Here is a 57,671-nt window from a genome sequence, read left to right on the forward strand (position 1 = left end):
GCATTAAAAAAGAGCCAGAATTGATTCATTCTGTCTCTTTTCCCGCAAGGTTCGCCTGCGTCGTCAAATGCGTTATTTAATTGGAAGGGGATTTTTCCGTTTCTGCGGTAAGTACCGCTTTGCGGGAAAGATTAATCCGTCCTTGGTTGTCGATCTCGGTCACTTTGACGGTCACCGTATCGCCGATCGCCACGACGTCTTCCACTTTGGCTACGCGTTCCGTCGACAGTTGGGAAATATGCACCAAACCGTCCTTACCCGGCAAAATCTCGACGAAAGCGCCGAATTTCTCGATCCGCTTAACGGTACCGACATAAATTTCGCCGACCACGACTTCCTTGACGATTCCTTCGATGATCGAACGCGCTTTGTTGTTCATCTCTTCGCTGGTGGAAGCAATGTACACGCGGCCATCTTGTTCGATATCGATCTTCACGCCGGTTTCCTCGATGATCTTGTTGATGATCTTGCCGCCGGCCCCGATGACATCGCGGATCTTGTCCGGATTGATTTGCATGATGACGATCTTCGGCGCGTAAGGGGACAAATGCTCCTTCGGCTTTTGGATACGCTCCATCATTTTAGACAGGATAAACATCCGTCCTTCTCTCGCTTGCTTCAATGCATCGGTCAGGATCTGCCGGTCGATGCCGTCGATCTTGATATCCATTTGAATGGCTGTCACGCCTTCCGAGGTACCCGCCACTTTGAAGTCCATGTCGCCGAGATGATCCTCCATCCCTTGGATGTCGGTCAGAATCGAGACATGCTCGCCGTCTTTGATCAAGCCCATCGCTACCCCGGCAACCGGTGCTTTGATCGGAACGCCGGCATCCATCATGGCCAGCGTGCTTGCGCAAATGCTCGCTTGAGAGGTGGAACCGTTCGACTCCAATACTTCCGATACGAGACGAATCGTATAAGGGAATTCGGATTCCGGCGGAATGACCTTAGACAACGCGCGTTCGCCCAAAGCGCCGTGACCGATCTCGCGGCGGCCCGGAGCGCGCAGCGGACGAGCTTCGCCCACGCTGAACGGCGGGAAGTTGTAATGGTGCATGAAGCGTTTCGACTCTTCCAGGTCGATCCCGTCAAGGATTTGAACATCGCCCAGCGCCCCCAGCGTACATACGCTAAGCGCCTGCGTTTGTCCGCGCGTAAACAGACCGGAGCCGTGCGTACGCGGCAGCAGGTTGATATCGCATTCGATCGGACGAATTTCATCCAGTTTGCGGCCGTCAGGGCGCACTTTGTCATGGGTGATCAACCGGCGCACTTCTTCCTTGACGATGTCATGCAAAACTTCCTTCACATCGGCAAGCAGCTCCGGCGATTCTATGTATTTCTCTTCGAAGTGAGCCACCGTTTCGTCGTTGATGGCATCAATCGCATCCTGACGTGCATGTTTCTCCGCGATTTTCACGGCTTCAACCAAGCGATCCTGGGCAAAAGCGCGAACTTCCCGGTTCACATCCTCATTTACCGCATGCAGCTTCACTTGCATTTTCTCTTTGCCGGCGACTTTAACGAGCTCTTCGATGACGGCTACGATGTTTTTGATCTCGTCATGACCGAACATGATCGCTTCGAGCATGACCTCTTCCGGCACTTCGTTCGCTTCCGCTTCCACCATCATGATGGCGTCTTTGGTACCGGCTACGACCACGTAAATGTCGCTGGCTTCTTGCTCAGCCACGTTCGGGTTAATCACGAATTGTCCGTTAACCCGCCCTACAGCGACGCCGCCGATCGGCCCGTTAAACGGAACGTCGGAAATGCTAAGCGCCGCGGAAGTCCCGATCATCGCCGCAATTTCCGGCTCGCAGTCCTGATCCACGCTCATGACCAAATTCACGATCTGCACGTCGTTACGGAAACCTTCCGGGAACAGCGGGCGAATCGGTCGGTCGGTCAACCGGCTGGCCAGAATCGCTTTTTCGCTCGGACGTCCTTCCCGTTTAATGAAGCCGCCGGGAATTTTGCCGACTGCATACAATTTCTCTTCATAATTGACGGTCAACGGAAAAAAGTCCAAATCCTTGGGTTCCGAAGAAGCCGTCACCGTACATAACACCGCCGTATCGCCATAGCGGACCATGACGGCCGCATTGGCTTGCTTGGCCAATCGGCCGGTTTCCAGGATGAGAGGTCTTCCCCCCAAATCCATTTTCACTTGATTCTGCATGAAATCCCTCCTTATCACCATTACAAGTTCGGTACTGAGTTCATTATTTCCTGCTTTTCGGCAATTCATAATGATGAACGGCTTTCCGGCAGCAGAACAATCTCCTCATAACAAAAGCTCCTGACGGAGCTTTTCGTGGAAGCTTATCGCAACAAGCCCTAATTTGTAAAAAGCAACCCGGCCGCACACCGCACGCTTTGCCAGCGTCCGCCATGCAACTAGGCTGCTTTTATCAAACATGTCCAATTAACGACGCAATCCAAGTTTCTCGATCAAAGCGGAGTAACGTTTTACGTCTTTGTTCTTCAGGTAAGCCAACAGCTTACGACGTTGACCAACCATCTTCAGAAGACCGCGACGGGAATGATGGTCCTTCTTGTGCGTGCGCAAGTGGTCCGTCAAATTCACGATGTTCTCCGTAAGGATAGCAATTTGCACCTCAGGGGATCCGGTATCGGACTCATGAGTTTTGTGCTCTTGGATCAATTGTTGTTTACGTTCTTGAGTCAATGCCATCCTGTTCACCTCCTTTATCTCAAATCGCCATTAGCCTCGTCGCCGGCGGTGAAACCGCGCAACCAAGCCAAGGTTCTTGCTGCCGTTTGGAAAAAACATGTTCTTCCGCGTGACAACGTTACATAGTATACCACAGCCGATGGGCAAAGTAAATGCCGAGTCCAGCTTGGTTAGCGGGTAGCGTTCAGTAAACGTTTGGCCGTGTCGGCATCCTGTCCGATTTGTGCGATCAGCTCATCAAGCGAGCCGAACTTGCGCTCTTCCCGGATATAATGAACCAACTCCACGGACAAGCTCTCGTCATAAATCTCGCCGGAAAACTCGAACAGATGGGCTTCCAGCCAAAAGACCTTGCCATCCTCATGAAAGGTCGGCTTAACTCCAACGTTCATCACGCCGGAGTAGGTCTTCCCTTCATGGGTAACCCGTACCGCGTATACCCCGCTGGCCGGCACGACATAATGCTCCGCAAGCTTGAGGTTAGCCGTTGGAAACCCGAGCTGGCGCCCGCGTTTTTCACCGTGCATGACCGTCCCCTTCAGCGCGTACGTCCGTCCGAGCCAGCGATTGGCCAGCTCGATTTGGCCTTCCTGGAGCGCTTTACGGATTCCCGAGCTGCTGACCTTCTCTCCGTCGATCAAGAACGGCGGCACCGTGTTCACGTCCAGAACGTTACCGCTCAATTCGCGCAGCATCCCCGCATCGCCTTCGCCCCGGTAGCCATAGCGGAAGTCAAATCCTACAACCGCGGTGTGCACCTTAAGCGGGACGAGGATACCCGATACGAAATTTTGCGGGCTCACTCGGGAGAAAGCATCGTTAAATTCGACGATATATACGTAATCCACGCCCATATCGCGCAGAATTCGCTCCTTCTCCTCCGGAGGCGTTAAATATCCGTCATAATCGCCCTTCTTCATGACTTCCTTTGGATGCGGGTGGAAGGTCATGACGGAGGCGGGAAGGCCCAGTTCCCCGGCCAACCGCACAGCGGAATCGATCACGCTGGCGTGTCCCAGGTGAAGCCCGTCAAATTGGCCGATCGCCAGCACTTGGGGGCGAGCATTTTGTTCAATAAATGATTCGGTTAGTGGATAAGCTAATCTTATCGTTTCCATGATCGTGTCACCTGCAATTTCCCTCGGAATACGCATTTCATGAGGCCTATTCGGGTAAAAACACTTTGACGGCCTTCACGGCCATCGTCTCCTCTTCCACCCGGAAGATGCCTAAAAATTGCTGTTCTGGACTGTAGAGCCGCAACGTTTCGCCGCGTTGAACGGCTGGAGATACCGCAGCAGGAGATAGCCGTTGCCCTTGCAAAGCGGCCTTAACTTTCTCGGCTGCGACGGTGTGGGCCGGCAAATGCTCCACGGCCCGATCAACCGGCAGCAGATACGCCTGCAGCGATCCGCCTGCGGCATGACGAGCAACTTCGTCCAGCGTCAAACAGTGCGACTCCGTAATGCCGGCCGACATCGTCCGCTTCAGCTCGGTCATCGCCGCAGGCACACCTAGAGCTCGTCCGATATCGACGCATAATGTACGAATATAAGTCCCTTTGGAGCATAACGCCCGAAAAGAGATACGAGGATGGGGTCCCTCCGGATGGAAGGCCAGCAGCTCCAGCTCATGAATCGTCACTTCCCGGGGTTTACGCTCCACGGTTTTCCCTTCTCGTGCCAGCTCATACAAGCGTTTGCCGTCTTGCTTTAACGCGGAATACATCGGCGGGATTTGCGAGATCGTCCCGACGAAGCGGGACAACACGCGCCCGGCTTCCTCTTCCGTGACTCGGACCTCTTCCACCTGTTCGATGATCTCGCCCGTCATGTCCTCCGTATCGGTCGCGATTCCAAGCACTAGCGTCGCCTCGTATTCCTTCGGCAACTCCTGCAGATATTCTACCATTCGCGTCGCGCGTCCCAAGCATAGGGGCAAGACGCCCGTGACCGCCGGGTCAAGCGTTCCCGTATGGCCGATCCGCTTCATTTTCAAGATTCCGCGGCATTTGGCAACCACATCATGCGAAGTGAAACCGGCCGGCTTGTGGATCGGCAAAATGCCTTCGTATGAACTCATAGCTGCTGCCTCACTTGCTCCAGCACCCTCGGGATGATCGAGTTTAAGGTGCCTTCAATTCGAGCGCCCGCGGCCCGGACATGTCCGCCGCCGCCAAAGCTCTGGGCGACTCGGGCAACATCCACTTTCCCGGCGGATCGCATACTCACCTTAACGGCTTGTTCGTTAATGACTTTAAACAACAGCCCCACTTCGACTCCTTGAATATTCCGCGGGTAGTTCACGATGCCTTCCATATCCTCGTGAACTGCACCTGTCGCTTTCAAATCTTCGTCCGTTACAGACACCCAGCCAATCTTCCCGTCTTCCGTAAGCTCGAGACCGTTTAAGGCCCGGGTCAGCAAGCGGAGCTGCGGCAACGTCATTTGCTCCAGCAGCAGCTCGGATAAGCCGGGACCGTCCACGCCGTACTCCAGCAATTTGGAGGCAGCCGCCATGACCTTCGGCGATGTGTTGGAGTACCGGAACCCGCCGGTATCCGTCAGTAGTCCCGTATAAAGTGCCGTAGCTACGGATTCGTCCAATTCGAGCCCCATATGGTTGATCAGATCGAATAAGATCTCGGCGGTGGCCGCCGCATGAGGCACAACGAGATTCACCGTCCCGTAGTGGTCGTTGGTCGGATGATGATCGATGTTCAGTAGCCGTGCTCCTTCGGCAAAACGTTCATGCGTGGTGCCTACCCGTTTAAAATCCGCACAATCCACGCAAATCACGTGATCAAACTGGCGGTCCAGCGGGGTGACCGACAAATCGAGAATTTCCTCTGCATGCCAAAGGTAACGCATCCGCTTCGGGATCGGACCTTCGTTGACCATCACGAATTTTTTACCCAGACATGACAGAAGCCAGCCCACCGCAAGGGTGGAACTGACTGCGTCACCGTCCGGCTGAACATGCGACACGATAAGGAAATGATCGTTCTGAGTCAAAAACTCCTTGCTCTGACTCAGCTCCCGTTCATAGGTCGTCTGCATAGCCGTCTCCTTCTAGATTCCATTTGATTATCATTCTTCGTGCTCGTGCGTGATTTCGCCGAGAAGCTTTTCGATCCGGCTGCCGTAAGCGATGGATTCGTCGATTTTGAAAATCAACTCCGGCGTGTGGCGCAGCCGGATTCGTTTCCCGATTTCGGTGCGCAGGAAGCCGGTTGCTTTCTCTAGCCCTTTTAAGGATTCGCTTTTTTTCTCCTCGTCGCCAAACACGCTGAGGTAAACTTTGGCCTGCGACAAATCGCTTGTCACATCGACCCCGGTCACCGTGACAAAACCGATGCGCGGATCTTTCAGTTCGCTCTGGATGAGCACGCTAAGTTCTTTTTTAATCTGTTCGCCTACGCGGCCGGTACGATTTTTGGCCATTCTAGACACCCACCTTACTTCGGTTCAACCGTTTCCATGATGAACGCCTCGATGACGTCGCCTTCTTTAAGGTCATTATAATTGTCCAGGGTAATCCCGCACTCGTAACCTTGAGCGACTTCTTTGGCGTCGTCCTTGAAACGTTTCAGAGAATCGATTTTGCCTTCGTATACGACGATCCCGTCGCGAATCAAGCGCATTTCCGCCGAACGGGTAATTTTGCCGGAAGTCACCATACAGCCTGCGATCGTTCCGACCTTGCTGATCTTGAACGTATTGCGGACCTCGGCGTGACCGATGACGGTTTCCTTATAAACCGGATCAAGCATCCCTTTCATGGCCTGCTCAATCTCTTCGATCGCGTTGTAAATGACGCGGTGCAAGCGGATATCGACTTTCTCCTGCTCCGCCGTGGCTTTCGTTTGGTTGTCCGGACGAACGTTGAAACCGATCACGATCGCGTTCGAAGCTGCCGCCAAGATAATATCGGATTCGGTAATGGCACCGGCCCCGCTGTGAATGATCTTAACGCGAACGCCTTCGACTTCGATCTTCTCGAGTGCGCCTTTGAGCGCTTCAACCGAACCCTGCACGTCGGCTTTGATGATCACGTTCAGATCTTTGATTTCGCCTTCCTTGATATGGCGGAACAGATCATCCAGTGTGACGCGGGTATTCGAACCCAGATCGGATTGACGCTGCGTAATAGCCCGCTTATCAGCGATCGAACGAGCTTTACGTTCATCTTCGAATACCATAAACGGATCACCGGCTTGCGGCACTTCGTTCAGACCGGTAATTTCCACCGGTGTCGAAGGTCCAGCTTCTTTCAGGCGGCGTCCGCGGTCGTTAACCATCGCACGAACGCGGCCGAAGCAGTTGCCTGCAACGAAAGCGTCGCCGACCTTCAGCGTCCCGTGTTGAACCAACACGCGCGCTACCGGGCCGCGGGATTTATCCAGTTCGGCTTCGATGACCGCGCCGCGAGCGCGTTTATCCGGGTTGGCTTTGTATTCGTTGACTTCCGCCACCAGCAGAATCATTTCAAGCAGGCCTTCCAACCCGATCTTTTGCTTCGCCGAAACATTGACGAAAATCGTGTCGCCGCCCCATTCTTCCGGTACAAGCTCATATTCTGTCAATTCTTGCTTCACTTTATCCGGGTTGGCATCCGGTTTGTCGATCTTGTTGACGGCCACGATGATAGGCAATCCCGCTGCCTTGGCATGGTTGACCGCTTCGACCGTTTGCGGCATCACGCCGTCGTCGGCGGCAACCACGATGATCGTGATATCCGTCAACTGCGCACCGCGGGCACGCATTGCCGTAAACGCTTCGTGGCCCGGGGTATCCAGGAACGTAATCTTCTTGCCGTTGATTTCGACTTGGTACGCCCCGATGTGCTGCGTGATCCCGCCGGCCTCTCCGCCGGTCACGTTCGTGGAGCGGATAGCGTCAAGCAGCGTGGTTTTACCATGGTCGACGTGACCCATGATCGTAACGACCGGTGGACGTTCTTTCAAGTCCGCTTCTTCGTCGACCTCTTCGATCGTTTCAAAACGGTCTTCCTCGACCGGAATCTTCACTTCCACTTCGACGCCGAAGTCACCTGCAAGCAGCAGGATGGTATCGATATCGAGCTCTTGGTTGATCGTCGCCATGACGCCAAGCAAGATCAGCTTCTTGATGACCTCGGAAGCGTCCTTGTGCAGCAATTTGGCGGTTTCGCCAACCGTCATCGTGCCGCGGACGATAATTTTCTTCGGCGTATTGTCGATCTTCTCGCGCTGAGGCTGTTGAGGACCGCCTTTGCCGCGTCCGCCCTTACCGCCGCGATTATTTCTAAAATTGGCGCCATTTCGGTTATCCTCATAACCTCTTTGGTTTCTTCCGCCATTATTGTTGTTGTTCCCTCTTCTTTGGCCTTGCCCCTGGCCTTGACCTTGGCCTTTGCCGCCGCTAAAGCCGCCGCCGTTCCCACCGCCGCCATTATTGCCGTTGCTAGGCGTAAAACTGCGGTTTTGTTGCTGGGGCCCACGGTTACCCCCGCCGCCTTGACCTTGACCTTGTCCTTGGCGTTGGCCGCCGTCGTTACGCGGCTGACCGCCTTGACCTGGCCCCCGGTTGCCTTGCGGGTTCCGGTTTGCGCCGGACGGATTTCCTCCGCCTTGACCTTGCGGACGAGAGTTTTGATGATTGCCGCCGTTCGGACGGCCCGATCTTTCTTGAACAGCCGTGCTGCCGCTCGCTACATTTGGGTTTGATTTTGGTTTATTATTCATGCTTACCTGCTTTTCCTGTTGATTTTGGTTTTTGACGGGTGCGTTTCCGCTGCCCTGAACATGGCGTCCTTGATCTCCGCGATGACCGGAAGATTCTCCGGCTGAAGCTTTCGGTGTTTGGCTTCCTCCTGCGGAAGCCGGTGCCGGCGATTTGGCAGGAGAATCGTTACGTCCCGAGTTTTCTCGTTTCGCCGCCGCATTGCTCTTAATATCCTTGAAAAACTGCTCAACACGGGCGACGGTATCGTTCTCCATAACGCTCATGTGATTGTTGACCGGGATATTAAGACGCTTAAGAATGGTAATAATTTCTTTGCTGCTCATGTTGAGCGATTTGGCGTATTCATACACCCTGAGCTTATCTTGTTTGTCTTGTTTACTCAATATACTCCACCTCCGATGTTTTCAAGATCGCTTTGCGTATCATCTCGGTAAACCCCTGATCGGTGAGAGCCAGAACCACCCGTTCCGGTTTGCCTACGCTCCCTCCGAGCGTTTCCCGGTCGAATCCGATCATCAGCGGGATCTTGTAGCTCCCGCATTTATCGCGGAATTTCTTCTGCGTATTGGCTGAAGCGTCGCCCGCTACAATCACGAGCTTGGCTTCCCCCGACCGAATCGCCTTCAGGACGATTTCGTCCCCGGTCACCAGTTTACCGGCCCGCATCGCGAGGCCAAGTCCAGACAACGACTGGGCCTTATTCATCTTCATCCTCTTCCCGCGCCTGAGCGGCGAGGAACTCATCCTCCACGGCCAGGAAATCGCGAGCCAGCTGCTCATACACCTCGGACCCTACCGGCGCTTTCAGCGCACGGTCAAGGGCTCGTGATTTATGCGCAAGCTTGAAACAGGCCGTTTTGCCGCATAGATACGCTCCACGCCCTGATTTCTTGCCCGTCAGGTCGATGGACACCTCGCCCTCAGGCGAACGAACGATGCGGATCAACGTTTTCTTGGGCATCATTTCCTGGCAGGCTACGCATTTACGCAGCGGTACTTTTCTTTGCTTCATCCTTGCCACCCCCCGTTAGTCCACGGAGATGGAATCCTGAGGCATTTCGCCTTGATCGGTTTTTTCTCTGCCGAATTCCTCTTCCGCTTGGGTTTCGCTCTTAATGTCGATTTTCCAACCGGTCAATTTGGCGGCGAGGCGGGCGTTTTGTCCTTTAATGCCAATCGCCAGCGACAACTGGTAATCCGGCACGATCACGCGGGCCATCTTCTCCGCCTCGAACACCTGCACTTCGAGCACTTTGGACGGGCTCAACGCATTGGCCACGTACTCCTCCACGCTTTCCGAATAACGAACGATGTCGATCTTCTCTCCGCGCAGCTCGTTGACGATCGTTTGCACGCGCAAGCCTTTCGGGCCAACGCAGGAGCCGACAGGATCGACTTCGCTATTGCGGGAGTAGACGGCAATTTTGGAACGGAAGCCGGCTTCGCGGGCCACGGAACGAATCTCCACCACACCGTCGAAAATTTCCGGAACCTCCAGCTCGAACAAACGCTTCAGTAAGCCCGGATGCGTACGGGACAGCAAAATTTGCGGTCCTTTCGTCGTATTTTCCACTTTGGTGATGTACGCTTTAATCCGGTCGCCGTGCTTGAACTTCTCGTTTGGCATCAATTCGTTCAGCGGCAAATGGGCTTCAATCTTGCCGAGATCGACGTAGATGTTGCGCAAGTCCTGGCGCTGCACGATCCCGGTCACGATGTCCTCTTCCTTCTCGACGAACGCATTATAAATGAGTCCGCGCTCCGCTTCGCGAATGCGCTGCGTGACGACCTGCTTGGCGGTTTGCGCCGCGATCCGGCCGAAGTCGCGAGGGGTTACCTCGATTTCGGTAATGTCGTCAAGATGATAGTTGGGATTGATCTCGCGTGCCGCAGGCAACGAAATTTCCGTCCGCGGATCGAGAACCTCCTCAACTACGAGCTTGCGGGCATACACTTTGATTGCGCCGGTATGGCGGTTCATATCCACACGCACGTTTTGCGCCGTATTAAAGTTGCGCTTGTAGCTGGAAATCAGCGCCGCTTCGATCGCTTCGAACAAGATATCCTTGCTGATCCCTTTTTCCCTTTCCAATTCATTCAAGGCTTCGATAAAATCCATGCTCATTTGCCTCGAGTTCCCCCTTTCATGATTCCCCGTAGGTCACACTAGAAGTATAAGTTCAAAAAGTCAGGTTTGGAGCACCGAGAAGGTTGGATGAAGCTAGGGACTGAGTAGCGCAGCGTACGTTTTGCGTACGTGAGCTACTGAAATGTTTCCGAAAGAAACATCCGCTTGGCCCGGCTGAATTCAAGATTCGATGTCGAATCCGCTTCTTGACCTGCTTCGTGATCAAAAAATGACTTTTTGAACTACCTCTAAAAAATAATGGCCAATCTTGCGCTGGCGACTTTATTATATGGAATGGCGTGACGCTTCTTCCCGACTTCGACGACCATTTCGTCGCCATCGAAGGAAAGGAGCCGGCCTTCAAATTCTTTCAGGCCGTCTACCGGTTCGTATGTAGTAACAAATACGTCTTTGCCGACCGCCTTGGATACATCCTCGGCTTTCTTCAAGGGGCGTTCCGCTCCCGGCGAAGACACTTCCAGAAAATAAGCCGACGGAATCGGATCGTTCTCGTCGAGCTTCTCGCTAAGGTATTCGCTGATCCGGCCGCAGTCATCGATATCGATGCCGCCGTCTTTGTCGACGAATACGCGGAGGAACCAGTTGCTCCCCTCCTTGACGTATTCCACGTCAACCAGTTCAAAGCCGTTCTCCTCCAAATAAGGCGTGACCATTTGCTCGACGGTCGCTTTGATCTTCGGTGTGCTCAAGCGTACATTACCTCCAATAATTCAATCCTATATACCAAAGATTAAAGAGTGGGTTTCCCCACTCTTTAACAACGGTTCTATCTTCATGATTGCCAAAAAAATTATAACATAGTACATACCAAGTGACAAGTAAAACACCTTTACTGTATAGGTAGTTAAAAAAGCCATCTTTCGATCACGAAGCTACAACAGGAAGCGGATTCGGCATCGAATCTTGAACTCACCCGGGCCTTCCGTTGCTCGCGTACCCAAAACGTACGCTCCGCCACTCAGTCCCTAAGCTTCGTCCAACCTTCTCGGTGCTCCAAACGCGCGGAATCAAAATAAGGACAGTTGGTTGCTTTCCGGCAGGCCGCGGAAGCAGCCCATGGAGTTCAGGAGCTCGACGATCGTTTTGCTCGCCTTGGATTTCTGCTGGAAATCCTCCACCGAGAGGAACTCGCCTTGCTCTTTCGCCGCGGCGATATTCTTGGCCGCATTCTCCCCGATGCCGGCGAGCGCCGAGAAAGGCGGAATCAGCGAATCGCCGTCGACGATGAATTTCGTAGCGTCGGAACGATACAGGTCGATCGGCTTGAAGTGGAAGCCGCGGGCCGTCATCTCCAGCGCCATCTCCAGGATCGGCAGCATGTTTTTTTCCTTCGGAAGCGCCTGGAAGCCCTTCTGCTCGATCTCCTCGATTTTACGGTAGATTGCCTCATACCCCTGACAACACAGCTCGATATCGAAATCCTCGCCGCGGACCGAGAAATACGTCGCATAATATTCGATCGGATAATACAGTTTGAAATAGGCGGTCCGCACCGCGGAGATAACGTAAGCGGCGGCATGCGCCTTCGGGAACATGTACTGAATCTTGAGGCAAGAGTCGATGTACCATTGCGGCACTTTGCATTTCTTCATCTCTTCGATCCATTCCGGCGTCAGCCCTTTCCCCTTACGAACGCTCTCCGTAATTTTAAAGGCCAAGCCGGCATCCATGCCCGCTTTATAAATGAGGAACAGCATGATATCGTCGCGGCAGCCGATAACCGTCTTAATGTTGCAGGTGCCGTTTTTGATCAGTTCCTGCGCGTTGCCGAGCCATACGCCGGTGCCGTGGGAAAGCCCGGAGATTTGCAGCAAGTCGGCAAAAGAAGATGGCTGCGATTCCACCAGCATCTGACGGACGAATTTCGTTCCCATTTCCGGTATGCCGTAGGTGGCTACCGGCGTGCGAATCTGTTCCGGCGTGACGCCAAGCGACTCCGTCGAGTTGAACATGCTCATGACCTTCGGATCATTCATCGGAATAGTCTGTGGATCGACTCCGGTCAAATCCTGCAGCATCCGCATCATCGTCGGATCATCGTGTCCTAGAATATCGAGCTTCAGCAAGTTCGCGTCGAAAGCGTGGTAATCGAAATGCGTCGTTTTCCATTCGGCTTCGGTATCATCGGCCGGGTATTGTACCGGGGTGATATCTTCAACCTCGATGTAATCCGGCACGACGACGATCCCGCCGGGATGCTGGCCCGTGCTCCGTTTGACGCCGGTACATCCCGCCGCCAGACGGTTCAACTCGGCGCCCCGCCAGTGCTTGTTATGCTCTTCCTCGTATTTCTTGGCGAATCCGAAAGCCGTTTTCTCGGCGACCGTACCGATCGTTCCGGCGCGGAATACGTTCTTCTCCCCGAACAACACTTTGGTGTAGTTATGGGCCACCGGCTGATATTCGCCGGAGAAGTTCAAGTCGATATCCGGTACCTTGTCGCCTTTAAAGCCCAGGAACGTCTCAAACGGGATGTCCTGGCCTTCGCCCTTCAGCTTGCCGCCGCATTTCGGGCAGGTTTTGTCGGGAAGGTCGAAACCGCTGGGCACGCTGCCGTCGAGGAACCATTCGCTGTACTTGCATTCGGGATTCAAACAGATGTAATGCGCTGGCAGCGGATTAACCTCGGATATACCCAGAAACAACGCGACCACCGACGAGCCGACCGAACCCCGGGAACCGACGAGGTAACCGTCCTGGTTCGACTTCTTCACGAGCCGCTCGGAGATCAGATAGTTGGCCGAAAATCCGTATTTGATGATCGGCTCTAGCTCTTTCTCCAAACGTTTGATGATGACTTCGGGCAAATCCTCGCCGTAAACCGATTTGGCCGTATCGTAGCAAGTCCGGCGGATTTCCTCGTCCGCCCCTTCGATGATCGGCGTAAACAGCTTGTCCGGGAACAACTCCAATTCCTCGAATTGGTCCGCCAGCCTCGAAGTGTTGGTCACCACGACTTCAAAGGCCTTCTCCTGACCCAGAAAAGCGAATTCCTCCAGCATCTCCTCCGTCGTCCGGAAATGCGCATCCGGTTTGCGGATATCCTTCAGCGGACTGAAACCGGTGATGCCGTGAATCGTAATGTCGCGGAACAGCTTGTCTTTCGGATCCAGATAATGCACGTTCCCGGTAGCAATGACCGGCTTATCCAGCTTCATGCCGATCTCGACAACCTTGCGTAGAGCCGTTTCCAGCTCTTCCGTACTGCCGACCAACCCTTTTTCCACCAGATGCATGTACATCGTGAGCGGTTGAATCTCCAGCACGTCGTAGAATTCAGCGACGACTTCGGCTTCCTCGACCGACTTGTTCAGCACAGTTTCGAAGAATTCGCCCTTCTCGCAGCCGGACAGGATCAACAGCCCTTCTCGCATCTCCACCAGCTTGGATTTGGGAATGCAGGGAACCCGCTTGAAATACTCGGTGTGCGACATCGATATGAGCTTAAACAGGTTTTTCTTGCCAACCTGGTTCAGCGCATAAATCCCGCAGTGGAACGGACGAGCATTGGTCAAGTCCTTCCCGACCTTGTCGTTTAGGCGATCCAGCGTTTTGTACCCTTCGATCTTGGCGGCGTCATCCAACAAGCCGTTCAAAATCTCTCCGAGCGCTAGCGTATCATCGATCGCCCGGTGGTGGTTCTCCAGCGAAACTTTATATTTGGCAGCGAGCGTATTCAGCCGGTGATTCTTCATGGAGGGGAATAACATCCGGGCGAGCTCCAACGTATCGAGCACCGGGTTTTCCATAATCGGAAGCCCCAGTTCCTTCAGCTTCGCGTTGACGAAATCGTAGTCAAACCGGGCGTTATGGGCAACCAGAATCGCGTCCCCCGCGAACTCGACGAACCTCTTGAGCACCGGCTCCACATCGGGGGCGTCCTTCACCATATCGTCGTTGATATTCGTCAGCTGTTGAATATGATAGGGGATGCGTTCATGCGGATTGACGAAGGTCGCATAACGATCGATCTCCTTGCCCTCCTGCATTTTCACCGCTGCGATTTCAATGATTTTGTTCTGGGTAACCGACAAGCCGGTGGTCTCGATGTCAAAAACAATATAAGTCGCGGACTTCAATTCGTCGCCGCGCGGGTTTAGCACGACCGCCACGTTATCGTTCACGACGTTGGCTTCTACGCCGTAAATCATTTTGATGCCGTTTTTCTTCGCCGCTTTCGCCGCATCCGGGAAGCTTTGCACGCCGCCATGATCGGTTACGGCGATCGCTTTATGTCCCCATTTGGCGGCCATCTTCACATAATCGCCGATCGGCGTTACGGCATCCATCGTACTCATCGTCGTATGCAGATGGAACTCGACCCGCTTCTCCGGCGCATTGTCTTTGCGTCCCGGCGGCGCGGATACTTCGCATAGATCCGAAGGGATCATGACCAACTCGGGGACCGGCATAAAGCGGTCCATTTCCACTTTGCCCCGCGCTTTGATCCACTTGCCGTTGGCGAGCTGCCCCATGACCTTCAAGTCTTCTTTATTTTTGGCGAACAATTTCAACTGCAGGGAATCGGAAAAATCGGTCAGGAAAAACATAAACAACGTATTGCCGTTCCGCAGCTCCTTGCGGTCCAGGCCGAAAATCGTGCCCTGGATCGTAATCTTCTTCTCTTCGTCCTGAAGTTGCTGGATCGGTACCGGCTGTTCCTTGATCTCGTTCCCGAGCTGCAGCTTGATGACTTCCCCTTCGACTTCCTCCGGAGGAGCCTCAACCGTCATGTTCTCCATCATCTTCTGGATGACCTCTCGCTCTTCCTCCACGATCCGTTGCTGGAACTCCTCAAACGCTTCGACGTTAGACTCGCCGGTTTGCAGTTTAATTCTTAACGGCAAGCCAAAATATGTTTCGTAATAAGCCGTAAGCGCTTTGTCGATTTGTTTTTTGCGTGCCAATTCCAGCGCCATGGCGTCTCCAAACGTTACCGTCACCACATCACCGTCTACTTCAAACCCGGCTCTCGCCATCCAGCCGTTCACCGATGGAATTTGGCGTTTCACCCATTCGAGAAACAACGACCAATACTCTCCAACGATGTCTTTGGCGGACACGCCGCCGCCGTAATGAAACTCAAAGGAAATGATGGCGATATGCTCCATTCGTTCCCTTACCCGCAGGCAAAACGTACGGTAGGCCTGGGCCGGCACCAGCGTATCCTTCTGAATGGTGATTCTCCACTCCCGATTGCTGCGGCTGACCTCTACTTTTTCGATATGTCCGTCAAGAAAATACGGGTCGATCAGCGAAGCGGGCACATCAGCCTGCTTCATCAACAGCTCCAGCCGGTTTCTCTTGTCTTGCGTCTCGGTCATGTCCTCTCCCCTCACCTTGCTAGCTGACTTATTGCCATGGATCGAAAAAAGGCTTCCGGCGGTTGGCCGGCGGCGTGAAAAGCCTGCAGGCGCTGACTGCCGAAAGCCCTCTAGTGGTTGTGTCGTTCGCCCGCGTCCCCAGTTTCCCGACGCTATAGCGGGACCCTCACGCGACCGTTTTTCTTAATAGGCTCTGGCAAAAACGACGGTATGCTTCGCTTTATCTCCGCAAACGAGACAGGTGTCTTTGATCGTTTGAGGATGGAACGGGATATTGCGGCTGGTCGCTCCCGTTTCTTCCTTGACCTGGCGTTCGCAAGCTTCCGAGCCGCACCAGCCGGCCAAAGTAAAGCCGCGTTTCTCTTCGATGCTCGCTTTCATTTCATCCAAGCTGTCGACGCTGTAGAAATGCTCCTCGCGGAAAGCCTTGGCCCGCTCGTACATTTCTTGATGGACTTGCTCCAGCATCGCCTGAACCTCCTCGACCAAACGGTCCTGCTGTACGACCTTCTTCTCGCCGCTGATGCGGGAGACGAGCACGCAGACGCCGTTCTCCATATCTCGAGGCCCGATTTCCATACGAACCGGCACGCCGCGCATTTCGTATTCGTTAAACTTCCAGCCTGGGCGGAAGTCCGCGCGATCATCGATGCCGACGCGAATGCCCGCTTTCTTCAGGTCGGCGAACAATTCGTCGGCTCTGCCTACGACCGCTTCCCAAGTTTTCGGCGGCCCGATCGGAATGATCATAACCTGCTTCGGAGCGACCTTCGGCGGCAGAGCCAATCCGCGGTCATCCCCATGCACCATGATCAGCGAACCGATCAACCGGGTGCTGACGCCCCAAGAGGTGGTGTGAACATATTCGCGAACGTTTTCGCGGTTCAAATATTGAATATCAAATGCCGTGGCAAAGTTGGTACCCAGGTAGTGGGAAGTGCCTGCCTGCACGGCACGGCCATCTTTCATCATCGCTTCGATCGAGTAGGTGTCGACTGCACCGGCGAATTTCTCGGACGGCGTTTTTTGGCCGACGATAACCGGAATCGCCAAATAATTTTCCACGAAATCGCGGTAAATTTCCAGCATCCGCATCGTTTCTTCGCGCGCTTCCTGCTCGTTTTCATGCGCGGTGTGGCCTTCCTGCCATAAGAATTCGCTCGTGCGAAGGAATGGCAGCGTACGTTTCTCCCAACGGACGACGTTCGCCCACTGGTTGATCAGCACCGGAAGATCACGGTAAGACTGAATCCATTTTTCGTACATATGCCCGATCATCGTCTCGGACGTCGGACGGATCGCGAGACGCTCCTCCAGCTTCTCTCCGGCCGCTTCCGTCACCCAAGGGAGCTCCGGATTAAAGCCTTCGACGTGTTCTTTTTCCTTCTGGAAGAAGCTCTCCGGAATAAACAGCGGGAAATAAGCGTTGCGATGGCCAGTTTCCTTGAAGCGGCGGTCCAGCTCGGCCTGGATATGTTCCCAGATCTCGTAGCCGTCCGGCTTAAATACGATACAGCCGCGAACCGGCGAGTAATCCATGAGATCCGCTTTTTTGATTACGTCGATGTACCAGCGGGAAAAGTCCACTCCCTGCGGGGTAATCTCCGTGACGAATTGTTTCTCCTCGTTTGCCATAAGAACCTTTGTCCTCCCGTTAAAACCACAAGTTTAATGTACACGTGCGCCGATCAAAGCCGCCTTCGTCAGGATCAGCCGTGAATCAAGCGCAAAATGTCGTTATAAGTGACCGCAATCATGAGCAGGAACAGCATCGCAAATCCGATGAAATGCACCATGCCTTCGCGGTTTGGATCTATCGGTTTGCCGCGCAGGGCCTCGACCCCCAGGAAAATAAGACGGCTTCCGTCTAGCGCCGGAATCGGCAACAGGTTAAAGATCCCCAAGTAGAGGCTCAAAATCGCCGCCCAATACGTCAACTGCACGATCCCTTGCTTCGCGATTTGGCCTGTAACCTCAAACGTTCGGACCGGACCTCCCAAATCGTCCATGTTAAAGCGGTTGATCAACTGCTGGAAACCGAGGAAAATCGCTTTGGTCGTGTTGACCATGTCCTCCCCTGCGACCTGGAACGTCTCCCCGAAGGACGCGCTGCGCGTCGGGAAAACGGTGATAATCGTACTACCGATTTTGCCGTCTTCGTTCTCTGCCCCTTTCGGGGTGATCGTCACCTTCAGCGTTTCTTCGCCGCGTTTAACCGTCCACGTCATCGGCTGATTTTTCGAAGCCTGGATCATTTCGATCATTTTATTCGCATCGGTCCCCACCGGAGTTCCGTTGATCGTTTCGATAATATCTCCCGTTTTCAGCCCAACTTCTGCAGCCGGCATCCCTTTCATGACTTCGCCGATTTGCAGGTGGCTAGGTTGGTCCAGCGGAATTCCCGCCATTTGCGTATGCAAGGCAAACAACACGAACGCCAAAATAAAGTTCATCAGCGGACCCGCGAAAATCGATAAGGCGCGCTGCCCCACGGTTTTGCTGCCGTACTGCCGGTCTCTTGGGGCAATTTGCGTCTCTTTCCCTTTCGCCACCATCATCGCCTGCGGATGCACTTTGTAGGTCAGCGTTTCGCCGTCCACGTCCAAGCGTACCGCAAGATCGTCTTCCAAATCGATATGCTGTACCTCGCCGCGAATCACGTTTTTACGGCTGTCCAAGCGGTCCAGATATATCTTCCGAACCAGGTCGTTCTCCAGTCGCAAGGCGATGGTCTGTCCGTCCGAGATTTGAATCAGTTCGGGATCCTCGCCCGCCATACGCGCGTACCCGCCAAACGGTAGCAAGCGCAAGGTGAACTGGGTCTCGTCCCGTTTGAATGACAACAGCTTGGGACCAAAACCGATGGCAAACTCCCGTACCAAAATGCCGGCGCGCTTCGCAAAGAAGTAATGTCCCCATTCATGCACCGTGACGATGACGAAAAACATGAGCACCGTCAAAAATATGATTTTCAGCAATTCCAAGCGTAAGCATCCCCCTTCTGGCCACGGATCGTCCAACGTTACTTTAGATTAATATATTCTCCGATCAGGCACAAGAGAATACCGCCACCTCCAGCCTTTGATCACGAAGCGATGCAACGAAGCTAGAGAGTTTACAGCGTATCGGCCAGGGATCTGGCCCAGCGGTCGGCCTCACGAATCGTTTCCAGATCCGGATGGGCTTGCGCTACATGTTTGGCTAAAGCCTTCTCAATAATCGTCTCGATCTGCAAGAAGGGAATATCCCCCTTCAAAAACCGGGCGACGGCTGCTTCATTCGCGGCGTTATAAACGCTGGTTGCCGTACCTCCTATTTTACCACATTCGTAGGCTAGTCTTAAACAAGGGAACCGGTCATAGTCCATCTCGCGAAAATGCAGCTTCCCGACCTCGGCCAGCGACAGTCTTTTCGCTGCGGAAGTCCAGCGATGCGGATAAGTGAGCGCATATTGGATCGGCACGCGCATATCCGGCGTTCCGAGCTGGGCGATCACGCTGCCGTCACGATACTCAACGAAGGAGTGGATGATGCTTTCCGGGTGCAACAGAACCCCGATTTGTTCAAAAGGAAGACCGAATAGCCAATGGGCTTCGATCACTTCCAATCCTTTGTTGACCATCGTGGCTGAATCGATGGTGATTTTGGCGCCCATCGCCCAGTTGGGATGCTTTAAGGCATCCTCCACCGTGACTTCCCGCAGCTGTTCGCGCGTCAGGTCGCGGAACGATCCGCCGGAGGCTGTCAACGTAATTTGACTGACTTCTTCCCGGTGCTCGCCGTTCAAGCATTGAAAAATGGCGGAGTGCTCGCTATCCACGGGAAGCAGCGCCACGCCCTTGCGCCGGGCCAATTCCGTTACCAGGTGTCCGGCCGTCACCAGCGTCTCCTTGTTCGCCAACGCGATATGCTTGCCTTCCTCGATCGCCGCTAACGTCGCAGGCAGCCCCGCGCTGCCGACGATGGCAGTCACCACCGTATCGGCATCGGTGCCCGCCGCCACTTCGACCAAGCCCTGCTCGCCGTAATAAAGCTCAACGCCTTCAGGCAGCTGCGGACGAATCCGGTCGGCTAATTCTTTGGTGGCCACAGATGCTTTTCGGGGCCGGAACTCTTGGACTTGCCGGGCAAACAACTCAACATTGCTGCCAGCCGCTAATCCTTCGAGCCGAAATTCCTCGGGATATGCCCGGAGTACATCCAACGTTTGCGTGCCTATGGAACCGGTCGAACCGATCAACGCGATTTTCTTCATGTTGCACCTCGTGTTCACAGAAATTCAAAGAGATTCAAGAGAGCCAAGAGATTTATAGCGACCAAATCACTCTAGCGGACTGTAGCGCCGTTAATTATCTATTTCCCGACTATTTCTCGCCGCAACGGACTCCAGTGACCTTATTTAAAGCAAAAAAGCTCAACTGGATGACTTTCGCCCAATTAAGGCCTCTGAGGTCCGTTAGCTTCCAAAACCCTTCGTGTTTACACCTATAAGGTCTCTGGAGTCCGTTAGCCCAGCATGCGAAGAATCGCCTCGTGATGGGAAGCCGATTTTAAATCCACCTTTTCAATAAAAGATTTAAAATCGGGTTTTTAGCACCAAGAAGGTTGGATGAAGCTAGGGACTGAGCAGCGCAGCGTAGCTGGAGGCTACGTGAGCAGCGGAAGGCCCGGCTGAATTCAAGATTCGACGCCGAGTCCGCTTCCTTGTCCCCCCTTCGTGCTGAGAAGCCGATTTTAAATCCACCTTTTCAATAAAAGATTTAAAATCGGGTTTTTAGCACCAAGAAGGTTGGATGAAGCTAGGGACTGAGCAGCGCAGCGTAGCTGGAGGCTACGTGAGCAGCGGAAGGCCCGGCTGAATTCAAGATTCGACGCCCGAATCCGCACCTTCGACACAGCCTCGTGCTGGGAAGCCGATTTTAAATCCACCTTTTCAATAAAAGATTTAAAATCGGGTTTTTAGCACCAAGAAGGTTGGATGAGGCTAGGGACTGAGCAGCGCAGCGTAGCTGGAGGCTACGTGAGCAGCGGAAGGCCCGGCTGAATTCAAGATTCGACGTCGAATCCGCACCTTCGACACAGCTTCGTGCTGGGAAGCCGATTTTAAATCCACCTTATTAAGGAAGGAGGGTTAGGATATGTATGAACGGGAACACCGCGATCCAACTATCGCACCGATCCAAAATCCCGCCATGGCCGGGCAGCAGCTTGCCCGAATCCTTGATGCCGTAGACGCGTTTGTACGCCGATTGGATCAGGTCGCCAAATTGACCGAGCACTGCGGCGGAAATTCCCAGCAACACGGCTCGTCCGACCGTGAGCAATCCGCCGGAAGCAAAGGCGAAGATGACGGCAACGATCACGGCCAGCAAGACGCCGCCCAGCGCCCCTTCCACGGTTTTGTTCGGGCTGATCGCAGGCCACAGCTTATGTTTGCCGAAGCGACGGCCGGTGAAATAGGCGCCCGCATCGCTGCTCCATATCGCCGCTAGCATCAGAAACGTCCAGAACAGGCCATGACCGTCAGGCGTATTGCGCGTTTCCGCGATGGCCGCAAATCCGATGCCAACGTAAACCATGCCCAGGTACAACATAGCGACTTGGCCGATCGGCATCTCGTTTTTGCTGATCACGGTTACGGCTAAAAAGAGCAGCATGAACAACCACAACACTGCGGAATCGCCGAGCGGTCTGGCGATATCGAGCAGGCGCCACGGAAACGCTAAATAGACCACGCCTAAGAAACCCAAAAGAGCAGGTCCTTGGAACGCCGGAATACGGGTCATTCGCACAAATTCGTAATATCCGATCAGAGCCATAAGCAAAATGAGTACATGATAGAGGGTTCCGCCCAACCAGCACATTCCGAGGAAAAAGCCGCCGGCGATGATGCCCGTAATCAACCGCTGTTTCACCAGTCTACACCTTCCATCGCTAGGTTAATCCGCCGTATCGCCGCGTGCGGCGCTGATATTCCCCCACCGCTTCAACCAAATGTTCCTTGCTGAAATCCGGCCAGAGGATATCCGTGAACCACAGTTCACTATAAGCCGTTTGCCAGAGCATAAAATTACTTAACCGCAATTCACCGCTCGTACGGATCAGCAAATCAGGTTCAGGCAACCCGGCGGATAGTAGCCTGGATTCGAACGTGTCCGACGTAATGTCTTCCACCGACAGCTCGCCAGACTGAACGGCCCTGGCGATATCTTTCACGCTTTCCGTAATCTCGCGGCGGCTGCCGTAATTCAAGGCAAAATTCAAGATCAAGCCCGTGTTGTGTTTCGTCCGCTCAATCGCTTCCTCCATTGCGGCAATCGTATGCTTGGGCAGTTCATCCGTATACCCCATCATCCGGACCTGGACGTTCTTCTCAACCAACTCATCCAGTTCAATCGCCAGAAACTCCTGCGGCAGCGACATCAGATAATCGACTTCATCCTTCGGCCGCTTCCAGTTCTCCGTCGAGAAAGCGTACAGCGTCAAAATGGAAATGCCCAGTTCGTCCGCCGCAATCGTGGCCCGCTTTACGGCTTTCATCCCCGATCGATGGCCGACGATTCGCGGCAAACCGAGCCTGCGCGCCCATCTTCCGTTGCCGTCCATGATAATGGCGACATGTTTCGGGATATTGTCCGGGGACAGGCTGACGGATGTCCCAGATTTCTTCTTTTTCCGCCAGGGTTGAAATAGCTTGATCATTCCTTTTCCTCCAGCCGATGATGAAAAAGAGACAAAACCCCACCGTAATAGGAGGGGCCGCTTTTTGTCTCTTAGACTTCCATGATCTCTTTTTCTTTCGCAGCGAGGACCTTATCCACTTCCGCGATAAACTTATCCGTCGTTTTCTGAATGTCTTCCTGGTGCCGGCGCGACTCGTCCTCAGAAATATCGGTCTTCTCCAGCTTCTTGATGTCGTCGTTCGCATCGCGGCGGATATTGCGGATCGCGACTTTCGCCTCTTCGCCGAATTTCTTCGTCATCTTCACGAGCTCGACACGGCGTTCCTCGGTCAAGGCCGGAATGGACAAGCGAATGGACGTACCGTCGTTCGCGGGGGTTAAACCTAGATCCGATTTTTGGATCGCCCGCTCGATTTCCGATAGCGACGATTTGTCCCAAGGTTGGATCATCAACGTCCGGGAATCCGGCGTGTTGATATTGGCCAACTGGTTGATTGGGGTTGGCGAACCGTAATAATCAACCTGAATGCGATCAAGCAGCGAAGGCGTAGCTCTTCCGGCGCGAAGCGTCGATAGATCTCTTTTCAAGGCCTGAATCGCTTTGTCCATGCGTTCTTCGGCATGTTTCTTAATCGTTTGCGGCATTAATCTACACTCCCTTTGACGATCGTTCCGATTTTCTCACCGAGAACGACGCGCTTAATGTTCCCTTGTTCCGTAATGGCAAAAACGATCAACGGGATATCATTGTCCATGCACAGCGAGGACGCCGTGGAATCCATGACCCCCAGGTTCTTGTTCAGCACTTCCAAATACGTGAGGGATTCATACTTCACCGCGTTCGGATCAACAAACGGATCTGCGGAGTATACGCCATCCACTTTATTCTTCGCCATGAGGATCACTTCCGCCTCGATTTCAGCCGCACGCAGCGCAGCCGTCGTGTCCGTGGAAAAGAACGGATTGCCCGTGCCCGCCGCAAAAATCACGACCCGGCCTTTCTCCAAATGGCGGATCGCCCGGCGCCGGATGTACGGTTCGGCGATTTGCTGCATCGCAATCGAGGTTTGCACCCGGGTAGGCACCTCGATTTGCTCGAGCGCATCCTGCAAAGCCAGAGAATTCATCACCGTGGCGAGCATCCCCATATAGTCCGCGGTGGCGCGATCGATGCCTTTGGCACTGCCGGCAATCCCGCGCCAGATGTTGCCGCCGCCGCATACGATGGCCACCTGCACGCCCAGCTCCACCACTTCCTTCACCTGCTCGGCGATGGATGTAATCGTTTCGGCATCGATGCCGTAACCGTTTTGACCGGCTAGCGACTCCCCGCTGACCTTTAAGACAACACGTTTAAACACTGGCTGTTCCAAATGTATACCTCCACATCGAACTCATTCGCGGGTTAAAAAAGAAGGAACACGGCGTGTTCCAACTTTCCTTCACATGTATGTGAGATGGTCTGCTTATTTGTTGACTTGGGACATAACTTCTTCTACGAAGTTGTCGACTTTTTTCTCCAGACCTTCGCCAAGTTCGTAACGAACGAAACGACGGATGGAGATGTTTTCGCCGATGGTGCTGATTTTTTCTTTCAGCAGTTGCTCAATCGTTTTGTCCGGGTCTTTAACGAATGCTTGTTCCAGCAAACAGAACTCTTCATAGTATTTGCCGATGCGGCCTTCGACCATTTTCTCGACGATTTTCTCCGGCTTGCCTTCGTTCAGGGCTTGAGCTTTCAGGATTTCTTTCTCTTTCTCGATTTCCTCTTGCGGAACTTCTTCCCGACGAACGTAGCGAGGGCTCATCGCCGCGATATGCATCGCAACGTCGCGAGCAAATTCTTTGAACTGTTCGTTTTTGGCTACGAAGTCCGTTTCACTGTTGATCTCAACCAGAACGCCGATACGGCCTCCTGCGTGGATATAAGATTCAACAACGCCTTCCGTAGCGATACGGCCCGCTTTATTCGCAGCGGCAGCCAGACCTTTTTCACGCAAAAACTCAATCGCTTTCGTCATATCGCCGTTTGCTTCTTCCAGCGCTTTTTTGCAATCCAGCATCCCCGCGCCAGTTTTTTCACGTAGTTCCTTGACCGATTTTGCATCAACAGCCATGTTTAATTCCCTCCATATCGATATATAGGGTATGCCCCTTCAATTCTTAAAGGTATAAAACCACTCGCATATGTAATAACATCGTAATGACCAGCCGATTTTATACCGTCTTCTTCACTTTAAAAAAAGGGTAGTGAGAGGTTTGACACCTACCAACCACCCTTTTCATTTAATTTATCGATTTAGCGTATGGCCAAAGCCATTAAGCCGTCGTTTGCTCGCCTTGGTGAGCTTCGATTACGGCATCCGCCATTTTGCCAGTCAACAGTTTCACGGCGCGGATGGCGTCGTCGTTACCCGGAATGACGTAGTCGATTTCGTCCGGATCGCAGTTCGTGTCGACGATGCCTACAATCGGGATACCCAATTTGCGAGCTTCGGCAACCGCGATGCGTTCTTTGCGAGGATCGATGACGAACAGGGCGCTAGGCAAGCCCTTCATGTTCTTGATCCCGCCCAGGAATTTCTCGAGACGTTCTTTCTCTTTGCGAAGAATGATGACTTCTTTCTTCGGCAATACGGTGAACGTGCCGTCTTCTTCCCAAGTTTCCAATTGCTTCAAACGGTCGATCCGTTTTTGAATCGTTTGGAAGTTGGTCAGCGTACCGCCGAGCCAACGTTGGTTAATGTAGAATTGACCCGCGCGTTCTGCTTCCTCTTTCACGGAGTCTTGAGCTTGTTTCTTCGTACCTACGAACAGAATGGTTCCGTTCTCTTCGGCAACGCTCTTAACGAAGTTATAAGCTTCTTCCACTTTCTTGACCGTCTTTTGCAGGTCAATGATGTAAATACCGTTTCTTTCGGTGAAGATATAACGATCCATTTTCGGGTTCCAGCGACGAGTCTGGTGACCGAAGTGAACGCCTGCTTCAAGCAGTTGTTTCATGGAGATTACTGCCATCTTCACGCACCTCCTAAGTTTGGTTTTTTTGATGCTTCCTCCGCAGGTTTCATTTCCCACCAAGACTCCCTTTATCGTAAAAGCGAGCACCCTTGGCGAAATCAACCTACGTGCGTTATAACACCGTCAATTACTATACCATAAGTAAAAAAGGGATGCAACCGAAGTTTGACGTAAATTGACGGCATAAGAAAAAGGCACCCCGGGTGCCTTTTCATGCATTTCCTATTCGGTCTCGGAAGCTTTGGGCGAGATTTTAGAAATGATCGAATCGAAATCCTCACCCGCTTCAAAAGTATACGTCCCCGCCCGAACCTTGTAGTTGATCTTCTTGGATACGGCCGTCTTCAAGAACGCGCTCTTGTCCGCAATAACCCCCGCCTGCTCCAAGCCTTGAGCGACGCCTTCCAACGTCGTGCCGCCGACGATCTTGTATTCCACCGTCGCCGGCTGAGGCGAATCCGGATTGGCCGGCCCCTTCGTATCGCCGGCTTTAGCGCCAGGTACCGCTTGTCCATCGTCCGTCCCCGGATTGGCCGGGGTTTCAGGGACCGTCGGCGCATTTGGCTGTTCTGGGGCATCTGGAGATTTCGTGCTGTTCCCCGCCTCGTCGGCAGGGGGATTCTCGGCTTGGCCGGACCGCTCCAGCCATTCCTCTTCCGTCAACAGTTCCTGATCCGCCTCCACGACCTTTAAGCCCGCCAGCACGGCGGCACGTTCAATCTGCTCCTTCGTATAGAGCTCTTTGTTGCCGCCTTGACCGATCAGCATTAACTGGAGGAGCAATGCTCCGGCGATGAGTCCGCACCCCAATCCCAGCATAAATTGGCGGTTCTTCATCATCGGGACTCCTCCTTCTTGGCCAACTGCAGGATCAGCTGGACCTCGCCGCGTTGAAGACCCATCGTTTTGGCGATCATGTCAATGGATTTCCCTTTGCCATAAAGCTCGAACAGTTCAGGATATCGATCCCGAACCTGCTCTTGCGGCGGCTCCGGTTCCTCCGGCAAGGACGACGGTTGGCCTAGAATTTGGGGTTCGGACTCCGCGGCAGCCGCAGCGTCATCTGGTGGCATGAAAGTTTGGGACGCAGCCCCCTGCCCTACGGAAGCAACGCCGGCTTGCTTCTCTACGCTGGCACCTTCCAGGAGAACGAGTCGCGTTTCGCATTGCTTAGCGGAAGCTTCCGCATCGCCCAAACGCCGGCGCAGCTCGGCGATTTGCTCCTGCTGAGCCAACTGCTTGGCGACGAAATCCTGCTTCATCTGCGCGACCATATCGATCAGTTCTTGGTTTTCGTTTTCGATCTCCGCCATATATTGCTCCAAGGTGGCCTCCAGCTCTGCGGTCATATCCGCTTTGGGCGCCGACGCGGCTTGACGGCCCGGGAGCAGCAGGGCATAGACGAGTGCCGCTGCCCCAAGCAATACGATGTAAAACCAAGGCTCTCCAAATGACAATGTAATCCTCACCTTTTGCGTTGATGTGTTCTCTTCTATAAAGACAAGTCGATGTGGCGGCCTTTATAGGGATGTTCGGCCCTATGCTCCTGTGCCTGCTCGTCCGGATTGTCGCCGGAACGGCCATGTTCCTGTTCCCGCGCGAAAGAACCATTTCCTTCCCGCCTTACGGTCGTATTATGGGCGCTCTCATCCACGCCGGCACTACGCCGACGCTCTATCTCGCTGTCCTTTAAGGCTTGAACCGATAACAGACTTTGGTCGAGAATAGGTCGATGCTGCTGATCATGCTGAACACGTCCCGCCTCGCTGGTCCGTGGGACCGCGATTTGCATTTCCACGGATTTCATATTCATGGGATCACCTCATTTAAAACGAAGAGAATGGATAATTCGAATATCGTTCCTATGAGTGCCTTTCCTAGATGTAAGCCGACATGGAAATATCCCCTTCGCTAAAATAAAAGGACATTCGCGAAATGGGCTCCTTAATGTACTTGGTATATCTCCCGATGACGATTTTGGATCCGCCGTAAATCATTTTAAGGACGTCGACCCGCGCTTTGCCGGTATCCTCGAGCGCCTTTTCTATCGTCAGCATGCGTTCCTTCATCAGGTTGAGTTCCTGCATGTTGGATTTCTTGGTCATATTGAGCTTCGACCGCATCTCCACCTTATCAGGAGTCAATTTGCCCATGGAAGCGAGCTGATCCAGCAAAGTAAGCGCCTTCTCCGTTTTGTCCAAGTTAGCAAGCTGATCCTTGACCTGTTGGCGCAGTTCTTGCAACTCGTTCCGAAGCTCCGGCAAGGCCCCTACTTCGATCGAGGTCGTTGTCGACATCGGGTTGCCGATAATCCTTGCAACCACTTTCTCGCCCGCCTGGATGTTCCCCCCGACGATCAAACCTTTGGCGCCGCTGCAGATGACGTCGCGTCCGGCACGAATATTGGAGTGCATGATGCTCTGCGAGACGATGACGTCTTCGCCCGCCTGAACATTGCCGTCCTGGATAAACGAGCTTTTGATGTTGTGTCCCGCTTTAATCAGACCTTTGTTGTATCCAATAATACCTCCGGTAATTTCGACGGACCCTTCGGCAATCAACTCAGCCCCTTCGACCCCGCCAACGACGCGAATGTCCCCGGCAGCGCTGATTCGAAACCCTGTCAGCACATTCCCGCGGACAACGACCGTTCCTACGAAATCGATATTCCCGATACTGTAATCCACGTCCCCGTTAATTTCATAGATCGGGAACACGTTCAGCTTTCCTTTATCCGTCCGCGTCACCAGGCCGTCGATGGCGGCATACATCGCGGTCTGTTCGGGGTTCAACACGACGTTCTTTCCGATTTTGAACCGCGCTTCTTTGCCTTCGCGGCAAGGGATCGGTTCGCCGGTCACCGCTGTGCCGGGGCGTCCTGGAACAGGAGGCACGAGTTCCGCGATCAGTTGTCCTTTGCGGATATTGTTTAACCGCGTGACATCCTTTAAATCAACCTTTCCGTCCTCGGATTCAACGGGCCGATGCTGATTGTCATCGTCAAGGGAAATCGCATGGCGGATAAACCCGTTTTCCCCGTGAATCGGTTCCAGTCCCATGGCAATCGGCGTCTTGCTGAAAAAGTACTCTTTGGGATTCGCCGCGAAACGCTTTACGATATCTTCCTGAATCCCGTATTTCAAGCCTTCGCTTTTCAGGAATTGAAGCAGCGCATCCACCGTACAGGCAAAATCGTCTTCCTTCTTCAAAAACTGCAGATAGGCCACCGTCTTATCGTCGTTCAGCGTTACACTAAGGATCTGCTTTAAATCATCCAGAAGCTCCACGAAGCCGTTCCTCCCTCCATCATACACTCGCTTAAAATAACCCGTCAGTCTTCACGCATCAACAGATCACGTTGCTTCTCCAAGCTGCCGCGAAGGCGCAATATCGCCTTGGAATGTAGCTGCGAAATCCGCGAGGGCGACAAAGACATGACCTCGGCGATTTCGCTCAAGGATAAATCCTCGTAATACAACAGGGAGACGACCGTACGCTCTTTCTCGGTCAGCTTCTCGATTCCTTTGGCAAGAGAATCGCGCAAATAAAACTCCCTGACTTTATAATCCGGGTTTTTTGCTTTTTCGTCAACGAGTAAAGTAAGACGAGTCTCCGATTCCTCTTCGCGAATCGGATCCTCCAGGGAACAAAGCGTCATGACGGCAACATCTTGGAGCATGCTTTGAAATTCCTTCTCGCTGATATTTAAATAGGAACTCATCTCGGAATCTGTGACAGAGCGGAGATATTGCTGCTCCAAATGCTGGTATCCCTCTTCGATTTTCTTGGCTTTCTCTCTCACGGATCGGGGAACCCAGTCCCCTTGCCGCAGGCCGTCCAAAATAGCTCCCCGAACCCGCCAGGATGCATAGGTCTCGAATTGAAGTCCCCGTTTGTAATCAAACTTTTCGACCGCATCGATTAATCCCATGACCCCATTGCTGGCGAGATCGTCCTTAGATACGTTTTTGGGCAAGCCGACGGCGAGACGTCCTGAAACGTAGTCGACAATGGACAGATACTTCTCGATAAGTTGTTTCTTGGCCTCCAAATCGCCGTGCTCTTTCCAACTTTCCCAAAGGTCGGCATGATTCAGAGTGGATGTCTTCCGTTCGTTCAATTGCCTTCACCCTCCTTATTGTTCTGTCAGGTGACGAACGACCTTAACCAGCTCTTCAGGATCTTTGTCGTCAGGTGTCTTTACTAATTTAGGCGGATTCAGTGGCGCAAATTGCATCTCCACATCCGAAGCGGCCGGAGCAGGCTTTAACAGATCGCCCAGTTGCTCGCTTTCATCCGGCGTCATCAGGTCAAGATTGCCGCCCTTGCCTCCTTCGGCAGCCGGGACTGTCTCCCCCGCGGAGACGAAATCGCTCGGCATTTCCTTCAGAAACCCAAGCACCCAGCCTGCCGCAAACGCAAGCAGGAACCAGACGGCAAATGAAATGAGACCTCGGATAAAGCTGGTCATGAACAAATTGTTCCCCGCCGAAACGGCAAACGTAATCAGAAAACCGATCAAGCCCGACAACAAGTAATATCTCAATTTTCCTGGCATGGCTACAATTCCTTTATTCCCATTTGTACACTTCGCACATATAAGATTCCCGTCATGCTGTCCAATTCGATGGTTCGGCCATAATTGCCGCCCGTATCTTCCGCGAGCAAAGGGATGCTAAGCTCGGACAGCTGTTGCTTGCAAGATTCTACATTTCGCGGACCGATTCGCATCGAGTCGCCGCTGCTGGCAAAGGTAAACATCTGTGAACCGCCGGCCATTTTGGCGACCAGGCGGCCAGGAGCCGCACCAAGCTCCAGCATCTTCCGGTACAGTTCCGGAATAGCGGTATCCGCATACTTGGCGATATTCAAAGCCCCTTCCCGGGCGATATCCGAGGAAGGCAGCATCACATGTGCAAGACCGGCTACTTTGAGTTGCGGGTCAAATAATGTCAGCCCTACACAGGAGCCTAGGCCAGTTGTTCGTATCAATCCCTGCTGAGTAATGACATTCAACTCGGCCATGCCTACCTTGACGATATACTGCTCATCGATCATGATCAATGGGTACCCCAAGCGCTGCAAAGATTTTGGCGAAAGAGTCCGGATCAGGAATGAGGAAGAACTGTCCTTCCACCTCGTGATGACCTTCAATAAAAGTCGTATCGATCAGCAGGGCGGAATCCCCCATTTCACCAAACTGCAGGAGTCCGTAACTCAAGATCGCACCCGCCATATCAAGCGCCAGCGCAGGAACGGTAGGCGACATCGACAGGGAAGTGAAATCGGCCAACGACGATAAATACGACCCGGCCAAAATATTTCCGATTTCCGATAACGCCGACCATTCCATTTCCGAGAAGGTTTCTTCATTATCCACGGTGATGCCGGCCAAACGATGCAGCAGCTTCTTCGCTGCCTCTGGGCTCAGGATGAAGAACAGATTGCCCGGCGCATCTCCTTCAACGCGGAAGAACACCGCCAGCACCAGGTTCTCCGCACCGCCGACGCGATCCGCAATCGCCTCGAACGGAAGCATCTGGACCTTGGGAACGGCCATATCGATCGGCTTGTCCAGCAGCTTGGACAGCGCGGTAGCGGCGTTGCCCGCTCCGATATTGCCCACTTCCTTTAAAATGTCCATTTTGAATTCCTCAAACCCTTTGAACAAATCCACGTTTTAGCCCTCTAAGCTTTCCAATTGAATGATTTCCTTCCGGCTTAACACTTCGGACAGATTCAGCATCACCAGCAAGCGTTCCTCGGAAATGCGGGCTACCCCGTGGAGATATTTGGCCTTAACGCCTCCAACCACGTCCGGCGGCGAGTCGATCAAATCGGTATTCAGATCGATAACGTCGTTGGCGGAGTCCACGATGAATCCGACTTCCATCTCGTTTGCCGCGACGATGATGATCCGGGTTTGATCGGTGTATTCGGCTTCCGGCAGCCCAAAGCGACCGCGCAGATCGATGACCGGAATGACCACGCCGCGCAAATTGATGACCCCTTTGACGAACGCATACGTTTTGGGAACGCGGGTAATCGGCATCATGCGCTCAATCGTTTGGACTTTGTCCACGTCGATGCCGTATTCCTCATGACCCAATTTAAATACGATGACTTTTAATTCCTCTCCCATGTGGAAACCCTCCTTAGAGTGTAAAACTGGCCTTATTTAATGAAAGCATTCGGATCGATGATGAGTGCGACTTGGCCGTCGCCCAAAATCGTTGCACCGGCAACCCCTTGCACCGAGGGCAGATACTTGCCCAGATTCTTAATGACGATCTCGCTTTGGCCGATGAAATCTTCCACCGTTAATGCGGCTAACCGATCTCCTTTGCGGATCACGACGATTTCCGTTTCCTCCTCGTCGTTTTCCGAGAAGCCGGGAATGTCAAACAGCTTGGCGAGCGACATCAAAGGAATATGCGTATCGCGGTATGCGACCATCGTATAGCCGTGCACTTCCCGAACCTGTTCGCGCCGGATTAAGCCGGTTTCGACGATCGAGGACAATGGAATCGCATATTTCTCTGTTCCGACCTTGATCAACATCGCGGAAATGATCGACAAGGTCAGCGGGAGTTGAACCGAAAACTTCGTCCCGGAACCCAGTTTCGACTCGACGGATACGACCCCGCTCAAGGATTCGATTTTGGATCTGACGACGTCAAGTCCTACGCCGCGTCCGGAAATGTCGGAGATGACTTCCGCGGTACTAAAGCCCGGAGCGAACAGCAACATGAATACTTGCTCGTCCGACATGGCGGCGGCTTCGCTTTCTTTCACGACGCCGTTTTTGATCGCTTTTTGCAAGACCTTGCTGCGGTCGATGCCGTGTCCGTCATCCTCGATTTCGATAAACACGTGGTTGCCGCTATGGAAAGCGCGAAGCTGAACGGTTCCGGTTTCCGGTTTGCCTGCGGCAATCCGTTCGGCCGTGGATTCCACCCCGTGGTCCACCGCATTCCGAAGCAGATGCACTAGCGGATCGCCGATTTCGTCGATGACCGTGCGGTCCAGTTCCGTTTCCGCGCCAACGATGTTCAGGTCGATTTTCTTGTCGAGCGATTTCGCCAAGTCGCGAACCATCCGCGGGAAGCGGTTGAACACGGTATCGACCGGCACCATGCGGAGCTTCAGCACGATGTTCTGCAAATCGCTGCCGACGCGGCTCATATGCTCGACCGTTTCGGTTAAATCGCTGCGTTTGACTTCTTCGGCCAGCTGTTCCAAGCGGGCGCGGTCAATCAACAGCTCGCTGAGCAGATTCATCAGCACGTCCAAGCGGTCGATATCGACCCGGATCGTCCGGGAAGGAGCGGAGGTTCCCCCAGCAGGGCGGGCGTTGTTCTTGGCTTCGGCGGCTGCAGCCGGTTTGGCGGGTGCCGCTTCGCTTGGAGCAGGAGCAGGCGCTACAGCTTCGGCAGCAGCAGCCGTCTCCTTCACCCCGGAAGTGAGCTGCGCGAGTGTTTCATGGTCCAGCGCCGCAACCTGAGCCGAGTCGATTTCCGACAGATTCAGGATCATGCTTTGGATCTCGTCAGCCTCTTTTTGGGTTATGTAATAAAGCGAGAAGCTGCGTTCAAATTTTTCTTGTTCGATGTCTTGTACGGATGGCGAAGATTTTACGATTTCCCCGTATCTTTCCAGGAGGTCGAAGACGAGGTAAGCGCGTGCCGCTTTCAATTGGCAATCCTCCCGGATCGCTACATCGATGTACATCACTTTATGTCCTTCCGTAATGGACTGTTCCAATACGGAGAATTGATATTGATCCAACTGGATGGCCGACGTGCCGGAAGCAGCTGCCCCGGTTGCTGCCGACTTGCTAGCCGCCGAGCTTCCGCCTCCCGCGAAGTCCCCGCGAACGATCGACTGCAGCGAAGCGACGATCTCGCTGACGTCCGCTTTGCCTTCGCCGCCCTGGGTGATGTCCTGCACCATCATTTGCAAGGCATCCAGGCTCTTGAACAGGGTGTCGAAAATAAAGTCCTGCATTTTCAGTTTTTCGTTCCGGACCAGGTCCAGCACGTTTTCCATCTGGTGCGTAAGCGAAGACAAATCCTCGAACCCCATCGTCGCCGCCATGCCTTTCAGCGTGTGGGCCGACCGGAAAATCACCTGAACGATGCTGATATCGTCAGGGTTGCTTTCCAGCTCCAGCATTTTTTCGTTTAATGATTGCAAATGATCGTTCGACTCATCGATAAACATGGATAAATACTGATTCATGTCCATGGTGAGGCACCTCCTCCAAGAGATTCCGTAATTTACAGCAAGAGAGTCGTTTCAAAAAGGCTTCTCTTTTTGAACTCTCCATTTCAGTGGTTAGCCAAAAAAGTCAGGCAGCGATCAATAGCTGACTTTTTTAGCTACCTCTTGTACAAGCTTGGGGCCAATTTCGTATAGCGGTAATACATGGCTGACGCATTTCAGTTCGATTGCCGAGCGCGGCATTCCGAATACGACGCACGTCTCTTCGCTCTCGGCAATGGTGGAAGTCACGCCAGCGTCATACAGCCGCTTCATGACTTTCGCCCCATCGCTGCCCATCCCCGTCAGCAGTACGATATGACGTTTCAGCGCTTGCAGCGGGAGCAGCGATTCGTACAAGACGTCCACCGAAGGTCGATGTCCGTTGCAGGGTTCCGTTTTCGTCAAATGTACGCGGTAACCGCCTGCAGGACTAGGCACGACGTTCATATGGAAACCTCCCGGAGCAATGTATGCCGTACCACTCTGCAATTCCTGGTTTTCTTCCGCCTCAACGACGTTTAATTCGCACAAGCTGTTCAGTCGTTGAGCGAGCGACTTGGTGAAGTTCGGCGGCATATGCTGCACGATGACGATCGGTGCCGGGAAGTCGCCCGGTATTTTCTCCAAGACCGCTTTCAGCGCCTTGGGGCCTCCTGTGGAGGTACCGATCGCAACGAGATCGGTGAACCCCGCCAGAGAGCGGCCGAGCGAAGGCCGCCCTCTGGCAGCAGCGCCGCCCGCCGTTTCACGGGCGGCGGCCACTTCCGCCGCCGACTCCTGCGGCGGCGGTGCCGGCCGGGCCGGCGGGGCGGCTTGCGCCCCGCTGCCCGGCGTTTGCGCGGGCCGCGCCGTCGGCCGCGCGCGCTCCGCCGGCGCCTTCGCCGGGCGCCGGCCCGGGGCCTCCCGGCCGGCGCTTGGCGCGGCCGGGTTCGCTGCGGGCGGCCTCGTCGCTGGACGAGGCGAGCCCGCAAGCGGCTGGCGCGCAGCGGCGGTGCCGCCGGCAAGCGCCTGCCCGGCAGGCGGCGCCGGAGACGCGGCGCCGCCAGGGCTGGAAGCCGCCGTGCCTTGCGCCGGCGGCCTCGGCTTGCCAGCGCCCGCTTGCGGCGGCTTGCCGGCCGCAGGCGGCACCGGCGCGCTCGGCTGCGCTGCCGTCCAAGCGTCACGCCGCTCCTTCGCTTGCATCGCGGCGTGAATCTGCTCGCGCAGCTCGCGTCCGACCTGCTCGATGTCATGCGAGCTCGTGGTCGCCGACGGCTTGCGGATGAAGTCGAAGGCGCCAAGCTCCAGCGCCATGATCGTCTCCCGCATGCCCTGCTCGTTGATGCCGGACAGCATGATCACCGGCAGCGGATGTTCCTTCATGATGACCTTGAGCGCATCCAGGCCGTTCATTTCCGGCATTTCCACGTCCATGGTCACCAAGTCCGGCCGAATCCGCGCGATTTGCTCGATCGCTTCTCGCCCGTTTTTGGCCGTCGCCTGGACCTCAAAAGCCACTTCTTGTTCGATGAGATCCGAGATGATCTTACGCATAAACGCCGAATCGTCTACCACCATCACTCGATAAGGCATCACGTTCCACTCCTGTTCCTTCACGAAGAATCATTTTGCTAGCTTTAACCATTTATGCATAAACCCTTTGATTCCCGATAAAGTATCCCTCGGCTTGGTTTGCGGCACATCCAGGTAAGCCAAAGCCAAACGTTGAATGTCGCGCGCTGCCGAGCAACCGGGGAAAGCGATGGAGAAAGGAACCTGCTTCTTGACCGCCTGCATCACATGCGTATCATCGCTGAGATATCCCAGCGTTGGGATATCCATGTCGAGGAAACGGCCGGCGACCAGCGAAATTTTGTCAGCCACCTGTTTGGCCTCATGCTCCCCGGTGACCCGGTTAATGACCAACCGGAACGGCACGTCCGCCTCCATGCCGTGCACGACCTTGATCAAAGCATACGCATCCGTGATGGAGGTCGGCTCCGGCGTCGTGACGACCAGGCACTCGTCCGCGGCGGTAATGAATTTGAGCGTCTCTTTGGATAAGCCGGCACCGGTATCGAAGAGAATGAAATCCATCTCCTCCGAGATCATCTCGATCTGCGACGTGAAATAATTCAAATCGCCTTCGGATAACGAGAACAGATCTGCAAGCCCCGAGCCCCCCGCAATAAACGGTAAAGCATGCGAGCCCAGCTCCACGATTTCGGTGATATCCTTTTCTCCTTTCAGCAAGTGGTACAAGTTATATCTCGGCCTGACGCCCATCAGCACGTCGATATTTGCCATGCCGATATCGGCGTCGAAGAGCAGTACCTTACGTCCCAAGGACTTTAGGGCTAAGGCGAAATTCAGCGTGAAGTTGGATTTGCCTACGCCACCCTTGCCGCTGCTGATGGTCAAGATCCGTGCCGATCCCTTGCGAACCTTCGGCTCTGCCGAGCCCCCCTGTGACGACACCAGTTGTCTGAGTGCTTGGGCCTGGTCGCTCATAGCTTGCGTGCTCCCAGCAGAAGATCGACCAGCAACTCTCCATCCGCCTGCAGCAGGTCGTCCGGAACATTTTGACCGTTGGTCAGGAATGACACCTTCAGGGGATACTCGTTGAGCAGGTTATAAATCGTGCCTATCGTTTCCGTTTCATCCAGTTTCGTAAAAATCACCTTATCCAAGTTGTATTTGCTAAAATGCTCGGTGATCCGTTTCATGTCCTGTGTTTTGGAGGTCAAGCTTAAGACCAGATAGGTCTCGCTGACATCCGACGGGGCAAGCAGGCTATGCAGCTCCGCCACGAACAGCTCGTTCAAATAGTTCCTCCCTGCGGTATCCATCAGGATCAGATCGCAGTGTTCCAACCGCTGCATGGCCCGCTGCACATCGCCGGGCGACTGCACGATCTCAAGAGGAACGTTCAAGATGGAAGCGTAAGTGCGCAGCTGTTCAATCGCCGAGATCCGGTAGGTGTCGGCGGTGATGAATCCGACCTTCTTGTGCAACCGGAATATTTGGTCGGCGGCCAGTTTGGCGATGGTCGTCGTTTTCCCGACGCCGGTAGGCCCGGCGATGTACACGATTCTCGTGTGTTCGCCTATCCCCTTACCGATCTTGTCATTCAGGAATCCGCCGACAAGGGTGCGAAATTGAGTTCCCAAAGCCTCATCGCTTAAAGACTTACCGGAACTGACCCAAGCTTCATAAATTTCATCAACCCAGGTCTCGGCAAGCTCCGGGCTCACCTCTTGGTTCATTAGCTGCTGTTGGAAGGCTTGCAGGCTTGGCGGCATTTCACGGCCGTCGCCTTGCTTTTTGGCCAACTGGCCCATCCACATCTTCATTTGCCGAATCTCTTCCAGCAAACGCTCTTCCTTCGCGGAGATGGGGCTCTCAGGCATAGGTGCCGAGGTGTGTTCCAGAGCGGCAGCGCTTTGGATCGCCGCCTCTAAGCGGGCCGACGCTGAGTTCAGCGCCGTTTCGGCCGAGGTCTGTCGCAGCTCCGGCCCGGGGGCTTGCGGCTTTGCTGCGGGAGGAATCGGGGTGATGATCGGTTCCTCCCTCTCTTGCAAACCCACCGCCGTCAAAACGGAGGAACTGGCCGCAACCTGCGGAGACGCAGCCTGCTGGGTCAACTGCGATGTCTTGCGGTAGGCTTCCGGCACGGTTTGGCGGGCGACCGGCGCGGGAGCCGGCGGCTTTGCCGGAATCGCCGGCATGGCCGTTTTCGCCTTTGGCGCAGGCGCCGCATTCCCCTCCGTAGCGGCGATCACCTCGATCTTCTTCTTCTGGAACATCCCGAGAAAACCGCCAACCTTCATCTCTTTCGTACTTAAGATGACCGCGTCCGCCCCCAGCTCGCTGCGGATCTTCAACATGGCGTCAGGCATTGTGTCGACGATATACCTTTTGACTCTCATAAATTCACCACCCCGACACTTTGGATTTCAACATTTGGTTCCAGTTCGCTGTAGGATAATACCGGAATATCCTGCATGCTGCGCTCGATGACTTGCCGCAAATACATGCGGATCGTCGGCGAGGTGAGCAGGATCGGCTGATGGCCCGTTTGCACCAAACGGTTAATTTGCTCCGTCAGTTTCTGGAATACGGTTTGCGTTGAAGCCGGATCCAGCGCCAGATAACTTCCCTGTTCCGTCTGCTGTACGCTCTCAGCGATTTTCTTCTCCAGGGTAGGTCCAACGGTAATCACACGCATCGTTTCGCCCGGTTGGGTAAATTGCTGCGTGATTTGCCGGGATAACGCCTGTCTAACGTATTCGGTCAACACGTCGGGATCCTTGGTGTAGGTTCCGTAATCCGCCAACGTCTCGAATATCGACACCATATCGCGTATCGAGATTTTCTCCCTCAGCAGTTTAGCCAGGACCTTCTGCACATCACCAATCGATAAGACCGACGGGATCAACTCGTCGACAAGAACCGCGTAGTTTTCCTTGAGGTTGTCGACCAGGGCTTTGGTCTCTTGACGGCCAAGCAGCTCATGCGCGTGCTTCTTGATCAATTCCGTCAAGTGCGTTGCCACCACGGATGGCGGATCGACCACCGTATACCCGGACAATTCCGCTCGGTCCTTGGTCGCTTCGTCGATCCAAAGGGCCGGCAGACCAAACGCAGGTTCGCGGGTCTCGATACCCGTAATCGTATCGTCATCCATCCCGGGACTCATGGCCAAATAGTGATTAAGTAATAATTCACCGCCGCCTACGACATTTCCTTTTATTTTGATGACATATTCGTTCGGTTTTAGTTGAATATTGTCGCGAATGCGAATGACCGGAACAACCAGGCCTAATTCAAGCGCGCATTGACGCCTGATCATGATGATCCGGTCCAGCAAATCGCCGCCTTGGCCGGTATCGGCCAGCGGAATGAGGCCGTATCCGAATTCGAATTCGATCGGATCCACCTGAAGCAGGTTGATGACACTCTCGGGGCTGCGTACCTCTTCGATTTGCTGCTCTTCTTCCTGTTGTTCCTGCTCGATTTGCCGGCGGTCCATATTTTTCTGCATCTTAAAGGCAGCGAAAATCAATAACCCGGCGAACGGGTACGTCGTCCAAATCCCGATCGGTGTAAACGTACCGAGCAGGACGATGGTCCCGGCTACCACGAATAGCAGCTTCGGATACGTAAACAGCTGCCCCGTAATATCATCCGCCAGGTTTCCTTCCGAGGAGGCGCGAGTGACGATCAGACCGGCTGCCGTGGAAATCAACAGCGCCGGGATCTGGCTGACCAAGCCGTCCCCGATCGTCAGGAGCGAGTAGGTCGAAAGGGCATCCGCAAACGGCATGCCGTGGATCGTCATCCCGATGATAAAGCCCCCGATCAGGTTGATCAGGAGGATGATGATGCTCGCGATGGCATCTCCTTTTACGAATTTACTCGCACCATCCATGGCACCGTAAAAATCGGCTTCCCGTTCAATCTTGCTGCGGCGCTCTCGCGCCTGCTGCTCGTTAATCAGTCCGGCGTTCAGGTCAGCGTCGATACTCATTTGTTTCCCCGGCATCGCGTCCAGCGTAAACCGGGCAGCAACCTCGGCCACGCGTTCCGAGCCTTTGGTAATGACGATAAACTGAACGACCACGAGAATCAGGAAGACGACAAAACCGACAACGGGTTCCCCGTGAGAAACCCATGAACCGAAGGTGGCCACCACGTGGCCGGCTTTGGCCTGTCCCAGAATTAGCTTGGTGGTCGAAACATTTAGCGCCAAGCGGAATAAGGTCGTGATGAGCAGCATCGCCGGAAAGATGGAAAACTGCAGCGCTTCCCGGGTGTTCATCGCAACGAGCAAAATGATCAGCGCAAGCGAAATATTGATAATCAGCAAAATATCCAGCAGCCAAGTCGGGATCGGAACGATCATCAGCAAGACGATGCCGATTATGCCAACAAGAATAAATAAGTCCTTAAATTTCTTCACGTCTGTTCCCCTCCGATCCCATTATGATTTGGCTCTGCCTTTGATTCGGTATACGTAAGCCAGCACTTCAGCGACGGCTTGGAACAAATCCGCGGGGATCGTATCCCCGATTTCGGTTCGTTGAAACAGCGCCCGTGCCAGCGGCTTGTTTTCCATGGTAATTACGCCATGTTCCTTAGCGATTTCCTTAATGCGGAGCGCCACGTAGTCTTGCCCTTTGGCGATGACTTGCGGAGCATCCATTTTAGATCCGTCGTACTTCAGAGCGACCGCGAAATGGGTAGGGTTGGTAATAATAACGTCGGCTTTCGGCACTTCTTGCATCATCCGTTGCAGAGCCATCCGCCGTTGACGTTCCCGAATTTTCCCTTTAATGATCGGATCGCCTTCCATTTTCTTGTATTCATCTTTGATGTCTTGCTTGGACATCTTCAGGTTCTTCTCATGTTCATATCGCTGATACATATAATCCAGGGCCGCGAGCACGATCAAGGCTGCGGCAATTTTGATCCCCAAGTTCATCGTCAGTTGGGCGGTAAAATGAAACGTATCATCCACCGATAAATGCCCCAGGGCGGATAAGCTTCCGCGATACCCCCAAATCGTCGAGTAAACGAGGTATCCGATGATCAGCAATTTAAAGAGGGTTTTCAGAAATTCAACCAGCGACCGCATCGAAAAAATGTTCTTAAAACCTTTGATCGGATCCAACTTGCTGAACTTCATCTTGAGCGGCTCTCCGATAAACAGGAAACCGATCTGCGCATAATTGGCAACGACAGCCACCACGACTACGACCAAGAAGATCGGAGCGAGCAGCAATAACACCTGAACCGCATAGTCTCCCATCATCGTCATCACGTTTGTTTGCGTCACGTCCATCGTTAACCGATGATAAAACACGTCGACGAACAAACTGACCAACCGTTCCTTGATATATCCTCCGAACGCGGTCAGACATAAAAAACCGGCCATCAATAACAAGGCCCCGGTCAATTCCTGGCTTTTGGCCACTTGACCTTTTTTGCGGGCGTCCTGACGTTTCTTCGGAGTCGCTTTTTCCGTCTTTTCGCCGGCGAACAGCTGCAGATCAAGCGAATACCGATATGACATAGCGATCCCCCATCCTACTTCGGCCTTTGTCCGATCGTACCGAGCAGATCATGCAGCGCACGGAACAACACCTCGAACAAAGATTGAAACGCAACGATAAAGCCAGGCACGAGCACCAGAAGTACCAGTAAACCCACGATAATCTTTACCGGAATCCCGATAACGAAAATGTTGAATTGCGGAGCCGTTCGAGCCAAAAACCCAAGCGCCACGTCGGTGACGAACAGGGCGACCACAAGCGGGGCCGACATCTGGAACGCCAGCAAAAACGCTTGGCTGAAGGTCTGAAGCAGAAATTCGGCCAGATCCCCATTGTAAATCTTTTGGAATAAATCATTAGACAACGGGATCCAGTTATAGCTTCGAATGACCGCATCCAGCAAATAGTGATGTCCGTTCATGCTAAGGAACATCAACGTCGCGATGATATATTTCAGGTTGCCTAGAACCGGCGCCGCTGCTCCGGTCATGGGATCGATCACGTTGGCGATCCCGAAGCCGATTTGAATGTCGATGAACGAGCCGGCCATTTGTATGACGGAAAAAATCAGATTCGCGACATACCCCATCAGCAGACCAACCAGTACCTCGCGCAAAATAAACAGCACGTATCCCAAATCGTTGGGTATCGCTTGATTCGGACCAATCGTCAACAGAATGACGACCGCAATGATGCCGGAGAAACCCACCTTAAACGTAGTCGGCACCGTTCGAGATGAAAATATCGGTGAAACTACAAAAAAGGCTGTCATTCGACAAAAAATAAGCATAAAAGCAGAAATTCCGTGCAATAAAGTATCCATAATATCGGCAACCTAACCGATATAACTAGATAGGTTATTTAGAATTCCATAGGTAAAGTCCACCAGCGTCGTCAAAATCCAAGGACCAAACAACAGCAGAGCGACCAAAACAGCAACGATTTTGGGAACGAAGGCAAGCGTCTGCTCCTGAATTTGGGTCGTCGCTTGAAAAATACTCACCAAGAGCCCCACCGCGAGACCGATTAACAGCATCGGCGCGCTGACCTTCAACACGGTATAAACGACTTGTCCGGCCAAACCGATAATAAATTCCGAACTCATTAACCGCTTTCTCCTTCCCTGAACCTGGACCTATCCCATTATTCTTAGGTATTAAAGCTAACCAACAATGATTTGACGATTAAATACCAACCATCCACCAGCACGAACAGCAGGATTTTGAACGGCAGCGATATCATGACCGGCGGCAGCATCATCATCCCCATCGCCATGAGCACGCTGGATACGACGATATCGATAATCAGAAACGGTATGAAAATCATAAAGCCCATTTGAAATGCCGTCTTGAGTTCGCTAATGGCAAAAGCGGGTACCATGACCAATAGAGGAATGTCCTCATAGCTCTTGGGTTTTTCCATTTTGGTATAACCCATGAACAGTTGTAGGTCTTTGGTTCTCGTATGCGAGTACATGAATTTCTTCATGGGAACCGCCGCTTTATCCAACGCTTCGGATTGGGTGATTTCCCCTTTGATATAAGGCTGAACCGCTACCTCATTAATCGTGGAAAGCGTTGGGCTCATGACGAATAGCGTTAAGAACAAGGCAAGTCCGATCAGCACCTGATTCGGGGGCATTTGCTGCGTTCCCAAGGAACTGCGGACAAACCCCAAAACCACGACGATTCGGGTAAAGCTTGTCATCAGCACCAAAATCGCCGGCGCGATACTAAGTACCGTAATTAACAAGATGATCGATAACGAACTGGTTCCAGACGCCCCGCCCGAGTCCGAATTACCGATTTGAATGTCGATGCTCGGAATCGGGTCAACGGGTTCGGCCGATGCTACGGAGACCGCGAGTATGCTCCATATCGTCAGCAGCAAGCCGACAATTATCAATTTTCTCTTCATGAATCCCTCGACCGATCTGTAGATTGTTCTTCCGGATCCTGCAATAGTTCCTCCATTTGCCGTTTTCGGTCCGGCATTTTCCGCAGCTGCGATTGGAACACCTCATGGAAAGCTACTCCGTCAAGCTCTTCTTCCTCTCGAGGTGGTTCTTTGCGAAACCGGGAGATCAAGCCGGACAAGGTCGACGACAATCCGGCAAATTCCGATCCTTCTCCTTCGAAGGCTTGCACCAGCGAAGCTACCTCGTCCGGGCCGGATATTTTGTCCACAAGGGAAATATCCTCGCCGACGCCCACAAGATAGATGCTCCCCCCGAGTTCAATCACTTGCAGGGATTTGTTCGGTCCGAGGCCAATGGCTCCCAAAGTACGGATCGCGCGACTCTGGGACAAATACCGGTTCCTTTTGCCAAGGAAACGGATCAGTAAGACGATTAAAGCAATGATCAGGCCAAGAACTACGATGACGGTAAACAAGTTCCCCCAAAGGTTGACATCCCCAGAATTAAACGGGGGAGACTCCTGCGGATTATTCATCGCTTAGCTTACACCCCAAGCGTTTTGTTGATCGCTTCGATAACCCGGTCGGATTGGAAAGGCTTCACGATAAAGTCCTTCGCGCCGGCTTGAATCGCATCGATAACCATCGCTTGTTGTCCCATCGCGGAGCACATAATGACTTTCGCGTTCGGGTCCAGCTTCTTGATCTCTTTCAACGCCGCGATGCCGTCCATTTCCGGCATCGTAATATCCATCGTGATCAGATCCGGATGCAGCTCTTTGAATTTCTCGATGGCTTGCGCGCCGTCCTGCGCCTCACCCACGACTTCAAACCCGTTTTTCGTCAAAATATCCCGGATCATCATTCTCATAAATGCTGCGTCGTCTACGATAAGAATTCGGTTAGCCATTGATATAAAATCCTCCCTAAACTTCTACTATTGTAATTTTTGAATGCGGTCCCACTGGCTTACGATATCCGTGACGCGTACCCCGAAGTTTTCGTCAATGACGACCACCTCGCCTTTGGCGATCAGTTTGTTGTTCACCAGGATATCCACGGGCTCACCGGCGAGCTTGTCCAGCTCGATAATGGAACCTTGAGAGAGTTCCAGGATATCTTTGATTTGCCGCTGGGTCCTTCCTAATTCTACGGTGACTTTAAGGGGTATGTCCATCAGTAAGTTTAAATTATTTTCGTCCACATGACCGAAGGATGGATTGCCCAGATTAGCGAACTGTACAGGCTGTACATTTAAGTTGCGTCCTGGCATTGTTCCATAATGATGCGGTTCGCCGTAAGGCTGGCCTTGAGGCGGATATCCATAAGGTGCCGGTTGCCCGTATCCATACCCATCTTGCATCGGCGGCTGCTGCATCGGTTGGGACGGTGCAGGTGGCTGCTGATAAACCGGTGCCTGCGGGGCAGGTGCAGCAGGCTGCGGCGCCGGTGGCGCGGCTGCCGCGGCGCTTTCCTTGGCGCCCGTATTCGTTTCCGAAGTAGAGCCGCTGATCAGGCTATCGACCATCTCCTTCGCAAACTTGACCGTTAGCAGCTGCATAATCGTGGAGTCGATCAAATCTCCGATCGTTAGACGGAATGAGATCTTGATGAGCGGATCCGCTTCCGGCAAGCTGCCGAGGCCATGGCCGTCGGTCATATTCAGGATATCGATGCCGGGCGGCGAGATATTAACGAACCGGTTAAAAATAGTAGACATCGACGTGGCCGATGATCCCATCATTTGGTTCATGGCTTCTTGTACGGCACTAATGTGAATCTCGTTCAACTCTTCTTCAGCGGGATTCCCTTCCCCGCCAAGCATGAGGTCTGCAATAACCTGGGCGTCCCTCGTCTTAATGACCAAAGAGTTCATCCCTTCAAAGCCGTCCACATACTCGACGTAGATCGCCACATGCGGTTTCGGAAATTCGGCTTCAAATTGGGCCCGAGTTATGACGGAGACCTTCGGCGTCGTAATGTCTACCTTTTTGTTCAACAACGTGGATAGCGCCGTAGCCGCGCTGCCAAACGTTATGTTCCCGATTTCCCCCAGAGCATCCTGCTCCAAAGGCGTCAGTACATCGTTTATGGTCGGCTCTTGAGCCGTATCCTGATTGGCTTGTTTTAGCAGAGCGTCTATCTCTTCCTGGGACAAGTAATCATTGCTCGTCAAGTTCTTCAACTCCTTCGCTGACAATTTCATCGATTTGGACAGCGATCCTGTCCTTCACCGTTCCGGGACTACCGATATATTTCAACTTATCGCCAATTCGGATTTGCAGCCCATCCTGAACGGGTTTGTTTAACGAGATCACGTCACCGACGGACAATCCCAGGAATTCGCGAATGGTGATCTGCGATTCACCCAGCTCCGCAATGATCGGCAGCTTGGCTTTGTTCACCCGATTACGCAGCGCATCGACCTCTTCCGGCGCGCGCGATTTCTTCTGGGAGACGAACCAGTGGTGAACCGAAAGCTTCGGCATGATCGGTTCGATAACGACATGCGGAATACATAAGTTAATCATCCCTGACGTATCCCCGATTTTCGTGCTTAGCGAAATCAAAGCGATCGTTTCGTTCGGCGATACGATTTGCATAAACTGAGGATTGGTCTCCAGCCCCTCCATCCGCGGATTAATATCCACAATGGTTTTCCAGGCTTCCTGCAAGCTCTCGAAGGCCCGGCTGAATATTCGCTCCATGATGATCGTTTCGATCTCCGTTAGCGCTCCGATTTTCGAAGGTGCTGCTCCGAGGCCGCCCAATAGCCGGTCCAGCATGGCAAAAGCGACGTTGGGATGCACCTCCAGCACCATTCTTCCTTCGAGCGGCTCCGCTTCAAAAATGTTCAGAATCGTCATTTTCGGAATGGAGCGAATAAATTCGTCATAAGGAAGCTGCTCTACCTGAACGACGTTGATTTGCACGAACGTGCGCAGCTGAGCTGAAAAGTAGGTGGTGAGATAACGGGCAAAGTTTTCATGAATCCGGGTCAAGCTCCGAATATGATCTTTGGAGAATCTCACGGCTCTTTTAAAATCATAAGAGCGGATCTTCTTCTGCGTCTCTTCCTTTTTCAGTTCCTCGGCGTCCATTTCGCCCGACGATAACGCAGCAAGCAGCGCATCGATCTCGTTCTGCGATAATACATCAACCAAACATCTCACCCCCTTAGAAAAATCCGTATTCGATCGATATTTGTTAGATCGTCGTCATGATGAAGTCGGTAATATCGATTTGAATCAATTTCCCTTCCGGCAGCGACTTGTTGATCAGGTTGAGCAATTTGGAACTCAGATTGTCTTTCCCCAATGCACCCGTCAATTCTTCCGGCTTGGTATCCGCCAACGTCTTGATGATAATCGGTTTGATTTTGTAGTCCTTGATTTTGTCGAAGGCTTCCTTGGAAGCTTCATTATCCATTTGGAAAGCAAAATCGATAACTACAACGTAATCCGGTTCGGACAAGTTCGTTTTGATGTCGTCGATCGTGGAAGTGACCTTAACGATTTCATCCACCGACAATTTCTCTGGCTCAGCTACGCTATTGACTGCAGCATTTACCTCGGTACCAGGCGCGGGTTTGTTCATTTGATTCACCAGCAGGAAGGCGGCCAATACGATTAGTGTGATTGCAAGCAAAATCGTGATTAGCCAAGGCAGCATTTTTTTCATGACCATTCCTCCGTTTGTTGCACTTTAATAGTTGCTGCGTGGATGCCGATATCCTGATAATACGCTTGGATCATCGCAATAACATCGGCCGCCTTCTCCAGCACGATAATACGCTTCCCTGTAATCAGGGTGACGTAAGTATCCGGCGTTTCTTCCACGGTTTCGATCATTATGGCGTTCAACCACATCTGCGAACCGTTCAAGCGTGTTACTGAAATCATGATTTCCCTCCTAGGCGATCAAGGAAGCTGGGGGAACCGCCGGGGAACGGATCACCCGTCCCCGGCTACCCCTTCGCTTAACGTTTCAAATTAACGACTTCCTGAAGCACTTCGTCAGAGGTAGTGATGATCCGCGAGTTAGCTTGGAAGCCCCGCTGCGCTACGATCATTTCGGTAAATTCCCCCGTCAGGTCGACGTTGGACATTTCCAACTGGCCGGATACGAGAGCGCCGGTCCCGGCTTCCGCGTTATTCGGGTTCGTGTAGACCAATTCCCCATCAGCAATGGCATTCAGGGAGACCCGGTAAAGATTGCCCCCGATTTTCTCCAGGCCTTCCGGGTTGGTTACTTTAGACACCCCGATTTGGTCGCCCGGTTCAGTTCCCCCCTCAGCTGTTTTCAGCATCATCGTCCCGTCGGAAGCGATCGTAAAGGCGGTTACCGCTGCGAAATCGATCGGTTCAATCACATCGCCACCGCTGTTGCAGACAAGCAATCCATCCGAGGTGACCAGTTGGCCGCTGGCATCCAAGCGAAAGTCCCCCGCGCGAGTCAGGAAAGGAACCTCTTGGTCCGCCGTCAGCTTCACGAGGAAAAACCCGTCCCCATCGATCCGCAAATCGAGCGGATTGTTCGTCGTCATCGCGCTGCCGCCGGTATGTAATGTATCGATGGAGCCGATGGATACCCCCAAACCGATTTGTTTGGCGTTTACGCCGCCGGATTCGCCTTCAACCGGCGCGGTAACCCCGGATACCGTCTGGCTCATGATATCTTTAAACATGACGCGTCCGGATTTGAAACCTACCGTATTTACGTTCGCAATATTATTGCCGATGACGTCCAGCTTGGTTTGAAAACCGCGCATCCCGGAAACGCCAGAATACATTGATCTTAACATGAGTTCTCATTCCTCCCAGTGATAAAGTGACTTGCTTCGGCCGCTTCAGTCGGTCCGCAGCCGATTGGCTCCCGTAACCGGTCCAGCCATTTTAAGAGATGATGACGGCGCTGTCGATTTGGGTGAACACATTGTCCTTCATGCTGCTGCCGTCCATCGCGGTAACGACGGTACGATTATTGACATTAACGATGAGGGCCATGTCTTTCAGTAGAATCAGGGAGTCCTTCGCCCCTTTTGCCGCAGCGCTGTCAATCGCGGATTCGATCTTATTCAGCTGCTCCGGCTTCAGCTCGATTCCGCGTTGTTCCAAACGCTTCACCGCATGATTGCTGAAATGTACCAGGCGGTCCTCCAGCAATTCCTTGAAGTTGGTCCCTGCTGCGTTCGCTGAAGCGTTTTTGTTCGGCGTCAGCGCACCCGGCGCGATCCTTCCCGCATATAGCTGCCCTACTCGGATCGGCTCGTTCATGACGGATCCGCTCCTTGGCCGGCTCCTTCGGTTTCATCGGCAGGCTCGCCTACTTGTTCGATATCGGAAATCTTAATTTCCTTATCCCCTACCTTAACGTAGTGAACGCCGTCACGAACAATAATGGAATCGACGATGCCGCTTTCTTTCTCGACTATCACCTCGGATTCGCCAGTGGAAACATCGTAGTTGCCCGTTTTGGTTTCGCTGACCCAAGTCACTTGTTTCCCGATTAGTCCGGAATCGTTGCCTAATGACCGGCCTAAGGCGGAAAGCTGTTCAGAAATATTGGTCAATTGCTCCACCGAAGTAAACTGGGCCATTTGAGCAACCATTTGCGTATTGTCCATCGGAGACAAGGGATCCTGATTTTGCATCTGGGTCATCATCAATTTAAGGAAAGCGTCTTTACCCAGTTCGTTGTTTTTCGTGCTAGCCTTCTGAACATTGGGCTGTGAATAGTTCGGCCACATGACAGAAGGGGTATACGTATCAGCCACGGAGGCACCTCCTTTCTGCTAATTAAGCCCGGGCGACAAAGGAACTGCCGTAGTTTTGCTCCTTGGCTCTAACCTCGGCGATCCACTCGTTCCATTCCTCATTAATATCATGAATGGCCAGTGCATCTTCCTCCATCATAGGACGGCGTTTTTCGCTTTGCTGTTGCCCTGCTCCTCCGCCGGATTGCCGGCCGTCATGGTACATATGGGACGACAAAGCCGTGTTTTGCGTGACTTCCAATTTGCTCACCTGAAGGCCTTGGGACTGAAGCGCCGATCTCAACTGCGCCATCTGCTGCTCCAGCGATTCCTTGGCGAAAGCATGCTCCGTCATAAATTGGGCGGTCAACTGTCCGTTTTGCATCGTAATCCGTACGTCGACTTGACCCAGATGCTCCGGATAAAGCGAAATTCTAGCCTCGGACACGCCTTGCAGGTTCACGATATCCAGCTTGCTCACCAGAAAACCGCTCATTTCTTTGGCGAAATGCTCAACCGGAACCGGTTTTGCTGCATGTTTTACGGATATCATGCCGCTGTCCCGGATCGCAAGTTGCCCTGCGGTCACGATTTGTCCCGTCGGAACGGAATCCTCCTGTTCTTTGGGTTCAACCGTTAAGCCGTCGATTGCCGTTTCCGATTCCAGTGCCTGGCTGCTGAAGTGAATTGCGGACGTATTGCTGCCGGTTTTGGTGCTAGGCTGAGCGGCCTGTGCATCCCCCCGGGCCAACGTATCCCCGTGCTGGCTAGAGTTGCCTTGCGGGTTAGCTCCTGCACCTGGATCCGTCGTCAGGATTCGCGGATGGCTTCCAACCGAATCGGTTCCTTTGCCGCCATTCATCTTCATGTCCGACGTCTCAGAGAGGGAATCCAGCATTCCTTGCAGCGCATCCAGCATCGCTCCGGCTTGCCCTTGCGCACTCGCTGTCAGCTTGACGGCATCGGCATTGGATCCCGCAGCTGCCAACAATTGCATCAAAGCGTCTTGAACCGCAAAACGCATCGTCTCCGGCTGCTGTGCCAGCGCCGGAAGTACATTGACATCTTCAGCCGCCGCTCCTGCCATTTGAGGCGTGTTCGTCGGCTGCAATAAGGTTTGGACATTTTGCAGCCAGCCTTGCAGTGCCGCCATCAACGATGGGTCCGCTTGAAGTGTATCGTCCAACTTCGGCAGTTGCTGCAGCAAGCCTTCGATCATGGCCGCCAGCGTACTCTGCACTTCATCGGAAGGTGCGGCCTCGGCGTTCTTCTGCAATCCGGCTAACATCAAGAGCTGGGAAGCAGTTTGTCCTTCCTGCGGCTGGGCATTGCCAAGCAGCATGGCGAGGAGCTTCTGGTCAAAAGACAAGGCTGCATTTTGCCCGGCTTCGGTCTTCCCTGTCGATCCATACCATAACGAATTGGCGGATCCGGCTTTGTTTACATTCACTTGGGTTACGGTTTGACTCATCTTGTTCTCACCTCCTTTCAAGTTCATATTGCCATCAGCATTTACTTGCCTACCAGCTGATTCAAGATCTTCACCGAAGTCTTCTCGTCAGACTTCGCCATTTCCGCCAAAATCTTCGAACGGGTGGCTCCATTCACGGACTTCATGATTTTCAGTCCCTTTTCCGGATTCAGCTTATACGTTTGCAGCACCAGTTTGGCGGCATCTTCCGCTGCCATTGACGAGAAAGTCTGACTGAGTTCGGTGTCATCCAGCCCTGTGCCGGTACTCGTTGCTGCTGTATCGGCAGCAGCTTCCATCTTCAGCCTGGATTGCAGCGCAGCGATCGCCAAGTCCTCGGACGTCTTCACATCCTTTAGCTTGATCGAAATATCGGCTGCCTTTTGCGGATCCATCTTTTCCAAAATAGCCACTTTACTTTCGTTACTCATCACGCTCAGCATTTGCAGCGTCTCTTCCGTCGTCAGCTTATCGAAAATCGCCGCGGCTTTGCTCGGGCTCATTTCCGCATACAGATTGGCCAGCTTCTTAACTTCCTTCTGGTAAGCTTCCGCTTCCGCCGTTTGCTGTTGATCGTTCGCTTCCTGTTGGGCTGCGGTTAACTGATCCTGCAGTTCTTTAGCCTTCTTCTGCTGCTCTGCCGCTTGCTGTGTTGCCGTTTGCAGCTCCGCTTGTTGTTGCGCCAGTTGATCTTTAAGCTCCTTCACGGTGGCGTCGGTACTCTCCTGTTGCTTTTCCTCATCCTCCGCAGTTTGCTTCAGCTCATCCTCGGTGGCCTTCGGATCCGGGACCAAGTTTTTCACGACAGGAATCCGGTTTCCCAAATCGATCAACGTATTGCGGAAGTCGATGTTGAATAATGTTAGTAGCACGCCCAACAGTACGACCGTAAAAAGAATGGGGGTCATAAAGAATAGAAAACGCGAAAATCCGCCCCCCGACTCTTCCTCCAATTCTTCGTCCAGCACTGTTTTTGCCATCTCTATCCCTCCTCGTATAGTATCTTTTGAAAGCTCTTTTCTTTCAGCTTCCAGCCCCGTAGGGGCTGGAGAGATTCCTTGAAATTTTCCAGCAAATCGTTCTTTGAAAATTGAATGGGGACTGGACTTTCTGGAATGTCTCTGGACAATGGAACTTAGGGTCCATTCGGGGAAATTCGTATCCCTCCTGTAGCCACGTCTACATTAAAAGTCTGTTTCTCCGGTACACGTCTGAACTTCTTACCCGCTGGCTGTTCCCTTCGGCAACCCATGCCCGGCTATAGCAGTGCCGGGGCAGCTCATGGACTGAAGTGTGTTCTCATAGGCGAGGGTGATTGATCTGCGTGTGCGCCGGAGGCATCCCGGAGCGTCCATTCCCTGAATCCCTCAACAGAAAGGAGGAACTCCATTTGAAGTTATTTGTCGGTATTGACGTCAGCTCACAAGAACTGGAAGCGTGCTTTATGAATCCCGACGGAGACAAGCTGGAAACGCTCACCGTCAAGAATAATCTCGACGGCGCTTCTCATCTGAGAGATCGCATCGTCGCTGTAGCGGACAAGCATTCGTCTTCCGAGATTCACATTGGCCTTGAAGCGACTTCGGTCTACAGCTGGCATCCTGCCATGTTCATGCATGAGGATCCGGCGCTCAAAGCCCGTAAAGCCAAAGTGTTCACCATCAACCCGAAGCTGGTCAGCAAATTCAGAGAAGCCTACCCGGATATGGACAAGACCGACCGTCTTGATGCCTGGGTGATTGCGGATCGCTTGCGCTTTGGACGATTGACCACCACCATCGTCATGCAAGAGCAATATGTTGCGCTCCAGCGCCTCACGCGCATGCGATTCCACCTGATCCACAACCTGGCGCGTGAGAAGCAATATTTTTTGCAGAACCTGTTCTACAAGTGCAACGCCTTTACGACCGAAGTAGACAGCTCGGTATTCGGTCACGCGCTCATGGAGATGCTCTCCGAGAAGTACAGCCTTGACGACATTGCCACGATGGATGTCGCCGAATTGGCCGACTATTTAAGGGACAAGGGACGCAATCGCTTCCCTGATCCGGAGAACGTCGCACGCTGCATTCAGAAGGCTGCCAGAGCCTCTTATCGACTTTCCAAAGTGGTTGAGGACTCCATCGACCTGGTGCTTGGCACATCCATTCAAGTGATTCGAAGCATCCAGGCACAGCTCAAAGATTTGGACAAAGCCATAGAGCGCATTCTCGAAGGCCTGCCTGAATCCAAATGCTTGCGCTCCATCCCTGGGATTGACCGGGTGTATGCCGCCGGTATCCTCGCGGAGATTGGAGACATCGATCGCTTCAGTGATCAAGCGGCTGTGGCCAAGTATGCCGGCCTTTCCTGGCGTAAACATCAGTCTGGCCCTTTTGAAGCCGAAGATACCAAACGCATTAAATCCGGCAACCGATTCCTTCGCTATTACCTGGTTGAAGCTGCCAACTCGGTGAAAAACCGCGATGAGGAATTCGGTGAGTATTACCGGAAGAAGTACAAAGAAGTTCCTAAGCACCAACACAAACGCGCCCTCGTCTTAACGGCAAGAAAACTTGTGCGTCTGGTCGATGTGCTGCTACGCAACGGCCAACTCTATACGCCACGGAAGAAGGTAACGACTGCGAAGGATTGACGCCCCCTTTGCCAAAGTCCTTACTCATTCCCAGTAAAAATCTGGAATTATCCTTGATTTGGGCTGGGATTAGTTTGATATTGTCATTTTTCTAGACTCAAAGCACTTTTCACATAGAAAATTTCCAATTTACTCGAATCTAGGACTTGACATCATACCGCTGGACTTCGAACAACCGTATGGGCGCCCGCTTTCTTTATCGGGCTCTCATGGCGAACCGGACCGTGGCCATTTCATCCAGCTCGTTTTGTTCCCGAAGAAGCATTTCGTGCTGAAATTTGTCCATGGCTTTCTCTTTCGCTTTAAGCCATACCTTTTCGTCCAGCATTTTTCCCTTCAAAACCGTCTTTTTGTGCTCTACATTCTGTTCGGCTATACGGATATCGGCTATCTTCCGTTCGATCGCCTGGTCGATAAAGTCCATATATCGTTGAAGTTCCTGCAGTTTGATCATGGAGGCGGTATTCTCCGCTTCGGCTGCGATCACCGCCGCGGTATTGGCCTTCTCCTCCAGCAACTGCTCGAGCGAACGTTGTTCCGACTGCAGCTGGCCAACGGCAGCAGACAGGATCCACTCGGCCTGCGTCTTTTCGTTGGATTTCAAATCTACTACTTTTTGATAGACGTAACGGAACTTCATGCTTTACGTTTCAACTCCTTGCGAATTCGGAAATTAACCGTTCCTGAACTTCGGCGAGCGTGACTTTCTCATTCACCCTCTGCTTCGTAAAGCTCCATATCCCTTGGATCGCGCCGATCGCTTCGTCGATATCCGCGTTGGAACCCGGTTGATACGCGCCGATATTTATCAAATCCTCGGAATCCTTATAAACGGCCATCAGCCGTTTCAGATTTTCGGCCGCTTCGTTTTGCTCATCCGAAACGATATCCTTCATCACCCGGCTAATACTGGCCAGAACATCGATTGCGGGAAAATGTCCCTTATTCGCGATCCCGCGGTTCAGGACGATATGCCCGTCCAATATTCCTCGAACTGCGTCGGCGATGGGTTCGTTCATATCGTCGCCGTCAACGAGCACGGTGTAGAAAGCGGTGATCGAACCGGTCGGGCCGGTCCCTGCCCGTTCCATGAGCTTCGGCAAAGCGGCAAACACAGACGGGGTATATCCGCGCATTGCAGGCGGTTCCCCGACGGCGAGGCCGACCTCGCGCAGCGCCATCGCATAGCGTGTAACGGAATCCATCATCAGCATGACGTTAAGGCCGCGGTCGCGGAAGTACTCAGCGATTGTCGTTGCTATCAACGCGCCCTTCATCCGGATCAAAGCCGGTTGATCGGACGTTGCCACGACAACGACGGAGCGTTCCAAGCCCTCGGGACCGAGGTCCCGCTCAATGAAATCGAGCACTTCGCGCCCCCGCTCCCCAACGAGCGCGATCACGTTAACGTCCGCCGAGGTGTTGCGGGCGATCATGCCCATCAAGGTGCTCTTTCCGACCCCGGAGCCGGCGAATATTCCCACCCGCTGGCCTTTGCCGATCGTCAGCAACCCATCGATGGCCCTCACCCCGATGCCGATGGGTTCGGCAACCCGCGGGCGATTCAGCGGATTCATCGGTTTGTTGTAGGTCGAGTAATGCCCCATTCGCGATGGCAGCAGCGACCCATCCAGCGGTTGACCCAAACCGTCCAACACTTTCCCCAGCAGTTCGGATCCCACTTGAACGGTCAGCGGCTTGCCGGTCCCGACGACGTCGCATCCGGGTCCGATCGCCTGCAGCTCGCCCAGCGGCATCAGCAGCACCTTGTTGTCGCGAAACCCGACGACCTCTGCTTGCAGCGGTTGAGCCGCTTTACTCGGATAGATATAGCACAGATCGCCAATGCTGGCGTCCGGACCTTCGGATTCGACCATAAGACCAATGACCTGCGTCACCTTCCCATTAATTCGGATCGGATCAAGCTGCCTGAGATGATCGATATAACGTTCAGCGTTCAAAATCGTCATTCGCTTGACCCCGCTCCTCCGTTTGCAGAGAAACCCGCAATAATTCTTTTTTGATCTCCGATAACTGCGTATCGATTCTGGCGTCAACGCTGCCGAAGGAGGAGCGAATCACGCAGCCTCGATCCTTCACGGTCGGATCCGGCAAGATCTGAAGTTCAGCCTGGGAATCGATGGCTAAGCTGAGCTCTTCCCTCGCAGCCTGTACGAAAGCAAAGTCGCTTGGCGATACGCACAACGTCAGGATTCCTTGCTCGCGTTTACGCGACAGGCTCTTCTTGATCAGATCCATGGCGTATTCCGGTTCAAGCTCAAGCTGCTTGTCGATGACCTTCTCGGCAATCGCGCAGCTTAATTCGACCAGAAACGGCTCGGCTTCCTGAATGATGCGTTCTTTCTCGACATAAGCCTGCTGCAGCACCGAACCGGCTTCGTTCATCATCTCGTCGATCCTGGCGCGCATCGTAGCCTCGGCCTGAGCTTTCCCTTCCTCATAGCCTTGGCTGAAACCCTCGGCCTTTAAGGCTTCGATCATGTGCTCATCCTGCTCGCGACGTTCTTGCCACCAGGTTTCGATTTGCTCGCGGGCTTCGGCCAACATGCGTTCCGCTTGCTCCGCCGCTTCCCTGACCTGACGTTCGGCAAACTCCTTGGCGTCGACCAACATCTGCCTTCTGGTTTCTTCTGCCGCAAGATCTTCGGCGGAAGGGCCATGATTGGCCGGTTGGTGCGCTTGAGCGGAGGACAAGTCTTCGGCAGACGTATGAACCTTCGCCAAATTCAGCTGTTTTAAGATTTCAACCGGTACGTATTGAGACACCTTGATCAAATTAGACAATGATGTCATCTCCTCCGCCGCGGGCGATAATGATCTCACCGGCTTCTTCCAGTCTGCGGATCGTAGCTACGATGCGGGTTTGTGCCTCTTCCACATCACGCAACCGCACCGGCCCCATGTATTCCATTTCTTCCTTGAATGTCTCGGACATCCGTTTCGACATATTGCGGAAGACGGCCTCGCGGACTTCTTCGCTGGCCACTTTGAGGGCAAGCTGCAAATCGGCGTTCTCGATATCGCGGATAATTCGTTGGATCGAACGATTGTCGATGTTGACGATATCCTCGAAGACGAACATCCGCTTTTTGATTTCTTCGGCCAACTCGGGATCCTGGATTTCCAGCGAGTCGAGGATGGTTCTTTCGGTTCCCCGGTCGACCCCATTCAGAATCTGTACAATGGACTCGATACCGCCAGCGCTGGTGTAATCCTGCGTAACCGTTGCGGAGAGCTTCTGTTCCAGCACGCGTTCGACCTGAGCAATGACCTCCGGTGAAGTACTGTCCATAACCGCGATTCTTCTCGCGACCTCTGCCTGCTTCTCCTGCGGAAGCGAAGACAGGATGGCAGCCGCTTGTTCGAATTGCAAGTAGGACAAAACCAAAGCGATTGTTTGCGCGTTTTCGTTCTGAATAAAGTTGAGAATTTGATTCGGATCTGCCTTACGGGCAAAATCGAAAGGCCGGACCTGCAAAGTTGCGGTCAGGCGGTTGATGATATCCACCGCCTTCGATTGGCCCAGCGCTTTCTCCAGAATTTCCTTGGCGTAATTAATGCCGCCCTGGGTGATATACTCCTGAGCAAGGCAGATCTGGTGAAACTCCGCCATAATCATTTCTTTTTCCGTGCCGTCGACTTTACGAACGTTGGCGATCTCCAGGGTGAGCTGCTCGATCTCATCATCCCGCAAGTGCTTGAAAATTTGCGCTGACACCTCGGGCCCTAACGTAATCAACAATATGGCTGCCTTCTGCTTCCCGCTTAAACCCGGGCTCGATGTTTTTGACAATGCGTTCACCTCTATTCATCAGCCAGCCAGGTGCGAAGCAAGTTAACGAATTCGTCAGGCTTCTTCTTGGCCAACGTTTCCAGTTGTTTGCGCACTTGGTTTTCATTCGTGACCGTATCCAGATTAATGGACGGGAATTCCGGCGTAAGCGGCAAAGCGAGATCTTCTTCCGCTTCCGTCGCTTTCTTGCGGCGGCGGAACAAGACGATTCCGAGACCTGCCAGTGCCAGCAGAGCCGCTCCCCCCACACCCCAGACCAACGGGCTCGACAAACTCAAACCGCTGGTTTGGGTCGCGTCCGAATGGAATGGCTGGGACAACACTGAAACTTTTTTCTGCAATTCTTCGTCTGTATAGGTAGTACCCGAATCTGCCAGGTAGGAACCGACGATGTTTTTTAAGATATTTTCAATCGCGGACTGCGTATTCTCATCCAAAGTATCTTGACCAACTGGTGGTTCAACAGCCACGTTAATGGTTAAATCCTTTATAACGTATGGACTAGCGATAATATCCTTCGTAATCCGATTAACTTCATAGTTGATTGTCGACGAGCTCTCTTCCGAAGACGATCCCCCGCTTGTTTCTGCTGAAGGATAATTAACGACGTCTTCTTGACCGGTACCTGGAACTCCGCTAGTCGGACTAGCCGCTCCAGTATAGCTCTTCTGCACTTTTTGTGCGCTAATTTCGATCCCTTTCATATTTTCGGTATCCACCGGTGTTACAAGATTATCCTTCTGGCTAACCTGGTCAAAATTCAGCTTTGAAGCAACCAGCACTTCGATTTTGTCCGGACCGGTTAGTCTGGAAAGGAACTGCTTCACGCTTTGGCGAACATCGCTTTCGAATTTCTTCTGCAGGGCCATGTTCTCCTGAACCGCCGTGGTTAACGACCCCGTTGCTCCACCTTGTCCACTTGGCAACAATACGGTGTCATCACTCGACGAAAGCGAGATATTCTCTACCGGCAAATTCGGAACCGAAGTCTTTACCAAATTGAAATACCCGTCGATGGCTTCCTGATTCGGCCGGTACCCTGGCTTGAACGAGAGGACGATCGAAGCCGACGCCTTCTCCTGGTCTTCCGGGCTGGCGAATACATTCTCCGCTGGAAGGTTGAGAAGCACCTTAGCGTCATTGATTCCCTGCATGCGCTTCAGCAGTTTTTCAACT

At 53.2% G+C, this 57,671-nt stretch carries 56 protein-coding genes (1 of these 56 running past the window's edge); 1 reads left to right on the forward strand and 55 read right to left on the reverse strand.

Annotated features, from left to right (window positions below; translation table 11 throughout):
- Positions 1–76 precede the first annotated feature (76 nt).
- The 50 genes from pnp to MJ257_RS10675 form a co-directional block, all read right to left on the reverse strand.
- Positions 77–2,185 (reverse strand): polyribonucleotide nucleotidyltransferase, encoded by a 2,109-nt coding sequence (gene pnp, locus MJ257_RS10430; protein ID WP_240269198.1) that lies wholly within the window; start codon positions 2,183–2,185, stop codon positions 77–79.
- Between the two features lie 246 nt (positions 2,186–2,431).
- The gene (gene rpsO / locus MJ257_RS10435; RefSeq protein ID WP_068786003.1) at positions 2,432–2,701 is read right to left on the reverse strand and encodes a 30S ribosomal protein S15; all 270 of its coding nucleotides are present in this window, start codon (positions 2,699–2,701) and stop codon (positions 2,432–2,434) included.
- 170 nt (positions 2,702–2,871) lie between these two features.
- The gene (locus tag MJ257_RS10440) at positions 2,872–3,819 is read right to left on the reverse strand and encodes a bifunctional riboflavin kinase/FAD synthetase (RefSeq protein WP_240269199.1); all 948 of its coding nucleotides are present in this window, start codon (positions 3,817–3,819) and stop codon (positions 2,872–2,874) included.
- Positions 3,820–3,865: 46 nt separating this feature from the next.
- On the reverse strand, positions 3,866–4,783 hold the full coding sequence (truB, locus tag MJ257_RS10445; protein WP_240269200.1) for a tRNA pseudouridine(55) synthase TruB: 918 nt from the start codon (positions 4,781–4,783) through the stop codon (positions 3,866–3,868).
- Positions 4,780–5,760 (reverse strand): DHH family phosphoesterase, encoded by a 981-nt coding sequence (locus MJ257_RS10450; protein ID WP_240269201.1) that lies wholly within the window; start codon positions 5,758–5,760, stop codon positions 4,780–4,782. The genes truB and MJ257_RS10450 overlap by 4 nt, the downstream gene beginning before the upstream one ends.
- Positions 5,761–5,790: 30 nt before the next feature.
- On the reverse strand, positions 5,791–6,144 hold the full coding sequence (gene rbfA / locus MJ257_RS10455; protein WP_178021861.1) for a 30S ribosome-binding factor RbfA: 354 nt from the start codon (positions 6,142–6,144) through the stop codon (positions 5,791–5,793).
- Positions 6,145–6,158: 14 nt separating this feature from the next.
- Positions 6,159–8,810, reverse strand: coding sequence for a translation initiation factor IF-2 (infB, locus tag MJ257_RS10460; RefSeq protein ID WP_240269202.1), 2,652 nt, complete (start codon positions 8,808–8,810; stop codon positions 6,159–6,161).
- Positions 8,803–9,132 carry a L7Ae/L30e/S12e/Gadd45 family ribosomal protein gene (locus MJ257_RS10465; RefSeq protein ID WP_240269256.1) on the reverse strand — a complete coding sequence of 110 codons (330 nt, stop codon included), beginning with the start codon at positions 9,130–9,132 and terminating at the stop codon, positions 8,803–8,805. The genes infB and MJ257_RS10465 overlap by 8 nt, the downstream gene beginning before the upstream one ends.
- Entirely contained in the window at positions 9,125–9,439 is a 315-nt protein-coding gene (gene rnpM / locus MJ257_RS10470) for an RNase P modulator RnpM (RefSeq protein WP_240269203.1), read from the reverse strand. The genes MJ257_RS10465 and rnpM overlap by 8 nt, the downstream gene beginning before the upstream one ends.
- Before the next feature lie 15 nt (positions 9,440–9,454).
- Complete coding sequence (nusA, locus tag MJ257_RS10475) at positions 9,455–10,552, reverse strand: transcription termination factor NusA (protein ID WP_240269204.1); 1,098 nt, start codon at positions 10,550–10,552, stop codon at positions 9,455–9,457.
- Positions 10,553–10,803: 251 nt separating this feature from the next.
- Positions 10,804–11,265 (reverse strand): ribosome maturation factor RimP, encoded by a 462-nt coding sequence (rimP, locus tag MJ257_RS10480; protein WP_240269205.1) that lies wholly within the window; start codon positions 11,263–11,265, stop codon positions 10,804–10,806.
- Between the two features lie 318 nt (positions 11,266–11,583).
- Complete coding sequence (locus MJ257_RS10485; RefSeq protein WP_240269206.1) at positions 11,584–15,900, reverse strand: PolC-type DNA polymerase III; 4,317 nt, start codon at positions 15,898–15,900, stop codon at positions 11,584–11,586.
- A gap of 183 nt (positions 15,901–16,083) precedes the next feature.
- Positions 16,084–17,535: a proline--tRNA ligase gene (gene proS, locus MJ257_RS10490; RefSeq protein ID WP_240269207.1), complete on the reverse strand. Its 1,452-nt coding sequence runs from the start codon at positions 17,533–17,535 to the stop codon at positions 16,084–16,086.
- A 74-nt stretch (positions 17,536–17,609) separates the two neighbouring features.
- The gene (gene rseP, locus MJ257_RS10495; RefSeq protein WP_240269208.1) at positions 17,610–18,884 is read right to left on the reverse strand and encodes an RIP metalloprotease RseP; all 1,275 of its coding nucleotides are present in this window, start codon (positions 18,882–18,884) and stop codon (positions 17,610–17,612) included.
- A gap of 131 nt (positions 18,885–19,015) precedes the next feature.
- A complete protein-coding gene (locus MJ257_RS10500) occupies positions 19,016–20,155 on the reverse strand; it encodes a 1-deoxy-D-xylulose-5-phosphate reductoisomerase (RefSeq protein WP_240269209.1) in 1,140 nt (379 codons plus the stop codon).
- Between the two features lie 862 nt (positions 20,156–21,017).
- Positions 21,018–21,815 carry a phosphatidate cytidylyltransferase gene (locus MJ257_RS10505; protein ID WP_240269210.1) on the reverse strand — a complete coding sequence of 266 codons (798 nt, stop codon included), beginning with the start codon at positions 21,813–21,815 and terminating at the stop codon, positions 21,018–21,020.
- Between the two features lie 19 nt (positions 21,816–21,834).
- Complete coding sequence (gene uppS, locus MJ257_RS10510; RefSeq protein WP_240269211.1) at positions 21,835–22,602, reverse strand: undecaprenyl pyrophosphate synthase; 768 nt, start codon at positions 22,600–22,602, stop codon at positions 21,835–21,837.
- Between the two features lie 71 nt (positions 22,603–22,673).
- Entirely contained in the window at positions 22,674–23,228 is a 555-nt protein-coding gene (gene frr, locus MJ257_RS10515; protein WP_178021849.1) for a ribosome recycling factor, read from the reverse strand.
- Positions 23,228–23,956, reverse strand: a complete 729-nt coding sequence (pyrH, locus tag MJ257_RS10520; protein ID WP_240269212.1) for a UMP kinase — start codon at positions 23,954–23,956, stop codon at positions 23,228–23,230. Before pyrH ends, frr begins: the two co-directional genes overlap by 1 nt.
- Before the next feature lie 93 nt (positions 23,957–24,049).
- The gene (tsf, locus tag MJ257_RS10525) at positions 24,050–24,700 is read right to left on the reverse strand and encodes a translation elongation factor Ts (RefSeq protein WP_240269213.1); all 651 of its coding nucleotides are present in this window, start codon (positions 24,698–24,700) and stop codon (positions 24,050–24,052) included.
- A gap of 202 nt (positions 24,701–24,902) precedes the next feature.
- On the reverse strand, positions 24,903–25,601 hold the full coding sequence (gene rpsB, locus MJ257_RS10530) for a 30S ribosomal protein S2 (RefSeq protein WP_178021846.1): 699 nt from the start codon (positions 25,599–25,601) through the stop codon (positions 24,903–24,905).
- A gap of 225 nt (positions 25,602–25,826) precedes the next feature.
- The gene (locus tag MJ257_RS10535) at positions 25,827–26,444 is read right to left on the reverse strand and encodes a hypothetical protein (RefSeq protein WP_240269214.1); all 618 of its coding nucleotides are present in this window, start codon (positions 26,442–26,444) and stop codon (positions 25,827–25,829) included.
- Positions 26,441–27,073 carry a hypothetical protein gene (locus MJ257_RS10540; RefSeq protein ID WP_240269215.1) on the reverse strand — a complete coding sequence of 211 codons (633 nt, stop codon included), beginning with the start codon at positions 27,071–27,073 and terminating at the stop codon, positions 26,441–26,443. The genes MJ257_RS10535 and MJ257_RS10540 overlap by 4 nt, the downstream gene beginning before the upstream one ends.
- 23 nt (positions 27,074–27,096) lie before the next feature.
- Positions 27,097–27,417, reverse strand: coding sequence for a hypothetical protein (locus tag MJ257_RS10545; protein WP_240269216.1), 321 nt, complete (start codon positions 27,415–27,417; stop codon positions 27,097–27,099).
- 64 nt (positions 27,418–27,481) lie between these two features.
- Positions 27,482–28,891: a FapA family protein gene (locus MJ257_RS10550; protein WP_240269217.1), complete on the reverse strand. Its 1,410-nt coding sequence runs from the start codon at positions 28,889–28,891 to the stop codon at positions 27,482–27,484.
- Between the two features lie 44 nt (positions 28,892–28,935).
- A complete protein-coding gene (locus MJ257_RS10555) occupies positions 28,936–29,724 on the reverse strand; it encodes a FliA/WhiG family RNA polymerase sigma factor (protein WP_240269218.1) in 789 nt (262 codons plus the stop codon).
- 15 nt (positions 29,725–29,739) lie between these two features.
- Positions 29,740–30,162 (reverse strand): hypothetical protein, encoded by a 423-nt coding sequence (locus tag MJ257_RS10560; protein ID WP_240269219.1) that lies wholly within the window; start codon positions 30,160–30,162, stop codon positions 29,740–29,742.
- A 2-nt stretch (positions 30,163–30,164) separates the two neighbouring features.
- Entirely contained in the window at positions 30,165–30,662 is a 498-nt protein-coding gene (locus MJ257_RS10565) for a chemotaxis protein CheD (protein ID WP_240269220.1), read from the reverse strand.
- Positions 30,652–31,248 (reverse strand): chemotaxis protein CheC, encoded by a 597-nt coding sequence (locus tag MJ257_RS10570; RefSeq protein ID WP_275693777.1) that lies wholly within the window; start codon positions 31,246–31,248, stop codon positions 30,652–30,654. The genes MJ257_RS10565 and MJ257_RS10570 overlap by 11 nt, the downstream gene beginning before the upstream one ends.
- Before the next feature lie 36 nt (positions 31,249–31,284).
- On the reverse strand, positions 31,285–31,746 hold the full coding sequence (locus MJ257_RS10575; RefSeq protein WP_240269222.1) for a chemotaxis protein CheW: 462 nt from the start codon (positions 31,744–31,746) through the stop codon (positions 31,285–31,287).
- 32 nt (positions 31,747–31,778) lie between these two features.
- Entirely contained in the window at positions 31,779–33,851 is a 2,073-nt protein-coding gene (locus MJ257_RS10580) for a chemotaxis protein CheA (protein WP_240269223.1), read from the reverse strand.
- Positions 33,852–33,965: 114 nt separating this feature from the next.
- Positions 33,966–35,444, reverse strand: a complete 1,479-nt coding sequence (locus MJ257_RS10585; protein WP_240269257.1) for a protein-glutamate methylesterase/protein-glutamine glutaminase — start codon at positions 35,442–35,444, stop codon at positions 33,966–33,968.
- Positions 35,445–35,471: 27 nt separating this feature from the next.
- Positions 35,472–36,359 carry a MinD/ParA family protein gene (locus tag MJ257_RS10590; RefSeq protein WP_240269224.1) on the reverse strand — a complete coding sequence of 296 codons (888 nt, stop codon included), beginning with the start codon at positions 36,357–36,359 and terminating at the stop codon, positions 35,472–35,474.
- On the reverse strand, positions 36,356–37,777 hold the full coding sequence (gene flhF / locus MJ257_RS10595) for a flagellar biosynthesis GTPase FlhF (RefSeq protein WP_240269225.1): 1,422 nt from the start codon (positions 37,775–37,777) through the stop codon (positions 36,356–36,358). Before flhF ends, MJ257_RS10590 begins: the two co-directional genes overlap by 4 nt.
- Positions 37,774–39,810 (reverse strand): flagellar biosynthesis protein FlhA, encoded by a 2,037-nt coding sequence (gene flhA, locus MJ257_RS10600; RefSeq protein ID WP_270407240.1) that lies wholly within the window; start codon positions 39,808–39,810, stop codon positions 37,774–37,776. Before flhA ends, flhF begins: the two co-directional genes overlap by 4 nt.
- A gap of 21 nt (positions 39,811–39,831) precedes the next feature.
- On the reverse strand, positions 39,832–40,923 hold the full coding sequence (flhB, locus tag MJ257_RS10605; protein WP_240269226.1) for a flagellar biosynthesis protein FlhB: 1,092 nt from the start codon (positions 40,921–40,923) through the stop codon (positions 39,832–39,834).
- A gap of 14 nt (positions 40,924–40,937) precedes the next feature.
- Positions 40,938–41,726, reverse strand: a complete 789-nt coding sequence (gene fliR / locus MJ257_RS10610) for a flagellar biosynthetic protein FliR (protein ID WP_240269227.1) — start codon at positions 41,724–41,726, stop codon at positions 40,938–40,940.
- Positions 41,727–41,738: 12 nt separating this feature from the next.
- A complete protein-coding gene (gene fliQ, locus MJ257_RS10615) occupies positions 41,739–42,008 on the reverse strand; it encodes a flagellar biosynthesis protein FliQ (protein ID WP_240269228.1) in 270 nt (89 codons plus the stop codon).
- Positions 42,009–42,052: 44 nt separating this feature from the next.
- Positions 42,053–42,820 carry a flagellar type III secretion system pore protein FliP gene (gene fliP / locus MJ257_RS10620; protein ID WP_240269229.1) on the reverse strand — a complete coding sequence of 256 codons (768 nt, stop codon included), beginning with the start codon at positions 42,818–42,820 and terminating at the stop codon, positions 42,053–42,055.
- Positions 42,817–43,356, reverse strand: a complete 540-nt coding sequence (locus MJ257_RS10625) for a flagellar biosynthetic protein FliO (protein WP_240269230.1) — start codon at positions 43,354–43,356, stop codon at positions 42,817–42,819. Before MJ257_RS10625 ends, fliP begins: the two co-directional genes overlap by 4 nt.
- An 8-nt stretch (positions 43,357–43,364) precedes the next feature.
- Positions 43,365–43,730: a response regulator gene (locus tag MJ257_RS10630; protein ID WP_009223016.1), complete on the reverse strand. Its 366-nt coding sequence runs from the start codon at positions 43,728–43,730 to the stop codon at positions 43,365–43,367.
- A gap of 27 nt (positions 43,731–43,757) precedes the next feature.
- Positions 43,758–44,996, reverse strand: coding sequence for a flagellar motor switch phosphatase FliY (fliY, locus tag MJ257_RS10635; RefSeq protein ID WP_240269259.1), 1,239 nt, complete (start codon positions 44,994–44,996; stop codon positions 43,758–43,760).
- A complete protein-coding gene (gene fliM, locus MJ257_RS10640) occupies positions 44,983–45,984 on the reverse strand; it encodes a flagellar motor switch protein FliM (protein WP_240269231.1) in 1,002 nt (333 codons plus the stop codon). The genes fliY and fliM overlap by 14 nt, the downstream gene beginning before the upstream one ends.
- Positions 45,985–46,027: 43 nt before the next feature.
- Positions 46,028–46,501 (reverse strand): flagellar basal body-associated FliL family protein, encoded by a 474-nt coding sequence (locus MJ257_RS10645; protein ID WP_240269232.1) that lies wholly within the window; start codon positions 46,499–46,501, stop codon positions 46,028–46,030.
- Entirely contained in the window at positions 46,498–46,722 is a 225-nt protein-coding gene (locus MJ257_RS10650; RefSeq protein ID WP_240269233.1) for a flagellar FlbD family protein, read from the reverse strand. Before MJ257_RS10650 ends, MJ257_RS10645 begins: the two co-directional genes overlap by 4 nt.
- 77 nt (positions 46,723–46,799) lie before the next feature.
- Positions 46,800–47,624, reverse strand: a complete 825-nt coding sequence (gene flgG, locus MJ257_RS10655; protein WP_240269234.1) for a flagellar basal body rod protein FlgG — start codon at positions 47,622–47,624, stop codon at positions 46,800–46,802.
- A gap of 91 nt (positions 47,625–47,715) precedes the next feature.
- Positions 47,716–48,096, reverse strand: coding sequence for a TIGR02530 family flagellar biosynthesis protein (locus MJ257_RS10660; protein WP_240269235.1), 381 nt, complete (start codon positions 48,094–48,096; stop codon positions 47,716–47,718).
- Positions 48,093–48,596, reverse strand: a complete 504-nt coding sequence (locus MJ257_RS10665; protein WP_240269236.1) for a flagellar hook capping FlgD N-terminal domain-containing protein — start codon at positions 48,594–48,596, stop codon at positions 48,093–48,095. Before MJ257_RS10665 ends, MJ257_RS10660 begins: the two co-directional genes overlap by 4 nt.
- 22 nt (positions 48,597–48,618) lie before the next feature.
- Complete coding sequence (locus MJ257_RS10670; protein WP_240269237.1) at positions 48,619–50,046, reverse strand: flagellar hook-length control protein FliK; 1,428 nt, start codon at positions 50,044–50,046, stop codon at positions 48,619–48,621.
- A 41-nt stretch (positions 50,047–50,087) separates the two neighbouring features.
- Entirely contained in the window at positions 50,088–51,026 is a 939-nt protein-coding gene (locus tag MJ257_RS10675) for a MotE family protein (RefSeq protein ID WP_240269238.1), read from the reverse strand.
- 410 nt (positions 51,027–51,436) lie between these two features.
- On the opposite strand from MJ257_RS10675, the gene MJ257_RS10680 reads away from it, so the two are divergent.
- Entirely contained in the window at positions 51,437–52,681 is a 1,245-nt protein-coding gene (locus tag MJ257_RS10680) for an IS110 family RNA-guided transposase (RefSeq protein WP_090728280.1), read from the forward strand.
- Positions 52,682–52,877: 196 nt separating this feature from the next.
- Here the strand turns inward: MJ257_RS10680 and fliJ are convergent, their stop codons facing one another.
- The 5 genes in view from fliJ to fliF are tightly spaced (at most 11 nt apart) and all read right to left on the reverse strand, a layout consistent with a single transcriptional unit that may run on beyond the window.
- Positions 52,878–53,321: a flagellar export protein FliJ gene (gene fliJ / locus MJ257_RS10685; RefSeq protein WP_240269239.1), complete on the reverse strand. Its 444-nt coding sequence runs from the start codon at positions 53,319–53,321 to the stop codon at positions 52,878–52,880.
- A gap of 10 nt (positions 53,322–53,331) precedes the next feature.
- Positions 53,332–54,651 carry a flagellar protein export ATPase FliI gene (gene fliI, locus MJ257_RS10690; protein WP_240269240.1) on the reverse strand — a complete coding sequence of 440 codons (1,320 nt, stop codon included), beginning with the start codon at positions 54,649–54,651 and terminating at the stop codon, positions 53,332–53,334.
- Entirely contained in the window at positions 54,632–55,486 is an 855-nt protein-coding gene (locus MJ257_RS10695) for a FliH/SctL family protein (protein WP_240269260.1), read from the reverse strand. The genes fliI and MJ257_RS10695 overlap by 20 nt, the downstream gene beginning before the upstream one ends.
- Positions 55,479–56,495: a flagellar motor switch protein FliG gene (gene fliG / locus MJ257_RS10700; RefSeq protein ID WP_155607323.1), complete on the reverse strand. Its 1,017-nt coding sequence runs from the start codon at positions 56,493–56,495 to the stop codon at positions 55,479–55,481. The genes MJ257_RS10695 and fliG overlap by 8 nt, the downstream gene beginning before the upstream one ends.
- Before the next feature lie 11 nt (positions 56,496–56,506).
- Positions 56,507–57,671, reverse strand: partial view of a flagellar basal-body MS-ring/collar protein FliF gene (fliF, locus tag MJ257_RS10705; protein ID WP_193415207.1) — the 3' portion only. It continues 419 nt past the right edge of the window; 1,165 of the gene's 1,584 nt are visible here — the last part of the coding sequence; its start codon lies off the right edge, out of view; the stop codon is at positions 56,507–56,509.

Origin of the sequence: Paenibacillus timonensis (genome assembly GCF_022427145.1) — a bacterium.
In the GTDB taxonomy this organism is placed as follows: Bacteria; Bacillota; Bacilli; order Paenibacillales; family Paenibacillaceae; genus Fontibacillus; species Fontibacillus timonensis.

Coding starts and splice junctions, on each gene's coding strand:
- pnp (WP_240269198.1), bottom strand. CDS start 2,185: ATGCAGAATCAAGTGAAAATGGATTTGGGGGGAAGACCTCTCATCCTG.
- rpsO (WP_068786003.1), bottom strand. CDS start 2,701: ATGGCATTGACTCAAGAACGTAAACAACAATTGATCCAAGAGCACAAA.
- MJ257_RS10440 (WP_240269199.1), bottom strand. CDS start 3,819: ATGGAAACGATAAGATTAGCTTATCCACTAACCGAATCATTTATTGAA.
- truB (WP_240269200.1), bottom strand. CDS start 4,783: ATGAGTTCATACGAAGGCATTTTGCCGATCCACAAGCCGGCCGGTTTC.
- MJ257_RS10450 (WP_240269201.1), bottom strand. CDS start 5,760: ATGCAGACGACCTATGAACGGGAGCTGAGTCAGAGCAAGGAGTTTTTG.
- rbfA (WP_178021861.1), bottom strand. CDS start 6,144: ATGGCCAAAAATCGTACCGGCCGCGTAGGCGAACAGATTAAAAAAGAA.
- MJ257_RS10465 (WP_240269256.1), bottom strand. CDS start 9,132: ATGAATAAGGCCCAGTCGTTGTCTGGACTTGGCCTCGCGATGCGGGCC.
- rnpM (WP_240269203.1), bottom strand. CDS start 9,439: ATGAAGCAAAGAAAAGTACCGCTGCGTAAATGCGTAGCCTGCCAGGAA.
- nusA (WP_240269204.1), bottom strand. CDS start 10,552: ATGAGCATGGATTTTATCGAAGCCTTGAATGAATTGGAAAGGGAAAAA.
- MJ257_RS10485 (WP_240269206.1), bottom strand. CDS start 15,900: ATGACCGAGACGCAAGACAAGAGAAACCGGCTGGAGCTGTTGATGAAG.
- proS (WP_240269207.1), bottom strand. CDS start 17,535: ATGGCAAACGAGGAGAAACAATTCGTCACGGAGATTACCCCGCAGGGA.
- MJ257_RS10500 (WP_240269209.1), bottom strand. CDS start 20,155: ATGAAGAAAATCGCGTTGATCGGTTCGACCGGTTCCATAGGCACGCAA.
- uppS (WP_240269211.1), bottom strand. CDS start 22,602: ATGATCAAGCTATTTCAACCCTGGCGGAAAAAGAAGAAATCTGGGACA.
- frr (WP_178021849.1), bottom strand. CDS start 23,228: ATGCCGCAAACGATTAAGAAACATGCCGAAGAACGCATGGACAAAGCG.
- tsf (WP_240269213.1), bottom strand. CDS start 24,700: ATGGCTGTTGATGCAAAATCGGTCAAGGAACTACGTGAAAAAACTGGC.
- rpsB (WP_178021846.1), bottom strand. CDS start 25,601: ATGGCAGTAATCTCCATGAAACAACTGCTTGAAGCAGGCGTTCACTTC.
- MJ257_RS10535 (WP_240269214.1), bottom strand. CDS start 26,444: ATGATGAAGAACCGCCAATTTATGCTGGGATTGGGGTGCGGACTCATC.
- MJ257_RS10545 (WP_240269216.1), bottom strand. CDS start 27,417: ATGAATATGAAATCCGTGGAAATGCAAATCGCGGTCCCACGGACCAGC.
- MJ257_RS10560 (WP_240269219.1), bottom strand. CDS start 30,162: ATGCCAGGAAAATTGAGATATTACTTGTTGTCGGGCTTGATCGGTTTT.
- MJ257_RS10565 (WP_240269220.1), bottom strand. CDS start 30,662: ATGATCGATGAGCAGTATATCGTCAAGGTAGGCATGGCCGAGTTGAAT.
- MJ257_RS10570 (WP_275693777.1), bottom strand. CDS start 31,248: ATGGACATTTTAAAGGAAGTGGGCAATATCGGAGCGGGCAACGCCGCT.
- MJ257_RS10575 (WP_240269222.1), bottom strand. CDS start 31,746: ATGGGAGAGGAATTAAAAGTCATCGTATTTAAATTGGGTCATGAGGAA.
- MJ257_RS10580 (WP_240269223.1), bottom strand. CDS start 33,851: ATGGACATGAATCAGTATTTATCCATGTTTATCGATGAGTCGAACGAT.
- MJ257_RS10590 (WP_240269224.1), bottom strand. CDS start 36,359: ATGAGCGACCAGGCCCAAGCACTCAGACAACTGGTGTCGTCACAGGGG.
- flhF (WP_240269225.1), bottom strand. CDS start 37,777: ATGAGAGTCAAAAGGTATATCGTCGACACAATGCCTGACGCCATGTTG.
- flhB (WP_240269226.1), bottom strand. CDS start 40,923: ATGTCATATCGGTATTCGCTTGATCTGCAGCTGTTCGCCGGCGAAAAG.
- fliR (WP_240269227.1), bottom strand. CDS start 41,726: ATGGATACTTTATTGCACGGAATTTCTGCTTTTATGCTTATTTTTTGT.
- fliQ (WP_240269228.1), bottom strand. CDS start 42,008: ATGAGTTCGGAATTTATTATCGGTTTGGCCGGACAAGTCGTTTATACC.
- fliP (WP_240269229.1), bottom strand. CDS start 42,820: ATGAAGAGAAAATTGATAATTGTCGGCTTGCTGCTGACGATATGGAGC.
- MJ257_RS10625 (WP_240269230.1), bottom strand. CDS start 43,356: ATGAATAATCCGCAGGAGTCTCCCCCGTTTAATTCTGGGGATGTCAAC.
- MJ257_RS10630 (WP_009223016.1), bottom strand. CDS start 43,730: ATGGCTAACCGAATTCTTATCGTAGACGACGCAGCATTTATGAGAATG.
- MJ257_RS10645 (WP_240269232.1), bottom strand. CDS start 46,501: ATGAAAAAAATGCTGCCTTGGCTAATCACGATTTTGCTTGCAATCACA.
- MJ257_RS10650 (WP_240269233.1), bottom strand. CDS start 46,722: ATGATTTCAGTAACACGCTTGAACGGTTCGCAGATGTGGTTGAACGCC.
- flgG (WP_240269234.1), bottom strand. CDS start 47,624: ATGTTAAGATCAATGTATTCTGGCGTTTCCGGGATGCGCGGTTTTCAA.
- MJ257_RS10660 (WP_240269235.1), bottom strand. CDS start 48,096: ATGAACGAGCCGATCCGAGTAGGGCAGCTATATGCGGGAAGGATCGCG.
- MJ257_RS10670 (WP_240269237.1), bottom strand. CDS start 50,046: ATGAGTCAAACCGTAACCCAAGTGAATGTAAACAAAGCCGGATCCGCC.
- MJ257_RS10675 (WP_240269238.1), bottom strand. CDS start 51,026: ATGGCAAAAACAGTGCTGGACGAAGAATTGGAGGAAGAGTCGGGGGGC.
- fliJ (WP_240269239.1), bottom strand. CDS start 53,321: ATGAAGTTCCGTTACGTCTATCAAAAAGTAGTAGATTTGAAATCCAAC.
- fliI (WP_240269240.1), bottom strand. CDS start 54,651: ATGACGATTTTGAACGCTGAACGTTATATCGATCATCTCAGGCAGCTT.